The following is a 57,671-nucleotide window of genomic DNA, read 5'->3' as shown; positions in this document are numbered from 1 at the left end:
CAATCTTTGTCGAGCTTCTCGCGGAGATTTCTCCTTCGTCGAAATGACAAAAATGCATAAACCAATTTTATAATTTATGTTTTATGTTCATTATACCCTTGGTTTTAAACTTTGACAAAGTTGACCCTTGAGTTTGTTCTATGTTTGAAAACTAGTTTCTTTTTCTTCTCTTTAAGTCAGAATAAAACCTATGTTTCTATGTGTTTAGAATTTTTAACTCAACAATATTATTTTATAACTTTATAATGTTTTAAACCTTCCAAAATTCCTTCTGAAGCTGAATTTTTAGCGACATAAATATTTTTGGTCGTTTCGTAATCGGCAAGTTCAGAACTTCGATTTCCAACAATAATTCCTTTCACTGGACCTCTAAACATATCAACATCATTTCCAGAATCTCCTGCAGCAATTACGTTTCCTAAAGGAATTGACCATTTTCGGCATAAAAATTTAATGGCATTTCCTTTGGAGGCTCTTTTCGGAATAAAGTCTAAAAATTGCCCGTGACTCGGAATAATATTCACTTTATACCAGCCAGTTCCTAAAACCGCAATTAATTCATCATGATTGTAGTTTTCTTTGTCATAGTAATAAGAGATTTTATACGGATTCTGCGCTTCTTCTTCCTGAAGTTTAATCCATTTAATTGCTTTTAGTTTATTGACAATTTCTTCTCTCTTCCATCGTCCAGAAAGAAATTTTGCCCAACCTTTATCCAAAATATAATCCTTTCCGTTGGTATAATAAATTTCAGTTCCAACAGAACAGATGATGAAATCGGGTAGGGGAAATTCTTCTTCGTCGATGACTTTTTTCACTAAATCTAAATTTCGCCCAGAAGCCATAGCAAAAGCCATTTTATCGGTACGATTGATAAGGTGCGCTTTTAGTTCTTTTAAACCTGGATTTGCCAGTTTTGGTTCGATTAAAGTTCCATCAATGTCAGAAACCAATAAATGATCAATTTTTCTTTTTAATCTCTCGATGTTAATATTCGGATAATGCTGTTTTTTAATTCCAGCACCCGAAGAAAGGGAGAGGTTTTCTTTTACAAGATCAACATATTGATTGACGTGACTCAGCCAGCTGTAGTATTTCTGGATATTGATGGCTCCATTATTTGAATAATATTTCCATTTATTTTCATCGGTTAAAATATTACGAAGCGCTTTTTTAATCTGACTTTCTTCTTGCGGATTGACTAATTCTCCGTTTTGACAGACCGGAATAATTTCAGATGGTCCACCATTTTTAGTTACCACAACAGGAAGTCCAGAACTAGCCGATTCGATAACAGTCAAACCGAAGTTTTCATGTAAAGCTAAATTCACAAAAACACCTCTTTTTTCGGCAGCATAACGATAGATAATTGAAACTTCATTTTCGACATCATGTTTTTTCGGAATGGCCATTTTTCCGTACAAATCGTATTTGTCCATTAAAAGAAGCAAATCGGTTAAGACGTTCTTTTCAGATTCTGGCATCTTGGCAATGTCTTTTCTAATACCCGCAAAAATGACCAGATTGGCAATGCTTTGGAGTTCTTTATCTTTTCCGTAAACTTCAATTAAAGTGTTCAAGTTTTTATGACGGTCAGGTCTTGAAAGTGCCAGAATTATAGGTTTGTGCGGATTGGTTAAAAATTTAGAAATGCTTTCGGCAACCCAATATTTTCGTTGCGCTTCTTCCATATGTTTGTCCGAATCGTTTTCTTGATAATAATAAGGAACAAATTTTCGGGTGTCAATTCCAGGAGAAATGGCGTGGTATTTTCCTAATTCGAAGTTTTTGTATGCTTTGTAGGTTTCAATTTCCTGTTCGGTAGAAGTAACAATAAATTCTGCAAGTTCTAATGTTCTTTCTTCGGCGGCGATTCTGGCTTTAAACTTGTACTTTTTTTCAAGTTCTTCTTCCGTTTCTCCGCTTTCAATTAGTTTTTTCTTTTTGTAGAATCCTAAAGAATGTCCTGTGTGTGCGAAAGGAATGTTTAAAACGGCTGATAATTCGGCTGCGGCATATCCCGCGTCAGCGTAGTGGGAGTGAATCCAATCTGGGAAAATATTGTGTTGTTTAATGTGTTGCATCGCGCCATTCACAAAAGTATCAAGACCTTCCCAAAGCTGTTCTTTTGCTTTATACTTTTTCCCTAGAAACGGAATTCGCCTTATGTCTAGTTTATCATTTATAATCTCTATAGGCACGGTGTATTCTGGCGAAAGAGCGGGATCATCTATTAATCTGGTAAAAAGATGAACGTGTTCTACATCTTCATGTTGCGATAAAAATTCTGCTAATTCGTATATGTATTTGGTCTGACCTCCGTTGTCAGCATCTCGACCGATTTCGAGACCAGAACCCTTCAAAAGTCCGTGTATATTGATAAGAGAAATTCGTAATTTTTTCATCATTCTTCATTAATTATTTTAAAAATGCAAGTTACAGCGCTTGTATCGATTAGGAAGAAATAATTACGTTTTAAATTTACATAGTTCCCATGTTTTTAATAGAAACTGTATGTTTTAAGTATAAAAAAAAGCCTGATTTTTTAAATCAGGCTATAGTTTTTTTCTTTTAATTTTTATTGATCAGATTTTCAATGTCAAAGATTGAAATTTCGGGATTTCCACCTGCAGATCCGGCGACCAAAGCGCCCGTCGCACAAGCAAAGTTTAAGGCTGCTTGTGGTTCTTTTCCATTTAAAAGTGATGTGACCAAAGCTCCTAAAAATGAATCTCCTGCACCAACTGTATCTTCAACTTTTATGGTATAACCTTCGTTTTCGTAAAGATGTTTATCCCATAAAAGTAAAGCTCCATTTTTTCCTCTTGTTACACAGATAGCTGTAGCATTGGTTAAAGAGCAGATGAAGTTCATGTTTTCTTCTAAAGTATTGTAAGGAGAATCTAATGCAGCACTTATTTCCATTAGCTCTTCATCATTAAATTTGATGAAATTTGCTGCCTGCATTAAGTGTTGTAGAATTTCGTAATCATAATGTGGTTTTCGAAGATTGACATCAAAAACCTTATAAGTATGTGTGTGGAGTAATTCTTCTAATGCTTTTCTAGAGACTTCATCTCTGCAGACCAAACTTCCATAAATTAAAACATCTGAGTTTACGACTAATTCTCTCGTTTCTTCGTTTAGGATAATTTTGTCCCAAGCAGAAGGATAAAGAATCTCATAAGTAGCCGATTTGCTTTCGTCTAATGTTACATTTACCAATCCTGTCGGGAAATCATTAGATCTTAAAAGAGTGTTGGTTTCTAGACCTAGTTTGCTGACTTCGTTTATAATTTCTTCTCCATCTGCATCATTTCCTACACAGCTAATCATATTAGAATCAACCCCTAGGGCTTTCATGCGAAGCGCTACATTTAAGGGTGCGCCACCAATTTTCTTTTCATTGTCAAAAATATCCCAAAGTACTTCTCCGAAAGCGACAGCTTTTAGTTTTTTGTCGTTGCTCATTTTAGTTTTCTCTTATTTGTAAATATTAAATCGCGTGATTAGAGTTTCACACGATTTCATAAAAATAAAAAAGAATAACGGTTTCTGCAACCTAAATCTAAAAATCATAACAATCTGTTCACTTTACAAAGTCTAAAAATTTAATTTATATTTGTTGAATCAGTAGTCTTTTTTTTATGAAAATAGAATTTATAGAGGGTAAAACGGGACTAAAACGGGTGTTTTCTTACAATCTTATAAAAACTACTTGTAATGAATTTAAAGTGAATCATAATTGTACTATAACAGTTTGCTAATAAAATTTTACTTTCAAAAACTATTTAAAATTTAAATGAAATTATTTTACAAAGTTGAAGACAAGGAGCTTCTAAAAGTTAGAAATGAAATTTTCAAAGAAGCCGGAATTCCTTCTTTATTAAAAAATGGTTTTGAACTTTCTCCATTTAAAACTTCATGGCACGGTCAATATGATCGAAGCAGTCGCGGATATACTTATGATTTTAGCAGATTATCATCAGGAAATTATTTGGAAAAAATTTCTATAAGTATACTTAATGGCGAAAAATGGATTCAAATTCATTTGAATATATATGAGCTTAGTCCGACTTTAAACTCATTATTACTTTTAAAAGATTTTGATGGATTAGAATTTGGAAATCCAGATAAGATTTCGACTAAAATGAGATTGAGAAGTGATGAATATAAAGGTCCGCCATTATTCTACATGCTTTTTTTTCCAGAACATAAACTTGGAAAATTTTATACTAAAAGTGGTTATCAAAGCGAAGTCGGTAAACTTACAAAATTGATACAATCTGATATGCAAAATATAAATGTCTTTGTAGAAAAATGGCATAAAATATTTGTTCCGAAGAAGACTGATTGGGAAGGTAATCTTCTATAATCGTAAATCTTTTGAGACGTGAGAAATCTCCATGTTTGATTTTAATTATTTTTTAAGAAAGTTTTAATCTTTTTCTAAGAAGTCAGTTCTCATTTATGTATTTGTAACCAGTCTAAATAAGGATAAATTATAAATTTTATATGAAAACAATTTTTAAAACACTTAAAAACAATGTTTTAAGTCAAGTGTTTGTTGCCTTTTTGATCCTTTTCTCCTGTTCAGAAACGGCTTTTTCTCAATCAACTGTTGGTACAATTTCTGGTAAGGCTGTGCTTAAAGACGGAAATTTTTTACAAGGTGCAACGGTTAAAATTTCAGAATTAAATAAAACTACTACGACCGATTCTGATGGTACATATCAATTAAAAAATATTCCTTTCGGAACTTATTTCGTTGAAATAAAACTAAACGGTTACGAATCTTCTCCAGCATCTGTTATTGTAGATCAGAATAATACAGAAGTTACTCTTGATTTTGAAATGGCTTACACTTCGCAAAAATTAGAAGAGGTAATTGTAAGCTCGGGAGGAAACCGATTTGCAAGAAAAGAAAGTGAAGAGGTTTCTAAAATGAAACTCAAAAACATGGAGAATCCTCAGGTTTATACTATTGTGAGTAAGGAATTGATGAAAGAGCAAGTAATTACAGATTACAACAGTGCTTTTAAAAACGTTCCTGGTGCTGGTATTGCCGAAGTGAGAAATCAAGGGAGAACGACTAACATTTCTAGAGGTTTTGCAACGCCTCAATTGGTAAGAAATGGGGTTGGAAGTTTTACCTATAATACGATTGATCCTTCTAATTTAGAGCGTATCGAAGTTATAAAAGGACCATCGGCAACTTTGTTTGGAAGTACTATTTCTTCTTTTGGCGGATTGTTTAATAGAGTTACTAAGAAGCCTTTTAATTTCTTTAAAGGAGAGGTGTCTTATTCGGCTGGCGATTGGGATTTGAATCGTTTAACGGCTGATATTAATACGCCTCTTAATGAAGACAAAACGGCTCTTTTTAGAATTAATACGGCACTGCACAGCGAAAGAAGTTTTCAAGACGCTGGTTTTAATAAAAGTTTTTTCATCGCGCCAAGTTTTTCTTATGAAGTAAATGAAAGACTGAATTTGTTAATTGATGCTGAATTTAGTGTTTCTAAAGGAACATCTCCAACACGATTGGCACCTTATACAAAAGCAGATGCGACTGCTCACAGCATTGAAGAATTAGGAATTCCGTATAAGCTTTCTTTTGCCAATAATACAGTAAACTATACAGGTCAGCAGTATAATATATTTGCTCAATTGAAGTATAAAATTTCAGAAGAATGGACTTCACAGACCATCGTTTCTCGCACAAGATCTTCATCTGAAGGATATGTTGTGGCTTTGACCATGTTAAGTAATGAAACTCTTAGACAGCAAGTTACCAATCAGGATTATCCATATTATGGAACTGATATTCAGCAGAATTTCAACGGTGATTTTAAAATAGGCAAATTACGTAATAGAGTAGTGGCAGGTTTAGATTTTTACAGCCTTCGCGCGACACGCAACGATGCAACAGTAAACATGCCAGCGCTTAACTTTAGAAAACCTGGAGATGCTTACAACAATTTTACAATCAATAAAATAGAGCCTTTATTTGCAAATGCTACATACACTAATTTGGTGTCAAATGATGAAAGAACGTATAGCGCGTATATTTCTGATGTGTTGAATGTTACAGATAAATTATTGGTAATGGCTGGGGTTAGAGCTGATCGTTATATCAATAAAGGAGTGTATTATCCAAGCCGCGATTCTATTGCTGGAAATTATAATCAAACAGCATTTTCTCCTAGATTGGGAGCGGTTTATCAAGTGGTTAAAGATAAAGTTTCTGTTTTCGGAAATTACATGAACGGATTCAATAATGTTGGCGGATCTGATTTTTACGGAAATACTTTCAAACCAAATCAGGCAAACCAATTAGAAGGTGGAGTTAAATTTGACTTTAATAAAATTAGTGCAACTTTTAGCTATTACGATATTATAGTGACCAATGTTACGCGTGATGATCCAGATCACATCAATTTCCAGATTCAGGACGGAACGCAATTGAGTAAAGGTTTTGAAGCTGAATTTATTGCAAACCCAATTAAAGGTTTAAATATCGTTGCGGGTTATACTTATAATGATAGCCAATATACAAAAGCAAATCCGAGCATTAATGGTTTAAGACCAACAACTGCTGGTTCGCCTACAACTGCCAATCTTTGGGCAAGTTATAGATTGACTGAAGGCGCTGCTTCTGGTCTTGGATTTGGATTTGGAGGAATTTACGGAAGCGAATATTATCAAACCAATACAACAACTTTTAAATTCAGTATTCCTTCTTATACTGTTTTGGATGCTTCTGTGTTTTATGACAGACCAAAATTTAGATTAGGATTAAAAGTAGATAATCTTACCAACGAAAAATATTGGTCTTATCGTTTAGCGGCTCAAAACCCAACAAGAGTTACAGGAAATATTACATTTAAATTCTAAGATTACAATTCGTCATTTAGAATCATATTATCTACATTTGGATTTTATTGCAAATTATGACCAAAGGTTTTAAAAATACTATTAGACAAATACATTTGTGGCTCGGTTTAGCATCGGGCCTCATTGTTTTTATAGTGAGCATTACAGGTTTTCTGTATGTTTTTGAAGAAGAAATTCGAGACTTTTCACAGAAAGAATATCTTCATGTTCCGGTTCAGGAAAAGCCCTTTATAGGTTTAAAAGCTATAATTGAAAATTACGAACTTCTGGAACCGAAGCAGAAAATCACGGCTTTAAAAATTGACAAAACAGAACCGAATGCCACAGTTCAAATTTCGACAAAAAAGAAAAAGACCTATTATTTCAATCCATACGATGGAACTTTAATAAATCAGCAGGGAGCAGATTGGCTGAATACAATTCTGGAAATACACCGCACTTTGTTGTTAGGAGAAGTGGGCGAATTTATTCAAGGTTGTGCAGTTGTGATTTTTATCGTTATGTTGATTACGGGATTAATTTTATGGTTTCCAAAACAGAGACGTTTAATTAAACAATCTTTAAAGATAAAATGGAGCGGTTCTTTTAAAAGAATCAATTTTGATTTACATCAAGTTCTCGGATTTTACGCTTCTATTTTTTTGCTTTTAATTGCTTTTTCAGGAACTTATTTTAAATATGAAACGGTAAAAAAAGGAGTAAGTTTAGTTACAGGTGCTAAATTAAGAAAAGGCGATGAAGTGATTTCTAATGCAAAAATAGATTCAACAACAATTCCTGTTCGTTATAATAATATTTACGAAAGTGCTAATGCAAAATATCCTGGCGCAACTTCAGTTTCATTTTCGATAAGAAAAACAGGAGAGTTGCGATTAAGAATGACGTATCCAAATGATTGGGCAAGAAATCAAAATACTATTTTTTTTGATGGAATAACAGGGCAAATGCTCAGAACGAAATTATACAAAGACAATAATGCTGCAGATATTTACGAAGCAAGTAATCATGATCTGCATACAGGAGTTTTCTTTGGACTTACTGGCAAAATAATTTGGAGTTTGGTTAGTTTGATTGGAGCTTCTCTTCCTATAACTGGATTTATTATTTGGTGGAAGAAAGGGAAGAAGAAGGCTAAGAAGGTTAGGGCATAAAAAAATCATTTCAAGTAAAATATAAAAGCGCAAAATAAATCTATTTTGCGCTTTTTTCGATAAATCGCTTATGTTCCGTAGGAACATCTGGTCGGTAGAATCAGGTTGTTGCCATTTTTTTACCAACGAAACATTCCTACGGAATGATAACAGCTTGTGAAGCATTTTTATTTTGAAATAAAGAATTCTGTTTTTGTTTGATTTCCATTAAACGAATTGGCAGATTCTATTTCACTACAAATTTTCCCCAACTCATTACAAAATGTAATTTTTCGTATTTATTTTATAAAAAAAATAAATTTCAATATCCTAAATTTGGTCATAATGCAAAAATCAAGACCATGGAAATCAATTTAATTTCAGATTCATTTTGGGGAAATAAGAAGAAAATCTCTCTCTGGGATAGATTATTTAGAAGAAATAAAACGATAAATAAAGCACTATCTACACCAGAAATGATTAGTAAAAACTGTCGAGGATTACAGCTAGGAAATGAAAACTTAAAATCATTTCTCTTCTCTACAGATATGGCGCTTATTGAAAATAATGATGCCGATGCTATTTTGGCGGTTTATCCTTTTCCACCATCGCCAAAAATAATCAAAACGCTGATTGATTTTGCAGGAAAACCTATTGTATGCGGTGTTGGAGGCGGAACAACTAAAGGAAAAAAATCTGTAGAAATGGCAATTTATGCGGAAGAAGCAGGAGCATCCGGAATTATTGTAAATATTCCGTTTGAAAATAAAGACATTAAGAAAATAAGAGAAAAAATTGCGATACCAATTGTAGCAACTGTTGCTTACTCTGATTATGATTTTTTAAAAGGAAAAATCGAGGCAGGCGTAAATGTTTTTCATGTTTCTGGAGGAGCACATACAGCTAAAATTGTAAAAGAAATTACGGCTAAATTCCCCGATTTTCCTGTAATGGCAACTGGCGGGAAAAGTTTACATGATATCGAAGAATCTATAAATTCTGGTTCGAGAGCAATTGTGCTTTCGCCGCCATCCAATAAAGATTTGTTCAAAACAGTGATGGATAAATATCGAAATACGTTTGGCAATTTTTGATTTGATAATAAAGCAGATAAAATAAGAAAGGCGATCTCATACGATTGCCTTTCTTATTTTAAATTGGAAATTAATTAACCATGAGCTTCAACCGAAACGTCATTCCATTTTTCCCAGTTTTCTAATCTTTGCTCGTAGCTTTGTTTTACGAATGGAAATGCTACTTTTCCTAGCAACAATCGTAACGGCGGATTTTCTGATTCTACCAAATTCACAACTGCTGGAGCTGTTGCTTGCACTTTACCGAATATGTTTTCTCTTTCTGCTAGAGCTTTTTTGATTTCGTCATAGTAAGGTAAACTTTCGCTGGTAATTCCTGTATGCCAGATATTAGATTCGTATCCGTTTGGTTCCAATAAAGTTACGTTGATTCCGAATTGTTTTACTTCAGATGCTAACGTTTCGCTTAAACCTTCAATTGCAAATTTTGAAGCACTGTAAAGTCCCATTCCTGTTGGTAAAGTTGCTAATCCTAAAATAGAAGAAACCTGAATAATATGACCGCTTTTTTGTTCTCTCATTATTGGAATAACAGCTTGGGTTAACCATAATGTCCCAAAGAAATTCGTTTCAAATTGTTCTCTAGCTTCGCTTTCGCTTGCTTCTTCAACTGCGCCTGTAAGTGCGTAACCAGCATTATTAATCAAAACATCGATAGTTCCAAAATGTTGTTTTACTTTTTGAACCACTTCTAGTGATTCTTGACGGTTATTTACATCCAATTTTAAAGGTAAAATCGCATTTCCGTATTTTTCTTTTAAATCGTTTAAGGTTTCAAGGTTTCTAGCAGTTCCTGCTACATTGTATCCTTTAGCTAAAAAAGCTTCTGCCCAAGCTCTTCCAAATCCTTTTGAAGCTCCTGTAATTAAAATTGTTTTTGACATGGTATTTGTTTTTATAATTAATTAATTTTAAAAATGACCAATCGGTCACTTTTAGGTTAAAAAAAATTATATCAATTTTTCAGATATAATTTTTTTAAGCGTTTTTTCTATTGTTTTCATATTATCGTTATTGCCAGACATACGGGACATTAAATGGCCTCCTTCAAGCATGGCAAAAAGCGCAATGGCAAATTCAGATGCATTCCATTCAGGATCAAATTCTTTATTTGCGATTCCTTTTTCTATAATCGAGGTTAAAAGCTGCTGTCCACGTTTGATAGCGGTGTTTACTTTTTCTTTTACAATCGGGTTGGTATCGTCAGCTTCGGTTCCAAAGTTTAGCAAAGGACATCCGCCAATTACCGGTGGATTGATCGGATTACTAAAAAACTCTATATAGGCAAAAAGCTGGTCTTTGGCGCTTTTTCCTTCTCTAAGTGCCATTTCCAGTTTAGAGCTTAGTATTTTCATATTATGATCTACGGCAGCACAAGCTAAAACATCTTTGTTTTCAAAATGAACATACATACTACCTTTAGACAGTTTGGTTGCCTCCATAATATCGCTCATAGAAGTTGCTGCAATTCCTTTTGTATTAAAAATAGGAGCGGCTTTTTCTATAATAAATTGTCTAGTTTCTTCACCTTTTGTCATGATAGGTTGTATTTAACGATGCAAATATATGACCGATTGGTCATATATGCAAATTTTAATTGATTTTTTTAATTTAGGATACAGAAATGTTTCGAAAAGCATCATAAATAAGAAAGTCATTTGTCTATATTTGTTTGAAGTAATTCTCATAATCTAAAGATAAGAAATGAAAAAATTCGAATTGTATTGGAGAGACCTTAATATTGGATCGATTGTTAAAACGTATTTTGATATGAGAGATTTTGGAATAATTACTTATAAGTTTGATTATTTAGCAGAACCTTCTAAAAATAAGCATCTTGCAGATTTTATTAAACATTCTATATTGGCAAGTATTCTTATAGAAGAAGGAGACGAGGAGGCTAATGATAGAATGGCTGAAATAGAAAATACAGAATTTCTTGATTTAGTTAACACAACAGATTGGCATCTTATCAATGAAAATGGAGAAAAAGAAATAATCCTTTGCCCTATATTTCATGAAGATGATGGAATAACCTGGATGATAGATATGAAAGCTCTACAATCGTAATTGTAAAGCTTTTTTTATTTCTTAATTCGCTCTATTCCTTTCCTCTTCATTTCCTCTTCATTTCCAAAGTTTCTCTCTTTAGATTTTACACTTTGGTTTCCGAATTTGTAGCTTAAAGCAATTCTAAAAGCTCTTGAATATCCATAATTTTTCATTGTATTCTTAATTCCGTTTGAATAATAAGAAATTAAAGGTTTTTGTGCATTCAATAGATCTTCTCCTGTCAAAGTAATCGAAAGGTTCTTTTTTAAAGCTAGAAATTTCACCGAAACATCTAAAATATTTAAAGTTGAAATATTAAAAACCTGATAGCGTCCTGGCAATTGCAAACCATAATTTAAACCCATAAAAAGAGTTTTAGATGGATTTACCGTAAAATCATTATTGGTGTAAATATAACCATTGTAACCATCTACAGAAGCAATTAAATTGGTTCTCGATTTTACATTTTGATAGTTTAAATTGAATCCCATAAAGCTGTTCCACCAAGAATATTTATTGAAATTGTAATACGTTGAAAGACCGATTTGGTAAGTGTCAGCATAATTGATTGGCGTGCTTTTCGTGATATTGGTTTCAGGATCAATAATCGCTAATTCTTGACCGAAATCTGAAACTTGAGAAAAATAGATATTATTTACCCATTTTTGATTGCGAATATAAGAGAATTGTAAATTGTCTATAATAGAAGGCTTCAAAAAAGGATTTCCTTCAGAATAATAAAACGGACTTGTTCTAATCACAAACGGATTCAAATAATCAAAATCAGGTCTGCGGATTCTTCGGCTGTAATTTAAAGAGTAGGAATTGTTATCATTCGCATTGTAAGTTACATAAGCGGTTGGAAACAATTTGATATAATTGTTTTTGTTAGTTTGATCTAGGTTTTCAGAATAGCCTTCGGTTTGTGTCGCTTCGGTTCTTAAACCAATTTGCGTTTCCCATTTTTCGCTTATTTTTTTATTTGCAGAAAAATAGATTGCTTCGTTGTACTCTTTGTACGTGAATATATTAGAATAATTTACGTCCAGAATTGGAGTTCCTGTTTCGTTGTCAAAAACCGTTAAATTATTTTTAGTTTTCGTATAAAATCCTTTTCCGCCAAAGCTTATATTCGCCCAAGAATAAGGAATAGAAACATCCATTTTTGCTGAATAATTTTTCAATCGGTTTAAATTAGAATTAATTGCCGCAAAATAAGTTCCAGGAATATTTTCTTTCTGATCATCCATTTCATTTCCCGAAAATGCACGTGAATCGTCTTTTTGGTAGTCAAAATAATCCAAATCTACTGTAATGTTTTTGCCTTCATTATTTAAATTAAAAACGTTATTCCAGTTTACCGAATTCATCTGCGGTTTGTTCTGTGCATTTACATGAGACAATACATAAGAATTGATTTCTCCCGCAGTATTGTAACGAGTTGTCAGCGGATTATTTGCTGAATTTCTTTCATTAAAACTTCCTAAATATTTTACTCCAGAAGTCCATTTTTCAGTCATTTTATAATCGGCACCAAAACCAATGCTCAATAAATTGGTTTTTGATTTGGTTGCAATATCTTGTTTCCAAACTTCATTAGGATAATAAATTCGGTTATCTGAAGTCGTGCGAAATTGCTCTGTTCCTTTATTGATTGAAGCTTGAAGCGAAAGTTTACTGTAATTGTAAATAAACAATCCGTTTATGTTTCCGCTTGCATAACTTCTTTGTGTATAAGTAGTTCCGAGATTAGCGGTCCATGAATTCGCTTTAGCAGTTTTCAATTTAATATTGATCAAACCACTATTTCCTTCCGCTTCATATTTTGCTGGAGGCGTTGTAATTACTTCAATACTTTTAATGTTATCTGCGGGAATCGATCTTAGAAATGCAACAAGATCTTCGTGAGTCATTTTATTCAAACGATCATCAATCATAACCAAAACTTCTCCTTTTCCAACAATAGAAATTGTTTCGTTCTGAACTCTCACTGTTGGCGTAGATTTTAAAGCGCCCAAAGCTGTTCCGCCGGTTGCAACAACAGAATTTTCGACATTAAAAACCAAACGATCTACTTTTTGTTCTACCAATTTTTTTCGTGATTTTACAGTTACGCCATCTAATTGCACCAATTCTTTCACTTCAATTATTCCTAAATCAAGATCTTGATTTACGATTATTTCTTTGTTGCTAAATTCAGTTCCAAATTGTTCTATAATTAATCTATAGTTTCCTTTTTCAGTGTTTAAAGTAAAGTTACCTAAACTATCAGTTGAAGTTTGTTTGTACAGAATTTTATCTGCTTTTAATAAAGTTGCCGTTGCAAACTCCAACGGTGTTTTGTTCTGATTGATGATTTTTCCTTTTACTAAATATTGTTGGGCAAATACGTTAATTTGAAATAGAAATAAGACTGATACTAAAATGATTCTGTTCATGATTTGGATTTTAATTACAGGGCAAAACTGTTAGAATTAAAACCCAAAAACCACTTTTATCGACAAACCCCTTCGATTAATCTGCAAACCCGTAAAAATGCTTTTTATTGAATGTATATCTTTGTTTTAAAAATATACCGAATGTATAAAGGAACCGTTACCAAAAAACTAGAATGTATAATTCATCTTATTTATTGGATTTTAATTTTCTATTTCACTTTCGTGAAAAACCCGATTGGAAGACAATTTTTTTTACCTGATCTCTTTCTTTGTACTTACTTTATCGTTTTTATTATTACGTTCTATTTTAATTATTTGATCGTAATGAAAACGGTTTTTAAGACTTTTAAATGGAAAAGGCTTTTTGCAGGAGTTTTTGTTTCGTATCTGGTTTTTACTTTTTTGAGATTCTTTTTTGAGCAAATTGTAACCAAACTTTTATTTGATAAAGTAAATTATACCGATGTTAATTTTCTGAATTATATGCTCGATAATTTGCATTACAGCAGTATGGCGATTATTTTGAGTTCGTTTCTTTGGTTTGTTATTTATTCGATTCGTCTTTTAGAATATAACAAGCTTATTCTAGAAGAAAATAAGAATACCGAAATTAAATTTTTGAAAGCGCAGATTAATCCGCACTTTGTGTTTAATACTTTAAATAACATTTACTCCATGGTTTATTTTCAGTCAGATAAGTCATTGGTCGCGATTGATAAATTGAGCAAGATTATGCGTTTTACAACGTACGAATCTCAAAAAGAAAAGATCAGACTTTCAGACGAAGTGGATTATATAAAAGCGTATATTGAACTCGAACAATTGAGACATCAAGACAATGTTCGGGTTGATTTGAATGTCGAAATCAAAAACGAATTTGAAGAAATTCCGCCATATATTTTGTCGCCTTTGGTAGAAAATGCTTTAAAGCACGGAGAGGTTTCAGACTCAGAACCCATAGAAATTCAGCTAAAGGTTTCTTCTGAAAAATTGATTTTTAAAGTGAAGAATAAAATCGGAACGCAGAAAAAAGATAGTTTGGGCGGAATCGGATTAGATAATTTGCAAAAGCGTTTACAGATTCATTATCCCGAAAAACATCAAATAAAAATCACAAACAACGAAAACCATTTTACGGCTGAACTAGAAATAGATTTAAAATGACTAAAAAAATAAACTGCATAATTCTGGATGACGAGCCGTTTGCTGTCAAATTAATTGCCGATTACGCATCTAAAATTTCAAGGTTAAATGTTCTGTATGCCAACAGTGATGTCTTTAAAGCGATTGAAGTTTTAAATACAGAATCGGTCGATTTGATTTTTATTGATATCCAGATGCCGCAATTGACTGGAATTGAATTGATGCAGATGTTCAATCAGAAATATAATTTTATCATTACATCGGCTTATCCACAATATGCGCTTGAAGCTTTTCAATTTCATGTGATTGATTATTTGCTGAAACCCATTACTTTCAATCGTTTTTATCAAAGTGTAGAAAAGTTCATTCGCTGGCAGGAAACTTTTCAAACTACTGAAAAAGCAGGAGATGATTTTCTATTTGTAAAAGCGGACCGAAAGCACTATAAAATTGCTTTAAGCGATATTTTATATATTGAAGGATTACGAGATTATATCCGCATCCATACCAATGACGAAAAAATTATGGCATTGGAGAATATGAAAGATATTTTGGAGAAACTTCCGAATCAGTTTATTCGAATTCATCGTTCGTATATTATTCCAAAGGATAAAATTAAGGTTATTGATGGAAATCAGATTCTAATGAAAAGCGGTAATGCTTTACCAATAGGAGAGACGTATAGAAAGTTGGTTAGTGAGTGGTTGGTGTAAATATATTAATACTTTACAAAGATTAATTATGAAATGGTATATCGTTATTTTGATTTTCTTGCTAATTTCTTGTGCTAAGAAAAACAACGAAGAAATTGTAATATCAGATGATAATTCAGCTAGTTATTTTCGAAGAAAACTAGAGAATAAAAAACTTATGGACAGTTTGGATTATCTCGTTATGAGTAAAGGTGACACTTTGGCTTACAATGAATTAAAAGCGATTCATTACATCGGAGAACAAAAATTTACGGGTTTCTTGTATTACGCCTTAGTAATGTCAAATAAGTATAATTATAGAGTGGCTTCTTTTGATGTTTATGATATTTTAACTACCAATGAGAAATATTTAGATAAAGAAACAAGAAGAATGGCAGATGAATATTTACTAAAAAGTAAACGGTATGATTCAAATCCAACGATAACGAAGCGTTGATGGCAAATGCTTTTTCGTGGTTAAAAAATTTCGATATATTTACAAAAGAAAAATACTATTACTAATTTTAGAAAATAGCTTCTAACTTATTTATTTTTAATACTACCAATGCATATTATTTATCAAAGCCCTAGAATAATTATCCGCGAATTTTTGCCTGAAGAAAAACAGACATTCTTTGATCTTTTTGTAGATAAACAGGTGACGCAATATCTTCCTGATACTTCACCAGAAAGATGTGCCGAAATGTTTAACGAACTGCAAGAAAATTATAAAAACAAAAATCTCAGCCGTTGGGCAATATTCGATTCTGCGGATAATAGTTTTATAGGAATGTGTGTTGCCCGTATTTTTGTACACAATACAGATCAGATAGAGATTGGGTATGTGCTTAGCAGAGCATACTGGGGAAAAGGTATTGCCACAGAAGTATGCAGGGCTATGACTCAATATAGCTTTGAAAATACAAAGACAAATGAAGTTGTAGCCATAACAGATCTTGAGAATGCTGGATCGCAAAATGTGCTGCAAAAAGTTGGGTTTAAACGATTAAACAATCTGATAAGAAACGAGGAGGAACTTGCTTATTTTAAGATTGAGAGATCGTGATTTCATTTATGATTGGTATTGCCAAATTGTTTATTTTGATTTTGGCTGGTGATGATGGAGTCGTGAGAAGAGGGGGATGTATTTAAAAAGTCTCTTTTTTAAAACCTCAGCGGATAGACTTTCAGCATTTTAAGCAAAATATTTTTAAAATTTGGATAAAATCATCCATACTTTTTTAGACTTTCCCATTTAAATTTTAAATTTCGCCTAAGTTAAAAAACTATGGACAGATACAGCTTTTTGGAAATAGCGGCACTTATAGGAATATTTTTGGTGCTGTTTCTTGCCTTATTTCTGTTTACCGTTAAAACAAAATATAAATTGGCAAATTGCCTTCTTGCCTTTTTTCTTTTTGCATGTGCTGCAGATGCATTGAAATTTTTGATGCGTGATTTTCCTGTTAACTACATCAATCTCGAAGCATTTCGATGGAGCATCAACTATTTGGCTCCTGCCTCTTTTTATCTCTATGTATTGTCGATCTGTTTTTCTGGATTTCGATTGAAACCGAAGCATTTACTGCACGCCATTCCGTTTGCCGCTTTCAATCTGTATATGATGGCGGGGATATATTTTGAGGATAGAGCTGCAAAAGTGAGTTTCATAAACGCTATGAATCAGACGCCAGTCATGCAGTTTTTTTATTTTCTTTTCGAAATTTTATTTCAAGTTTATTTTATCGCTTCATTTTTGGCGGTTAGAAAAGCTAAAACCGTCTATCTCGAGAATTATACGAATCCGGATATCTCTTTGCTTAATGCACTTTATAGAGTAACAATTCTATATTATGCTTTACATTTTATAGTGCTTTTAAGGTGGCTGGTTACTTTTATCTTTGGTTTGGGAGAAGTAAGAGCTTGGATTGTAACTCTTGACGGGTTTGCGTTTTTATTCTGCACTTGCTGGTATCTGTTTGCTGCGTTAAATAATCCAGAGTTTTTCAGGGGCATCAATTCTCAGTTTAAACCGATTGCAGATGCTGTGTCGAAACAGAAATCGCCTCCTGCAATAGATGAGGAAAAAAATAGACAGATAGAATCCTTGAAAGATTTTATGATTGAAAAGGAACCTTACCTGGATTCTTCATTGACGATCCAGGATTTGGCTGAACAATTGAAAATGCCAGTTAAAGATTTGTCTGCGCTGATTAACCTATATATGGATAAGCACTTTTTCGATTTCGTAAATGAGTATAGGATTGAAAAAGCTAAAGAAATTCTAAAAGATCCTCTGGAGAAAGAGCTTACCATTCTTGAAATTCTCTATAAGGTAGGCTTCAATTCCAAATCATCGTTTAGCTCTTCTTTTAAAAAATATACCGGAAAAACTCCGACTGATTTTAGAAAAGACTCGAATTAATTCATTTTTTTCCAAGAAAAGGGTTCGACTTTTTTTAATCGGTCGCGTATTGAAGCGTTTTAAAGCATATTTGCAGAAAGTTTTAGACAATCAATCAAAATTCTATCTCCGAAAAATTTATTAAAAATGAAGATCAAGTTTTTATTATTAGCAGCCATTCTATCTGCAAATGTGCTTTCTGCCCAAAAATCAAGTGACGTTAAAGAAGCGAAGAAAACACCTCAAAATTCCATCCCACGACAGTCAACCGTTTTCAGCCAAATTGATTCCCTAATGGCAACGTCCTATGAAAGAGGGCTATTTAATGGGAACGTGCTTATCGTTAAAAACAATAAAATTATCTATCAGAAATCATTCGGTTTTACCGATGAAACCAAGAAGACTCCCCTAAGTGACAATTCAATATTCAATATTGGCTCTATCGCAAAGGAATTTAATGCCGTTTCAATAATGATTCTAGTTGAACGTGGACTTCTTAATCTTGATGACCATATATCCAAATTTGATTTGGGATTGCCGAAATGGTCAGAAAAAGTTACGATAAGGCATCTTATCAATTATGCTAGCGGCATTGCCAGAATTGACCCCATAGTGCCTAAAAATGACCAAGAGGCTTGGAAAATCTTGAGAAACAGCGACAGTTTGCTGTTTGAGCCTGGAACTGCCTACAGGTATGACAATAGCAATGTGTTTTTACAGAGACGAATTATTGAAAAGGTATCCGGAATGACATACGAGGAATTTGTCCTTAAAAATATAGTTGGACCATTGAAAATGACAAATTCGGCATTTGATCCGAAATCTGGCTATAAAAATAGAACGTCTTGTTATGATTTGGATAATGCGAGATGTCCAGAATTGGAATTTATTAGCGGATGGCTCTGGACGGATACAAATGATCTTTATAAATGGATTGAAGGAATGAATAGCAACCGTTTGATATCTGAGAAATCCTTTTATACACTGCTAGAAAACCCATATGCAGTCGACGAAGGCGGATCGCTTGGCAGATACTTTGAAAAAGACGAGCTGCAGAGGCACAATGGGGTATCGTATAAATTTGAATCAATTTTCTTAAACGATTTTAAAAATAAGATAACGATAATCCTATTGTCCAATAATCTGAATAAGGTTTGGGATCTAGGCTACAGCATCCACAGCCTAATGTTAGGAAAGGAATACGAAATCCCTAAAAAATCTATTCATTTGGCTATAAGAAAGGAAGCATTAAATGATGTGGAGAAAGGCATTGAGGCATACTATCTGCTCAAAAAAAAATCTGAGAAGGAATACAGCTTTGGGAATCCGAGCGAACTCAATGCATTGGGATATGAACTATTAAGGGCCGGTAAAACTAATGGGGCAATAGAAATATTCAAATTGGCAACAAAAGAGTTTTCTACAAATGCTAATCTGTTTGACAGTTTAGGTGAAGCCTATTATATTAATAAACAGTACGATTTAGCATTAAACAGCTATGCAAAAGCAATAAAACTTGGCGGAACAAACGGAAACGCAGAAAAAATGATAGAGAAAATCGAGAAAATAAAAGTAAATAATTAGTCATGGCATAAACTTGGCTTTTATCACAAGAGGGAATTATTGAATTCCCTCTTGTTCTTTTAGTTAGTTATAATTTTCATCTTTTTTATCAGACTTATTTTATTTTTGATTTTAACTGGTGACGGGAGGGAATGAGAAGATTATTTAGGGACAATTTATTTCTAAGGATTAAATAAGATTAGTAGAATTATTGGTAAGGTTTGTGGTTTCGCTACTATTTTACGCCCTAATTTGTTGAGGAAATTTAAATTCTAAAATGTCGTTGGACTGAAGTTCAAAATTGATTTATTTCTTTAAGATATTGTTAGTTTTTCCAGCTGGATAGAATATTGAATTAATTGTGTTTTAAATTTGATTAATTTGATAGAATTAATATATTTACACCGAAATAAAATCTGACAAATTTTTATTAATGATAATGTGATTATGATTTTAAAATACATCTAAATCAATTTGCAAAAAAATTATAGAAGAATGTATTATAAAATATATTAACAAGTGTATTTGTATTTTATTTAATTAATGTGTAAAAAATTTATTATATAATTTAAAAAACAAAACAAAAATCAGAAAAAGAAGTGAGATTAATTAATGGAGGTGGAATTTTTTTTTGACTGCCTGATGGCATACTCACTATTAGAAATCAATTTTGATTATTGTTACAGTACGGCTTAATTGGAGATATCGATCATGTGAAACAAAGAACAAAAGAGTAAATCTATAGCAGATAACTATAAAAAACAAACCAAGTGCACGTGGTAGATTTTAGAGTAATGATCTGCGAAAGATTTTCAATTAATTATTAACTATAACAAACATGAAAATCATGAAAAAAATGAGTTTTAAAGACATGAAAGAAAATGCTCTTAAAAGAGATCAAATGAGAATGATTTCTGGAGGCTGTGACGAGTGCGGAGCTGCAACGAAAGAATGCGGTGAAGAATGCGGAGGCGATGCAGGAGGCTGTGATGGATACTGCGACTACTGCAGGAACGGAAAGTGCGACTGCTAAGATTATCCAAATCCTAGTTAACAAAGTAAAGGAATTGCATGCAATTCCTTTACTGATATTAAAAAATAGAAATGCAGGAATTGTCATTCCTGCTTCTTTAAATAGATAAGCCAATGCATTATTTTAAAAAAAAATCCATGTTAAACTGTCCTGAAATTAGCTGTTTAGGAAACACAAAAAAAATGTTCAAAACGGCTCTTCTTCTTTTTTTAGTTTCCATTTCTCTATCTGCACAGAAATTAGGCAATAGAACTGCATTCGAGTTAAGGGGTACAGGTAAAGGATTAAGTATTGATAAGATCTATCTGGTTTACGAAGTTGGCGACAAAAGAATCTATGACTCGTCTAAAATAGATAATAACAAATTTATTTTGAAAGGAAATATCGATTATCCCACAAGAGCCACTTTATGCAATAATCGAGAGTTTAGTATGAGCAGAAGCAATTCTACAGAATTGTTCCTTGAACCAACCATAATGGAAATAAAGTTGGATTTTTATGATTTTTCAACAGCAGAGGTGAAGGGCAGTAAAACACAAGACGAATATTCCCAACTTCAAAAAGTAAAAAACGGCGTATATAGTAAAAGAGATTCTATCTCATTGCTTATAAGATCGTATTTTGAAAGGATTACTGTCGCCTCAGACCCGCAGATTAAAGTGGAACTGGAACATCAATTGGAAATTTTGGAAAAACTGTCAGATCAAAATAAAATCACAGAAATGGAGATGGATTTTAATTTTATCAGGCAAAATCCGTCTTCGTTTATAGCTCCCTCTTTACTTTATTACAGATTGGCTAAGAAAGAAGGGCTTTTAAATTATGAAACTATTATTTCTCTTGTTGATGGACTATCAAAAGAAGTAAAAGAATCTCCATCGGGAGTGAGGCTTTTTAAAAGGATTTCCGACTTTAGAAACAGTAAAGTGGGAAGCATTGCTCCTGATTTTATATTAAAAGATTATAATGGAGAGGTGATCCCTCTGGCAACCTTTCGGGATAAAAAATATGTTCTGATAGATTTCTGGGCCAGCTGGTGCGAGCCTTGCAGGGATGATCTGCCTTTTCTTAAAGATGCCTATGAGAAATATAAAGATAAAGGATTTGAAATTATCAGCATATCCAGAGATAAGAATTTAAATTCATGGAGGAAAGCAATCGCCGATGAAAAAATTGGTTTGTGGAAGCATATATCCGTTGCTGAAAATCAGACCAAAATTGAAGATAATTATCTTGTGACAGCAATTCCTGTCAAGATTCTAATTAACAAACGGGGCGAAATAATTGGACGATGGAAAGGCAGTGGAGATGAAAATAAAATGGAATTAAAAAAAATACTTGAAAAAACTTTTGACAAAGAATAAAATTTCTAAAACATTTAGATTAAGAGCTTATATATGACCGAAAATTTCACTTACCTTTTTCAGTATTTAGAAAAAGAAGAACTACCAATTGATAAATCTGAATTTTCATTCCAGGTGCAGTCGCATCCTGATTACCCTACTTTACTGGCTATATCGGATACTTTAAATTTTTTCTCTATAGAAAATTTTGCTATAAATATTGATTTCGATGATATTGAAATTTTGCCCGATAGATTTATTGCCGTTCTAAAAAATGACAACGGTAAAAAGACGCCCTATTTTATTGAAAGGAGAGAAAGTTCCTATTTCACATATAAAGGAAAAAAAATAGTAGAACATGATAGAGAGCTTTTGCAGCAAAGATGGGGCGGGACTGTTTTATTGGCGGAAAAGACTAATGAAATTGAAACAGGATCTAAGAATAATTATCCATTCATTTTGCCATCTTTATCTTTAATTCTGCTTGGCATCCTATATTTCAATGCTGATGAAAGCCTTACGACAAAGATTTTTGCCATTTTCCCGATAATCGGCCTTTTGTTTTCAATTGCGGCACTAAAAGATCTGTTTGGTACAAAGAGCGCATTAATTGCAAAATTCTGCAATATTTCAAACGATACAAGCTGTGAGGCTATACTTAACTCAGATAAATGGAAATTATTCAAGTTTTTAAATTTCAGCAGTTTAAGCATCGTTTTTTTTGCGTCTCAGTTTATAGGCCTCTTTGTATTGATACTTGCCGGAAATTCAAATGATTTTTTTATAATTCAAAAAGCATTGCTCTATTTTACTATACCGATCATTATCCTATCGCTTTACTATCAAAAAATAGTTGAAAAAAAGTGGTGCCCGATATGCTTGGCAATAATATTTACTTTATTGGCAGAGCTATTGTATGTCGAAGTATTTCTTGAAAACAGTGTAGGCATTTCGCTCAGATCAATTTTAATATTTGCATTCCTATTTCTGACTATATCATTTATTTGGTCACTGCTCAAACAGATGTTGGCAAAGCATAATGAGCTGAAAGACATGAATTTTAAAGCGACGAGATTTATACGCAACTATAAAATTTTTAAGATTGTCTTGTTATCCAGATCAAAATTAGATATGCTTCAAAGTCCAATCCAGCTTGGAAATGCAAACAGTAAAGTCCAAATAACCATAATCACAAATCCTTTTTGTGGCTACTGTAAGGATGCCGATGCATTATTGGCTAAAATTTTGAAGCTTCATGGAGAAAAAGTAAAAATCAATGTGCTGATGGGGATTGATATTGGAAAAGAAAGGGATGAGAAAAAACTGCTGTTAAGGAGCCTGATGGCAATTTATCTGGAAAAGGGACAAGAAGCTTATAGCGAAGCATTAGCCAATTGGTTTGAAGAGAAAAATATTGGCGAATGGCTGCAGAAATATAAAATAGATATTGATATTGTGAAAATCGATCAATTATTTGCCAAACAGTTCGTCTGGTGCCAAAATAACCATTTCCAATTAACGCCTACACTTTTTATTAATGGATATCATTATCCTAAGGTGTATGATAGGCAAAATTTGGAATATTTCATAAATGAATTGATTGAGGATGATCTTTAAATGAAGATAATTGAGGTCTTGGGAAGGTAATCCAAAAGCAAATACTCCCTCTAATATTTGTGGAAAATCAGATGTTTATGGCGATATCTCATAAAAATTAAAACAGCCTTCGGGCTGTTTTTTATATTGTTTCTAATTCAAGCTGCTTGCCAGTTGGTTTAGATTTTTTAGTTTTTTGTTTTTTCCAGCGAAGATGAAGCCGGCCAGACAGGTTTGTTTATTTGGATGAAAAATTATTTAAGAGTTAGTTTTTATATCTGCCACTTTTATTTTCTGTTTATTATAATGTGGTTATAATTAATTACTTGTAAATAATTGAAATATAATGTGTTGCTATCTTTTTTTGATTAAATTTATATGAAAAAAAAGGCAATATGGTTACAGCTATACTTAGAGCACATCCTGAACTGGCACTTTTCTTATGCTTGGCTCTTGGATTCTTAATAGGACGTATTAAGATAGGTACATTTAAAATTGGTGTCGTATTAGGAACTTTGTTTGCTGGAGTGCTAATTGGTCAGTTGGATATTGAAATTCCTGATATTGTAAAAACTATTTTCTTTGACTTTTTCCTGTTTTCTACAGGATATAAAGTTGGACCTCAATTTTTTCAAGGTTTTAAAAAAAATGCATTTCCGCAATTACTGCTCACCTTGGTAATTTGTTTATCGTGCTTATTAGTGGCATATGCTGTCTCTACTTTTTTAGGGTATGATGTAGGAACGGCAGCCGGATTATTGGCAGGGGCGTTTTCTGAATCAACTGTAATTGGTACTGCATCAGATGCTATCAGCCACTTAAATCTTGCTGATGCAGAAAAAAGCCGATTAATCAATAATATTCCAGTAGCCTATTCTGTAACTTATCTTGTAGGGGCAGCCTCTTTTGTTTTTTTTCTAACTGGAATTGCTCCAAAATTGCTTGGTATTGATTTAGTGAAAGAAAGTGATAAATTGGCTGAAACCATTTCAGGAGAAACTGAATATGGTCCAGGAATGAAAAGCGCCTATCAGAGATGGATTATCCGAGCCTATAGAATAACCAATGAGAAATGGACCGGAATCAGTATAAGCGAGTTTGAAAGATTAATTTCTAACAAGAATATTGTTATTCAGAGAATACGCCATAAGGATCAATTGCTAGATCCCAACCCCGATATTATAATTCAAAAAGATGATGTAATGGTTATTATGGGACAGCATGGAATCATTTTGGATAGTCTCTTTTCTATTGGACCAGAAGTATTGGATGAAGAATTATTAAATTTTCCGCTGGCTCATTTAGATGTTACGATTACGAATAAAGCTATTGAAGGGATGACAGTAAAGTCTCTTCGAAAAAGCAGTTTTTATCATGGATTAATGCTAAACAAAATAACCAGAGAAAATCATGAGATACCGCTTGAATCGAAGACAGTTTTAAATAGAGGTGATATTTTGAATCTTTCAGGCAGGCCTGCAAAACTAGAAAAAGCAGCAAAAGAAATAGGTTATCTGGATCGTTTAAGCCCCGAGACCGATATCATTTTTGTTGGTTTGGGTATTGTCCTTGGTGGACTTTTAGGTTTGCTTTCGGTAACCTTATTTGGAGTTTCGGTAACGTTAACAACAAGCGGCGGTGCATTGGTAATGGGATTAATTTTTGGTTGGTTGCATTCAAGAACTCCGGTTTTTGGCAGAATTCCAGAACCCGCTTTGTGGATATTTGACAACGTTGGTCTAGCAGCCTTTATTGGACTTGTTGGTCTTGCTGCTGGTCCGAGTTTTATCTCAGGTCTTAAAGAAACTGGATTTGGTATTTTATTAGCGGGTGTAGCGGTTGCCTTAATTCCTCATATCATCGGAATGTATTTTGGGAGATATGTATTAAAGATGAATCCCTTAATTTTACTTGGCGCGCAAACAGGTGCGGGCACATCAACAATTGGATTAAAAGCAGTTCAAGATGCATCAGGGAGTAAATTTCCCGTTTTAGGCTACACTATTCCTTACGCATTAGCCAATATACTATTGACTGCATTCGGCCCTATACTTGTAGGAATGATGTCGTAACTAATGCGCTGTAAAGTAAAAAACGCAATCCCAAAAAAATCGAGATTGCGTTTGCATTAAAAATCAGTTAGTTGAGTTAATTAAATTCCGCCATAACGCAGTGTCGATCCTAAAACTAACATTGCAACTCCTATTGAAGTAACCGTTAGAATAATTATGGCAATTCTGTAAATATTATTTTTATTAAGATTCGGAATAACAAAAAATTGAGCGCAAACAGCACAGATAAAAGTGCAGAAAAGTAAAATCAGTTTTATGGAAACTACTTTTTCAAATCCGCTTGAGAAATGAAACCAAGTTTCGGCTGTTACGCCAAAATCATACGCCATCCAGACTCCTGTAATAATTAATAAAGCAAGAGAAGACATGCCTAGTGCTTCAAATTTCTTTTCAAAATTTAAAATAATCTGTGGATCTTTTTTCTTCAACGCTGTTGGAAGATAGCAAATAGCCAAAAGTAAATGTCCGCCAACCCAAATTGTCGCCGCCAATAGATGAATTATAAGTACAAAATGATGTAAAGTCATAACGTATTCATTTTGAGTTATCAATCTCTAAAAATAACTTTTATTTTTGGAGTGGAGAAGTTTTTAAGCTGTATTTCTTTACTTGAATCGTCTAGTTTTGAAAGTGTTGGGACATTATTCATAAAATGCTGTACATAATAATTTCCTTTAAAATTCTTTGTTTCTAAATATTCAATCATCTTCACAAAATCATTTTCTTTAATTAAAGAAGAATGAAAAGTGGTACGAACTTCAAACGGAATATTCGAGTGAATCAAAATTTCTAAGCTTTCTTCAAATTCTGAAAATAAGCCTGATTGCGTTACTTTTTTAAAGGTATGAGGAAGACTTTTATAATCTAACGCGACATAATCAATTAATTGATCACGAATCAGGCTATTTAATATTTTTGGATTGGAACCGTTGGTATCTATTTTAACCTCAAATCCCAATGCTTTAATTTCTTTTATAAAATCAATTATTTTTTTGTGTAAAGTGCATTCGCCACCGCTTAATACAACACCGTCTAATAATCCTTTTCTAGTTTTTAAGAAAGATAGAACTTCATTAAAATCAATCTTTCCTTTTCCTAAAACAATGTCTGGATTGTAGCAGTATAAACACCGCATGTTACAGCCCGCAAACCACACTATGCAGGCTGTTTTATGCGGAAAATCTAATAAAGTAAAAGGCGTGAGGCTAAATATTCCTTTAATAGATAATACTTTCTTCGAAATGGGTACGCTGTTGGTGTTCACCTTTTTTTCCAATATTAAAACTTTCTACAGGTCTGTGATATCCCATTACACGTGTATAAACCAAACATTTGCTTCTTTGGGATTTTTTTTCTTCTAGAATTTTAAGCGTTTTCGTTTTCATAAGCCAAGTGTTTTTGATTGTTTTTATTGAGTAAAATTTCGTCGCATTTTGGGCAATATTCATGTTCTCCGTTTAGATAGCCATGAATAGGGCAGATGCTAAAAATTGGTGTTACGGTTATGTATGGCAGTTTAAAGCCAGTTAAAACTTTCTTCACGAAGTTTTTACAAGCTGCTGGACTGCTTATTTTTTCTCTCATATAAAGATGCAAAACTGTACCTCCAGTATATTTGCATTGCAATTCGTCTTGAAGTAATAAAGCTTCAAAAGGATCATCGGTATGATCGACCGGAATTTGTGAACTATTGGTATAGTAAATGTTTTCGTTTTGACCCGCTTGTAAAATCTCTGGAAAACGCTTTTTATCTTCTTTTGCAAAACGATATGTTGTTCCTTCGGCTGGTGTTGCCTCTAGATTGTAGAGATTTCCAGTTTCTTCTTGAAATTCCTTCATTCGCATGCGAATATGATCTAGGATTTCTGTAGCGAAATGTATTCCTGATCTGTCCGTTATATTTTGTTTTCCTTCAGAAAAGTTGAGCACCATTTCGTTCATTCCGTTTACACCAATGGTAGAAAAATGATTTCTAAAATGTTTTAGATAGCGCTGTGTGTACGGATAAAGTCCGCGGTCGTACATTTGCTGAATAAAGATTCTTTTTTTCTCTAAAGTCGATTTGGCTATTTGAAGCAATTCGTCTAAATGTTCAAATAAAGTAAGGATATTTCCTTTATGCAGATATCCTAGACGCGCCATATTTATAGTTACAACACCAATGCTTCCCGTCATTTCAGCACTACCAAAAAGGCCATTTCCGCGTTTTAACAATTCTCTTAAATCGAGCTGTAATCGGCAGCACATACTTCGTACGGCATTTGGTTTGTAAGCTTCTGGGTTTTCAATTCGGTTTCCATTTTCATCCAAAACATATTGGCTTCCAATAAAATTCTGGAAATAAGAGGAACCTATTTTAGCTGTATTTTCAAATAATAAATCGACATTTTCTCCTTGCCAGTCAAAATCTTCTGTAATATTTACGGTTGGAATCGGAAACGTAAACGGCTGTCCGTTTGCATCTCCTTCGGTCATAATGGTATAATAGGCTTTATTAATAAGATTCATTTCCTTCTGAAAATCGCCATATTTTAAGTCTATCAATTTTTGAGCACCTCTGTTTTGAGCTTCCGCAATTAGGTTTTTATCATTTACATTCAAAAACAAATGCTGATCGCTTCTTGTCGGAATCTGTTCTTTTAAATCTTCTGGAACATTCCAATCCAAAGTAATGTTTGTAAAAGGCGATTGTCCCCAACGTGCAGGCACATTAAGATTGTAAACAAAACTTCTAATTCCTTTTAAAACTTCTTCATAAGAAAGCCGATCTTTAAAAACATAAGGAGCCAAATAGGTGTCAAAAGAACTGAAAGCCTGAGCGCCTGCCCATTCGCTTTGCAGAATTCCTAAGAAATTAGCCATTTGCCCCAATGCTTCTCTAAAATGAGAAGGAGGTCTGCTCTCGACACGGCCACGCACGCCATTAAAACCTTCATTTAATAGCACACGTAGGCTCCAACCAGCGCAGTATCCGGTAAGACAATCCAAATCATGGATGTGTATGTCGCCATTCCTATGAGCAGAACCTTCTTCTTTATTATATATTTTATCGAGCCAATAATTGGCAATAACTTTTCCTGCAGTATTGCTGACCAAGCCAGCGTTTGAATACGAAATATTGGCATTGGCATTAATTCTCCAATCGGATTGATTGATGTATTCTTCAACAGTTTGCGTACTGTCTATATAGGTAGTGTCATCATTTAAACCATTAATATGTTCTCGCTGTAATTTCCTGGTGTGACGATAAATTATAAACGAACGCATGGCTTGGAAATATCCATTTTCAAAAAGCACTCTTTCTATCATGTCCTGAATTTCTTCTACAGGCCACGAAAACTTTACCTCAAGACCAGAAAGAACGGTTTTAAAAATTCTCCTGTCTACAGGCTGATTGAGGCTTTGAAAGGCTTTTTGAATGGCATCCTGAATTTTATAAGCTTCAAAAGGCTTATAATCTCCATTGCGTTTGATAACATATTTCTCCATGGTATTCTTTTAATTTAAGACACTTTTTCAAATGTTTTTTCAAGTTCAATTGCTTTTGGAAACAAAATATTGTTTTCCAGATGTATATGCTTCTTTAAATCTTTGTCAAATTCTTCCAGCATCAGAAAAGCAACTTTATAAGTATTGCATGAGTCAAGAGGCGGTGTATAATTATTGGTTAAAGCCGCAATTCTTTTAAAACGCTGTCCTTCGGTTATATGATCCTCTTTTAATGTTGTAATTGGAGTTTCGATAGATAAAAAAGGCGGTGTTTCCAGTTCTTGACCTTTACTGTGTGCGATTTTCATTTTTTTTATAAAAGGAAAAACAACCAACTCTTCTCGTTTCATATGAGCTGTGAGATCCAAATACGTCTTTGAAAAAATAGTATGAATTTCATGAAGCTCAGGATGAATCGCACCGTGAACACCGCACAATTTATTTAAATACTCCAAAATAACAGGAGACTTTTCTTCTACATATCTATGATGGGTTTTGGTTATATAATCTGCAATCATGTCGGCTGGCCAACTTTTGTAATCAAAAGACTGATTGGCAGAACTGCTTCTTGCTTTTTCAATGTGTTCTATAAGAGCACTTTCTTCAATATCTCTTTTTTTACAAACTTCTTCGATTGTTCGATATCCTTTGCAGCAAAAGTCGATATGGAATTTTGTAAAAATGGCTGCTGTTTTGAAGTCATCTGCGACGATTTCTCCAATGGTTGTTTTGCTTGTTAGTTTCATAATGGTTGGGGGTATAGATTAATTTTGGTTTCAGCATATTTTTTGGTCTGTTGCAGCTTTACATTGCTTAATAATCAATAAAGAAACCGCAATCATATTCGAAAATTCGATAAACGGAATCGTAATTTCGTGTGCTTCTGTAAGCGAAACTGCATAATTATGAAGCTCTTTTATTTTTTCAAAAGCCAATTCGGCATCGCGTTCTTCGCTTGTGTAAAATGCGGTCACCAGTTTTTGCAATTCTTTTTTAAGTACTTCAAAAGCAAGGTAATCGTCGACTTGATGTGCCTTTGGAAACTTTGGAATTAATATTTGGGATGAAAAAAGAAATTCAGCAATAGTTCTATCTACATTTTCTGAAGCCTGATGTGCAAAGACTAGACCTTCAAGAAGAGAGTTGGATGCCAGACGGTTTTTACCATGAAGACCTGTTCTAGCGCATTCTCCAATGGCGTAAAGATTTTTTATTGTCGTCACTCCATTTTTATCTACCTGAATACCGCCACATTGATAATGTGCCGCAGGAACAACGGGAATTAAATCTTTTTCAGGGTAAATTCCCAACTCATTGCAATGTGCTGTTATCACAGGAAATTGATTTGAAAATGCTTTTGGATCTAGATGTCTACAGTCTAGATAAACATGTTTTTTTCCGCTCGCTTGAAGTTCTTTACTAATGGCAGTTGAAACCATATCTCGTGTAGACAATTCGCCTCGAATATCATATTTAAATAAAAACCTTTTTCCTTCATCATTTACGATATGAGCGCCAAAACCCCTTACAGCTTCAGAAATCAAAAACAACGGATTTTCTTTTCCTGTAAATAAAGCGGTTGGATGAAACTGCATGTATTCCATATCTGCAATTTCTGCTCCCGCGCGTGCTGCCATTGCAAGTCCGTCGCCCGTTGCAATTTTAGGATTTGTTGTATTTTCAAAAAGCTGTCCGCATCCTCCTGTACTTAGAACAATAGTGCGCGTTCTCATGTATTTGATGCGATTGTGTTTTTTTTCATAAAAGAAGACTCCGGCACAAGTAGTTTTAGCTTTTTTTGTTTCGGTATTGATATCAATGACCAAATGATTCTCTAAGAGTTCAATATTGGGCATCTTCTTAATAATCTTGAGTAGTTTACTCTCAATTTCCTGTCCGGAGCTGTCTTTATGATGTAATATTCTGTGTTGTGAATGTCCTCCTTCTAAACCTAGATTCCATTGGCCTTTTTCATCTTTGTCAAAAGAAGTTCCAATTTCAATTAATTCCTGAAGTCTTTCTGGAGCTTGCGTAATCACCATATTAACAATTTCTTTATCGCACAAACCACCTCCAGAACGAAGGGTATCATGTATATGCTTATTAAAACTGTCTTTTAAATGATCTGTAACTACAGCAATACCGCCTTGAGCGAGCTGTGTATTGGTATTTTTGGCTGTTTCTTTCGTCATTATAACAATAGATAAGTCTGGACGTTTTTTTGCTATTTTCATGGCAAAAAATAATCCCGAAATACCAGAACCGATGATAAGTATATCTGTTTTAAGCATGTTATTTTGATTTAAGGTTATTGCGTTTTTTATGATAATTCAAGCATTCTTTTAATAGGCTTTAGCGCTTCTATTCTCAGTTCATCTTTAATAAGCATTTCTGGTCTTTCATTTTTAAGGCACAAATACAATTTTTCGAGTGTATTCATTTTCATAAAAGCACATTCGCTGCAAGCACAGCTGTTGTCTTCTGTGGTAGGAGCCGGAATCAACGTTTTATCAGGTACCGCTTTTGTAAGCTCATGCAAGATACCGGCTTCTGTGGCCACAATGAAAACGGCAGCAGGATCCGTTTTAATGAAATTAATAATTCCCGAAGTCGAGCCAATGAAATGTGCTGCTTTTAAAATATGACTTTCAGATTCCGGGTGAGCTGCAATTTTTGCAGTCGGATTTTTGTTATATATTTCTATTAATTTGTCTAATGAAAAGGCTTCGTGCACAACGCATGAGCCTTTCCATAAGACAAGTTCGCGCTTGGTTTCTTTTTGAAGATATTTGCCTAAATTTTCATCTGGAGCAAATATTATTTTTTGTTCTACTGGAATAGATTCGATTATCTTTTTGGCATTTGCCGATGTGCAGACTAAGTCGCTCATAGCTTTTATTTGTGCAGAACAGTTAATGTAAGTAACCACAATATGATCGGGATGCTGTTCTTTAAACAATTTAAACGCTTCAGGCGGACAGCCATCTGCAAGAGAGCAGCCAGCATTCCAATCGGGTAATACTACTTTTTTATTTGGGTTTAAAATTTTGGCTGTTTCTGCCATAAAATGAACTCCCGCAAAAACTATAATATCAGCATCTGTCTTTTGAGCTTTTTTAGCCAATTCAAGACTATCTCCAATAAAATCTGCTATTTCCTGAATATTCTCATCTTGATAATAATGAGCTAGTATCACGGCATTTTTTTCTTTTTTCAATCGGATGATCTCCTGTATTAAAAAATTCTTGTCCATATAAATTCTTGAATTTTGTACTAACAAAAGCTGTTGTTGCTTATTTTTTAGTTTGTTTTAAAATATATTTAAGCATATAATTTTAATAGGGTAAATATATTATCATCATTTTTTTCAAAACATGATTCTAATCATACTGTTTAATTTTTGTTTTTATATGTTAACCTTGATAATTTGATGTTTAATGGAAATTGAAAGTAAGATTGATGAAAATATTGCGCCCCATTCGCGGAATTTTATTCCAGTCGGCATAAGTGGTGTAATATCGATCCAATATATTTTCAACACCTGTTTGCAGTTTCAATATGTTTTGATTCCAATGAAAAGCATATCCAGCGTTAAGCCCAAAAATTAGATAATCTGGCGTTTTGGTTTGTCCGTAAGTTTTGGCAAATTCATTTTGAGCCAGATTTCCTAAAACACTAATTCCAGCATTAAAATTTTCTTTCTTGAAGTCGATTCCAGCGCTGTATTTGATCGGACTTATAAAAGGTAAATTGTTTCCATCATTATCTTTTCCAGTGCTATAAGTAAGTTGTGATTTGAATTGCCAATTTTCTAAAAAGTCGTACGTCAGATTAAAATCGGTATTCAATATTTTGGGATTGTCTATAGCTTCATATCTTTTTACTCCAGAAGCGCCAATAGTCATAGGAAGCGTATTCGGGTCGATTTTACCTATTATATAATTAGAAAAATAGAAATAAGAACCTGTAATTTTTGCGGTTAATTGCGATGTTTTATAACCAGTAGAAAAGTTTCCTTCAAAAGCATTTTCATTTTTTAGATTTGGATTTCCGATATAATCATAAAAATCACTGCTGTTGTAGAGATAAAATCCGTAGCCTTCAGATACAGAAGGTGCTCTTTCGGCGTAAGCCAAACCAAATCCGAACTCAAAAATGTTGTTTTTTTTGGTATAATTTGCTGCAAAACTTTTTAAGAAACGGTTTTTTGAAGCATCCATTTCCGGATAAAAAATGCGTAGACTCGCTAATCCGAAATCATTCGCTATGGTATTATTTTGAAATCCGAGATTAGCACCAATTCTTAGATGATCATTTTCAGAAATTTTAATATTATCTTCTAAAGACAATCCATTGTATAAAGTTCTGACATCGGGCCATGTATACATAAACATCAGATTTTCGTTTGGATCTGAAGGATGCATTGTCATCTCTGCGATAGATTTATTGTAAAATCCGTTTAAGTCAGCTAGAAAACTATGCTTTTCAAATTTTCCTTTCATTCTTGAATAATAGCCGTACGTATCAGACCAGCCAGGCATATCCATATGTATAGGTACGCTAGGTCTTTTGGTGTCATCCATTTTGTGGGTTATAGAATTAAAATATAATTTTGTTTCCCAATTGGTTACGAAATTAGATTTTGGCAAGTATTTATAACTTAGAGATACAATTTTAGCTTCAGCCAAAGAAACATCCATAGGAAGTGCTGGATAGCCAATATTATTGGCTTTGTCATAAATTGCAGAAGCTTCTAAAAGTTTCTGTTGGTTTATAAAATAACCCACGCTAGCAGAAATATTGTATTTAGTAAATTGAGAAAAACGGACTTCTTTATTGCCACCTGCTTTATAATTATCGGCATCACGATGCATAAAATCGATATGAGTATAAAAATGAGAATCATTGTATCCTAAGGATGCTCCTATAATTTTTTGCAGATTATTACTTTCAAAACCAGAATTTAAACTGCCGTTCCACCCCGTATTTTTATCACTAAACGGATTACGTTTTAAATCGACCGATCCGCCAATTCCTGCGCCGTGACAGCTTGCCTGCTGTCCAGATGCTATGGTGGCTTCGGCTAAATTTGAAACCTCAACATAAGAAGTGATCGGATCCATTTTATCGGTACAAGCTCCAAAAATGCGCATTCCATCAATTGTAATCACCGTACGTTCTGTGGCCATATTATTAATAATAGGTTCCCATGCATAAGATCCTCTTTTAATCATATTCACTTTTGATGATTTTGAGAGATATTCTTCTACAGATGTAAGAGATTTGGATTGTTTTAAATGTAAAGAAGGTTTATTTCCAATAACAATTATTTCATTTAGTTTTATGGTTTCAAGACTATCATTTGCTTTTTCCTGCGCCCAGCATATTGTTGAAAACACAGCCAAAAAGAGTGCTGTTAGATTTTTCATCATTTCATACTTTAAGAGAAAGAGACAAATTGTGTTTTGCCTCTTTCTTGTTGTTTTTTAGATCTAAAACTCAATTTCAAAATAAAGACTGCTTGACGGATTGTCTGTTGTAACTGCTTCTCCTTTTAGAACTTCATGACTAGCGTTTAAAACCTGAAGATTTATTTTCCAATATCCTGTCATAGTTAGAGAAAGTGTTCCCATGTAAGGACCATAAACGTCACGTTGCATTAAATCAGTATTATTAGGAGAACCATGATTGCCCATACTTGGCATTCTTGGATCGATTTTGACTCTTAAATTATCAACGAAAGGAAAAGTCATCATATCCTTCATTTTATAAATTCCCACTGTCATATCGTTTAGTGCCACTTTTGGAGAAGATGGTGCGATATAAGCAATTACATAATTGTTTCCATCGCTTCCTTTAAACGAGCTTACGGTACGTTTTGCTGATGCAGGAACATTTATTTTGTCGCTTGCAGTATAAATGGCACCATTAATTTTGTATGAAATGCTTAGTTCCCAATATTCCGTTTCGTTTTGCGCCATTTGAAAGATGATATCTCCTTCAAAAATTGTTTTCTTGTCTACTTTCCCTACTTCAGATCTTGGGCAAGAATGCTGCATCATAGCCATATGCATTAATGGTGTCCAGCTGATTTCGGCATCTGTAATATAAGTGTTGGTTTTCTTGTCTTTTATTCGAAGAGAAACATGATTATAACCTTGAACCAAAGAACCTGTTGACGAGAATAATTCTATTGTATGAGTGTCATTTGCGATTTCCTGTATTTTATGAAGTCCCGTGGTTTCATCTGCTGGAATTTCTGAAGCATCATCAGAAGAACAAGAGAATAAAACAATTGATAAAAATAAAAGTGCTGTGTATTTTAAAATTTTCATGTGATTATGATTTAAATAATGATAATAAAAGGTCTGCCGAAACTACTCGGAAGGAAAAGAATCAAATAAAATCAGATGAAAATAGGAGGGCGAAAGATATTGACGGCCTCTAAATGAGAGTATAAGTTGTTGTAAAATGTATGTATTATGAAATGGATAACCCTGTTTTCATTAAAGGAAAATACTGGGATTTTGACCATAAAGAGCACCAAAGTTTCTGTTGTTTCACTTTTCTTTTCGTTAGAAGCTGGCGTATCGTTTTTATAGCTTTTTGCCAGCTCTTTTTTCAAATGGCATTTTCCGTTACAGTGAAGTTCGGGAGCATTTTTGTTTTCGCATAATTCAGTTGCAATGTAATGGTAGTTGACGATGTAATCCAAAAACGGAAAAGCGGGTCTAAACACGATCGCAAATAAAAATATGTAAACGCAAAACTTCATTGGTTGTTTTTTGAAAATACGAAGGTATTATGAACTTTTTTTTGAGGATATGATTGTAATCATACTTTATGAAAAACAAGTTTTAGAATTTTGATCAAAAGTTTAACAATTAAAAAAACAAACTAATGAACAAATTATTCTTATTAACAATGTTTGGTTTTTTCCTGATGGTATCCTGCGGAAAAGAAAAGTCAAACAGCGATCAGGATTTTTCAGCCCCTGCCTCCGAAGAAAAAGCAGCTGATGCAGAATCCTACGATCCTAAAAGAGGTATCGGAAAATATGAAACAGTTGAGTTAGGAGCTTCTTTAGATAAAGCACTGGCTGAAAAAGGACTTAAAACTGCTGAAGTAAAATGTACTTCTTGCCATAAATCTACCGACGAAAAATTGGTTGGACCAGGATGGAAAGGAGTTACCGAGAGAAGAACACCGCAATGGATCATGAACTTTATTACCAATCCAGACCCCATGATTGACAAAGATCCTGAATTGCAAGCGCAACTAGAGCTTTGCATGATTCGTATGCCTAATCAAGGTTTAACGGAGGATGAAGCAAGATCTATCTTGGAATATATGCGCCAGAATGATGGGGTAAAATAAAGAAATCAAAATCAAAAATAAATAGCCTTATGAAAAATAAATTTTTAAAATCGATTTTCGTTGTTACGCTAGGGTGTGCTCTTTTTGTTTCTTGTAAACCAAAAGACTCTACGGATGCTGTTGAAGGCGATGCAGCCTCAAAAGTATATGTGGCACCTGGAAAATATGATGAATTCTACAACTTTGTATCGGGTGGTTTTAGCGGTCAGGTTAGTGTCTACGGGCTTCCAAGCGGAAGATTGTTAAGAGTGATGCCGGTGTTTTCTGAAGATCCGCAAAGCGGTTACGGGTACAGCGAAGAAACCAAACCTATGTTGAATACTTCGCATGGTTATGTGCCTTGGGATGATCAGCATCACTTGGATTTATCGCAAACAAATGGAGAAGTTGACGGACGATGGATTTTTGCCAATGCCAATAATACGCCACGTATTGCACGTATTGATTTGAAAACGTTCAAAACTGCTGAAATTATCGAACTGCCAAACTGCGGAGGTAATCACTCTTCGCCTTTTATTACTCAAAACACAGAGTATGTGGTAGGAGCAAGCCGTTTCAGCGTTCCTTCTGATAATGATAATGGAGACGTTCCAATTAATACCTACAAGAAAAACTTTAAAGGATATCTGAGTTTTGTAAAAGTTGGAAAAGAAGGAGAATTGGATCTTGCTTTTCAAATTGTAGCTCCAGGTGTAAATTTTGACCTTAGCCACCCTGGTAAAAAAGAATCTCATGGATGGTTCTTCTTTTCGTGTTATAATACAGAACAAGCTAATACTTTATTGGAGGTTAACGCTTCTAAAAATGATAAAGATTTTATCATGGCTGTAAACTGGAAAAAAGCAGAGGAATATATTAAAGCTGGAAAAGGAAAACGAATTCCTGCAAAATATGCTCACAATACTTGGGATGAAAAAACTCAAACTGCTAAATCTGAGATTAAAAATGAAGTTCTTACTCTTGATGCTTCTGAGCTTAAAGATATCTGTTATATGATTCCTTGTCCGAAATCGCCTCATGGTTGCGATATTGATCCAACAGGAGAATTTATTGTAGGTAGTGGAAAATTAGCGGCTTTAATTCCGGTATTTAGTTTCACAAAATTGAAAGATGCTATTGCTAAAAAACAATTTGATGGCGATTATGCAGGAATTCCAGTTGTAAAATATGAAGCTGCTCTTCATGGAGAGGTTCAAAAACCAGGTTTAGGGCCTTTACATACAGAGTTTGACGGAAAAGGAAATGCTTACACTACAATGTTTGTTTCGTCTGAAGTGGTTAAATGGAATATTAAAGATTTAAAGGTTTTAGACAGAAAAGCAACTTATTATTCTCCTGGACACTTAATGATTCCTGGTGGAAATACAGAAAAGCCATTTGGAAAATACATGGTGGTTTACAATAAAATTACGAAAGACCGTTTCTTGCCAACTGGTCCAGAATTGGCACAAAGTGCTCAGTTATTTGATATCAGTGGAGATAAAATGAAATTGCTTCTAGATTATCCAACAATTGGCGAGCCACACTATGCACAAGGTATTCCAGCTGAAAAAGTGATTAATAACGGACAGTTGAAGTATTACAAAATTGCAGAGAATAACCATGCATATGCTACTAAAGGAGAAAAAGAAACTAAGGTAGTGAGAGAAGGTAATAAAGTGCACATTTATATGACTTGTATTCGTTCTCACTTTGCACCAGATAATATCGAAGGAATTCGTGTGGGTGACGAAGTTTATTTCCATGTTACGAATCTAGAACAAGACTGGGACGTGCCTCATGGATTTGCAATTAAAGGAGCCAATACTGCCGAATTACTTATTATGCCAGGAGAAACCTTAACATTAAAATGGGTTCCTCAGAAAAAAGGAATATTCCCATTCTATTGTACTGATTTCTGTAGTGCACTGCACCAAGAAATGCAGGGTTATGTACGAGTTTCACCAGCAGGAAGTAATGTTCCAATTACTTATAGTGTAGGTACTAATCTGCCTAAAGAATAGCCAGTAACCATAAGGGAACAAAGTATTCTTTGTTCCCTTTTATTTTGAATTATTATGAGAGATAAAAAAATAACCGCTTTTTCTAAAATTGCGCTCTTCTTGTCAGGACTTCTATTGATTGGGGCTATATTTTTTCCAATATGGAGAATAGAGCTTACAGCGCCACAATATCCTGAAGGTTTGGTATTAAAACTTCACGCCTCTAAAATTGCGGGTGATGTTGACATTATCAACGGTTTAAACCATTATATCGGAATGAAAACGTTGCATACAGAAGATTTTATTGAGTTTAAAGTTCTACCATTTATTTTAGCTGGATTAGGCGCTATTTCGATACTATGTGCATGGAAAGCAAATAGAAAAGGACTTTTTGTATTCTTCTTTTCTTTTGTTTTGTTTGGAATATTGTCTGCCTGTGATTTCTATAGATGGAATTATGAATATGGGCATAATCTCGATCCTAATGCTGCGATTAGAGTTCCTGGCATGGCTTATCAGCCACCGATGCTCGGATACAAACAATTATTAAATTTTGGAGCTTATTCAATTCCTGATCTTGGAGGCTGGATGCTTATTGCGGTTGGAGTTTTGCTTTTTGCTGTTATTGTAAAAGAAAAGTATGCTAAACCATCTGGTCGGCTCTTGGGCATTTTGCTGGTTCCCGTTTTTCTTTTTTCATGCTCTAGCGACAAACCTGTTCCTATTAAACTAAATGCTGATAATTGCGATTTCTGTATGATGGGAATTAGTGATGGAAGACATGGAGCCGAAATTATTACAGAAAAAGGTCGAGTTTACAAGTTTGATGATATTGCGTGTATGTCGCATTACTGCAAAGACAATGCAAACATTAAGATTAAGACATATTACGTGCATGATTATACAAAAAACAATGAATTGATTCCTGCTGAAAGCGCCTTTTTTGTTTGGGGAGGAACCATAAAAAGCCCAATGAATGGAAATATTGCCGCTTTTAACAATAAAAGTGAAGCAAAAGCATTTGAAGCACAATCAAAAGGAGAGGAAAAGGAATGGACAGCAATTTTGAATAAATAAAATGCGGTCTTAAATTAAAATATTAAATCATGAAGCTACATTTTTGTCTTTCACTCTTATTTTTTTTAAACTGCCTTTGGTCTCAGAAGATTGAAGTAGGGCAAGACAAGTCGATTAAAACCATTAAAAAGGCGATCGAACTCGCAAAATCTGGTGATACCATTATAGTAAATAAAGGGGTTTATCGCGAAGGCAATATAATTGTAGATAAAAAAGTAATTCTGCAGGGAAAAAACTGGCCAACTCTGGACGGACAAAGAAAATATGAAGTAGTTTCTATTAAAGCCGATAGCGTAATTTTTTCCGGATTTAAAGTTATCAATTCAGGGTATGCCTCCCTGAATGATCCCTGTGGAATTAAAATATACAACAAGACTGGAGTTGTAGTAAAAGACAATTTTCTAGAGAATAATTTTTTTGGAATTTATGTTCAAAAAGGCGTCAACTGCATTGTAAAAAACAATACTATAAAGGCCCATCAAAAAGAAGAACAGCGTATTGGAAACGGAATTCATTGCTGGAAAAGCGAGAATATGCAGATTATAGGAAATAGAATTTCTGGACATCGCGACGGAATTTATTTTGAATTTGTTTCTAATTCTGTAATCTGGCGAAATGTTTCTAAAGCAAATATACGTTATGGTCTTCATTTTATGTTCTCGAATGATGATGCCTATATTTCAAATGTCTTTAAAAATAATGGAGCAGGAGTAGCGGTAATGTTTACCAAAAATGTAAAAATGTTCAACAATTATTTCGAGGAGAATTGGGGAGACGCCTCTTATGGTTTATTGCTTAAAGAAATTTCGGATAGTTATATAAATGGAAATAAATTTATCAGGAACACTTCAGGAATTTATATGGAAGGGACGAGCCGTGTAAAATTGGAACGAAATATTTTTAAGGATAATGGCTGGGGAATGAAAGTTCAGGCAAGCTGTATGGAAAATGTGATCTCGTTTAATAATTTTCTTTCGAATACTTTCGATATCAGCACAAACGGCAGTTTAGTTTTAAATCATTTCAATAATAATTACTGGGATAAATATGAAGGGTATGATTTGAACCGAGATGGTATTGGCGATGTGCCTTTTCATCCGCTGAGTCTTTTTGCGGTAATTACCGAGAATAATCCGTCGGCGATGCTTTTATTTCGAAGCTTTATGATTACGCTTCTAGATAAATCAGAGAAAATTCTACCAAGTATAACGCCTGATAATTTTGTTGATGAATCTCCTATAATGAAATCTATTGTATTATGATTACTTTAAAAAATATAAATAAAAAATTTGGCAAACTAAAGGTATTGCAAAACATCACCCTTGAGTTTAAAGCCGGAGAATGCATCGCTTTAATTGGTCCGAATGGCTGTGGAAAAACGACATTAATAAAATCTGTTTTAGGAATGGTTTTACCCGATAGTGGTGACATTTTGCTGCATGACGAATCTATTTTAAAGAAGTTTGAATACCGAAAAAGAATTGGTTATATGCCGCAAATTGGCCGTTATCCTGATCATATGACCATTGCCCAGATTATAGCCATGATCAAGCAGATTAGAAATTCGAAAGACGAATTGGATGAAGATTTGATAAAAGCTTTTAAGCTCGACAAAATGAGTGAGAAGCAAATGAGAACACTTTCTGGAGGAACAACACAAAAAGTAAGTGCAACATTAGCTTTTCTTTTTAACCCCGATGTTTTAATTCTGGACGAACCAACGGCAGGATTGGATCCGTTGGCTGCAGAAATTCTGAAAGAAAAAATCATAAAAGAGAAAAACAAAGGAAAGCTAATCTTGATTACTTCACATTTGTTGAGTGAATTGGACGATATGATTACTCAGATTATTTTTATGCAGGACGGAAAAGTACATTTTCATAAAACGATTACAGATCTTTTGGAATCAACGGGCGAAACTAAAATTTCGAAATCTATTGCTACTATATTAAAAGAGAAACAGCATGAACAGAATAATTAAAATTATCTTATTAGATATTCTTAAAAATAAGATTATTGTGAGTTATGCCTTAATTCTGGCATTGCTTTCTTGGGGATCTTTTATGCTTGAAAACAATACAGCCAAAGGTTTACTGACGATTCTGAATGTCATTCTATTTACGGTTCCGTTGGTGTCTATACTTTTTTCGACCATCTATATTTACAATAGTTCAGAATTCATCGAGCTTTTATTGAGTCAGCCTATTAAAAGAAAAAAGATCTGGATTAGTTTGTTTGCTGGATTATCAATTGCAATGTTTTTGGCTTTTTTTCTCGGTGCAGGAATTCCGCTTTTGATTAATGTGCCTGGTATGGCAGGATTGATGATGCTTTTGTCTGGAAGTTTAATTTCTATTGTTTTTGTGTCTCTGGCTTTTTTAAGCTGCATTTTAACTCGAGATAAAGCAAAAGGAATAGGGGTGGCCATTTTATTCTGGATGTATTTTGCTATTTTGTTTGATGCATTGGTATTGTTTCTTTTGTTTCAGTTTGCAGAATATCCAATAGAAGAAGCTATGGTAGCTATAACCGCTTCTAGTCCGATAGATTTAGCGAGAATTCAAATATTACTACATTTAGATCAATCTGCCATGATGGGATATACAGGAGCTATTTTTAAAGATTTTTTTGGGACAGTAATTGGCCTACTGATTTCTTTCTTACTGCTCATTTCATGGATCGTTGTTCCGTTTGTAATTTCTATTAGAAAGTTCGAACGAAAAGATCTTTAAATGTTTTGTTATTTATTCAGAATTAAGAAAATATGAAAACAGACATTAGGAATAAAGAGGATATAGCAGTACTGGTTGATGCTTTTTATTTGCAAGTAAAAACGGACTCAACTATAGGATATTTGTTTACAGAAATCGCTGTGGTAAATTGGGAGAAGCATCTTCCGATTATGTATGATTTTTGGGATAACATCCTTTTTCATACCGGAAATTTTGATGGAAACCCGATGTTGAAACATCGAGTGCTAGATCAGAAAAGTACGCTCACAGAGGCTCATTTTAAACATTGGACTAAACTTTGGAAAAAAACGGTAGATGATTTGTTTGAAGGAGAAAAAGCGGATGAAATAAAATCAAGAGCAGAAAACATTTCGAATTGGATGATGAATAAAGTTATTTCTTAATACAAAAACGGGAACTTCAAAAAAGTTCCCGTTTTTATTCTTAAAGAGATTAGATTTGAATTAATAATTTCTTTTAACCTTATGCAAAAAAAGAAAAAATCAAGCTGTTTTAGTATGATTCAAATCATAACAGATTAAATTAATAAAATAGCTTATGGTCGACAATTTCAATTTTTTTGTTTTTGTTCATGAGTGATAGGGTGCGTATGACGGTTTCTACTCTAAGACCAGTAAAATCTGCAATTTCTTGTCTCGTGTACGGAATTTTCATTTTCATGGAAGAGGCAATATTTTGCTGCTTTTTTAAATTATCTAAAAAATACTGAATGCGATATTCGGGTTTATGATTGACTATATTTTTAGAAAAAACAATTTTATTATAGATTTTCCATGCAAACAATTTTAGGATTTTAAATTGCATTTCTGAATTTTCTTCAAGAAAAGAAAAAAAGTTTGTTTTGGATAGTTTTAAAATAATACAATCGGTTTGTGCAATTGCAGAAGCAGGGTAGGGTTGCCCAATAAAAAGCGGTGGCTCGCCAAAGCTATTTCCTTCATTAAAAATGCCAACCGTTAAATCTTTGCCATCTTCGTTGGTATAGCTCATTTTTACAGTCCCTTCTAAAATTTGGTAATAAGATATGGCGGCATCATTTTCGAAGAAAATAATGGAGTTCTTAGGAACTTTTTTGGCTACAGCTCCCCAGGTATAAAGTAAGTCAGTATCAATGTGCATGGCAAAAACAATTAATACGTTGTAAATGATTGGTTAAATGTTTGGAATAGTTTTAATTAAGACAAAGAACGATTTTAAACGGAGAATAAAATATGATAATTGTTAGCTTTTGAATTTTATCAAAAAGAAAAAGCATGAAAAGGAAGTTCTTTTCATGCTTTTTAAAATTATAGATTTTCAGAATTTATCTATCTACTAATGTAAGAGTTACTCTTCTGTTCAGCGGTCTATTTTCTACTGGAGTATTTGGAACCAAAGGTTCGCTTTCACCTTTCGAAAATAAATGCATGCGATTAGATTCAATTCCTTTATTCTGTAAATAATCTGAAACTGCTTGTGCTCTTTTCATTCCAATTTCAAGATTGCGTGCTTCTGTTCCTATATCACAAGTATATCCTGTAATATTCAGATCTATGTCTTTATTTGATTTTAGAATTTTTGCAATTTCATCCAATCTTGTAGCCAATTGTGGCGTTACATCGGTATTTCCGACTTCTTCGAAAGCAAGAGGTTTTTCAACGTATGTGCGCTCTGTTGTTGTAAGTTCCTTTTTAGCTGGTGGAGTTTCAACCACTTTTTGCTGCACGGGCGCTTTTTCTTGAACAGGCGCTTCAGTTTTAGTTACCACTTCTTCTTTTTGTTGTACGGCTACTGGTTCTGGCTTGTTTTTATTTAGCATAAAACCTAATTTCAGCTGGACGCCTGCAGAGAAGTAACGGCTTTCTTGAACAATTTTTCTATTGCCACTTGTACCATTTGCTTGAATGTTATCCAATCCGTTAGGATTGTACGCAACAATGTTAAGATTGGCATTTTCTTTTGCCATTTCTGTCAAACCATAGTCCACATATACGCCAGTGTAAAGCTGTGTATTCTCTTTTAGTTTGAAAGTAAGACCTGTTTCAACACTTAAAAGAAAAGAAGGATCTAAGCTTACGGTTGCTTTATCCTGCCAATTGGTTACTTTACCAAATCCGTGAGAAGGCAGATCATCAATTAAAAGATTCATATCAGGATAGTAACCGCTCAATTGCAATTCTGATGCAGAAGCTTTTGCTGTTTGTTTTCCTGGAAACAGAATTTTTCCTCCAAATCCAAAATAAAGTTGTGTTTGAGATGCAATTGATGTTCTGTACTGCATCATAAGCGGAACTGCAACAGAAATGAAATGCTGATCTTCTTTGTAGTTTGTCGGCGTTACTTGATACTCAAATGCAGAAGTTTGGTCATCAACTTCGTAAGTCGAAATTGTTATTCCATTTTTTAGTTCAAAACTATTCTGATTGTACATTGCATCAATTCCTGTCGAAATTCCCCAATGGCTGCTGAAGAAATAGGTGTAACCGACACCTATTCCTCCGCCAAATTTGAGTTTGCCATCTCCAAAAGTACTATCATAAAGAATTCCTGAAGGGCCTCCATTAATCTTGACATTAATTTCCTGCGCTTTTATTGTGACACTACACAGTAGTAGTATGGCTATTGTGGTTTTAATTTTCATTGCTTGTAATTTTAAATTAAATCTCATTTTTATTTCACCAATAAGTTGATTGTTTTTAACTGGCCGTTTGCCAATTTAAGAACGACAACATATAAGGCTGCCTGCGATGGAGCGATGATTTCATTTTTGGCTTTTACATTTGAAATAGTCTGAACTAATTTTCCTGTAATGTCATAAATAACCACCTCAGATCCATTTAATTGAGAATCGCTAAAATCACACTCTAAAGTAAATTCAGCTCCAGGTTTAACTGGGTTTGGATAGATTTTTATCTTTTTGGTAAAAACTGTTCCAGTAGTCTCAATTGGACAAGATTTAATTGAATTTCCGTTTTTGTCTTTTGCAATTACGTAATAGCTTCCGTTTAAAGGCTGAGTCTCGCTGTAATATTGGCGAGTTGCACCAGAAATAGCTACTCCGTTTTTATACCATTGCCATGCCACGTAATTGTTCGATTTATTATCAAAGAATAGCACATTTGCCCACTGTTGTGTTACAAGTCCAGAATGGCTAACTTCTATTGGTTTAACAACCGCTGTAGCAGCATTATGATTTTGATCACCATTTTGTACAGCTGTAATTGTTGAGCTTCCTGATCCAGTGATGTTTAATGTTGATCCAGAAATTGTTCCTAATGCTGCATTTGCAATAGTGTACGAAATTGGTAATCCGCTGTCTGCTGTTGCAGTTAAGGCTGCGTTATTAGAATCTATACATCCAAATTCTAAAGTTTGGTCCCAAGTGATTGTTTGGTCGGCTTTAGTAATTTCAAATTCTGCACCAGTAAAAGCAATTGTATAATCTGCGCCAGCACTAATTGACCCTAACTTAATATTGTATTTTCCAACATTTTCACCAGCATCTCTAGAAAGCAGACCTGTAATTATTGAAGGTGTATCTCCGTTAGCAAAACCTAGTGGTGTGTAATTAAATGCAGGATCTTCTGTGCCGTATACTTTTGTATGTCCTGCTGCTGCAGTTATAGTAAGAGTATATTTTTGAGTCGTGAAACTAACTTCATTTCCATAATTAACAAAACCATTACTATTTATAGCATAAGTTCTAACATAATAAGTTCTGTTTCCTCTAAGACCGGATAATGAATTTGTGAATGTTCCTAATGCGGCAGAAATATTTATTTTAGTATCTGCTGTAGTAGGGCTTGCATGCTGTGCATATACAAAACCAACTTCTGTTAAACAAGATCCACTATCTGTATTTATTCCGTCTGCAGAAGCAGTTCCAGATAAAGAAGCACTATTGACAGTTATTCCAGATACAGCAACAGTATTTAAGGTAACAGGATTTACAGGCTGCAATATTTGTACAGTTAATGAAGCAGTACAAGAATTGTCATCTGTTACAGTTACAGTATAAGTTCCTGTTGTAAGACCCGTTGCTGTTGCAGCCGTTCCTCCAGATGGAGCCCAAGAGTAAGTGTAAGAACCTGTACCACCAGTTACATTTACTGTAGCCGATCCGTTGTTTCCATTATAACATGAAACTTCTACAGTAGTAGCGGTTAAAGTTAAAGCATCTGGTTCTGTAATTTCAATCGTATTAGTAACAGAACATGAGTTTTCATCTGTAACGGTTACCGTATAAGTTCCTGCTGTAAGACCAGTTGCTGTTGCAGCAGTTCCGCCAGAAGGTGCCCATAAATAGCTGTAGTTTCCTGTTCCTCCAGAAGCCACTACAGATGCGGTACCATTATTTCCTCCGTTACAAGATACATTTGTTTGTGTGTCTGTAGCCGAAAGCGTGTTAGGCTCTGTAATTTGTACAGTTTGTGTTACAGTACATCCATTTGCATCGGTTACGGTAACAGAGTAAGTGTTTGGACTTAATCCGGTTGCTGTTGCAGTAGTTCCTCCCGATGGAGACCAAGAGTATGTATAAGTTCCAGTTCCTCCAGAAGGAATTACCGTTGCAGTACCATTATTTGCTTGGTTACATAAAACATCTGTTTTGTCTATTGTTGCAGTAAGTAAAGCAGGTTCAGCAATAGTTACACTTGCTGTTGTCTCACATAAGTTGCTATCTTTTATAAGTACAGTATAGGTTCCCGCCGATAGGCCAGTTGCAGTTGCAGCAGTTCCTCCAGAAGGAGACCATTGGTAGCTATAAGTTCCAGTTCCTCCTGTAACGCTTACAGTTGCAGATCCGTTTGAACCACCATTACAAGAAACATTTGTTTGAGATACTGATGGAGTAAGTGCATTAGGTTCTGTTATGGTAAAACTTTGTGTTTTGGTACATAGATTAGCGTCTTTAACAGTTACCGTGTAAGTTCCAGCAGAAAGTCCATTTGCAGTTGCTGCAGTTCCTCCAGAAGGAGACCATGCATAAGTATAAGTTCCCGTACCTCCAGTTACAGTTACTGAAGCAGATCCGTTTGATCCAGTGTTGCAGGTAACATTTGTTTGTGATGGAGTTATATTAATTGCTGAGGGTTCAGTAATGGTAAAAGTCTTGACAATAGAACATCCGTTTGAAGAAGTAATAGTCACCGAATAGTTTCCTGCGCTAAGATTCACTGCTGTTTCAGTATTACCGCCATAAGGTGCCCAAACATAAGTAAATGGTCCAGGAGCTCCAGATGGAATTACAGAAGCGCTTCCAGTTGATGAACCGTTACATAGTACATTGGTTTGAGCGGCGCTAGCAACGAGAGTATTAGTTGTAGAGATAGTAAAGTTTTTGGTAAGAGTACATCCATTTGCATCTGTAATTATACAGCTGTAATTACCTGCTGCTTTACCTGTAATGAAAGGTGTTGTCTCACCTCCTGGCGACCAAAGATAGCTATAACTTGGTGTACCACCAGATGGTGATACACTTGCTTCTCCACCTGTTGAACAGGTAGCGTTAATGTGAGTAGTAGTAGCGCTTAATGGAGCAGCTGGCTGAGTAATAATGAATGTTTTTGTTATGAAACAACCATTGTTATCTGTGATGGTACAAGTATAAGTATTAGCGGTTAATCCAGTTGCTGTTGCAGCAGTTCCTCCAGATGGTGACCATGAATAGCTATAGTTAGGAGATCCGCCAGAGGCAACAACTGTTGCTGTACCTGTTGCAGAACCATTGCACAAAACTTCCGTTTGTGATTGTGTTGCTGTTAGGACTGCTGGTTGGTCGATAGTATAACTTTGTGCAATCTGACAGTTATTAGCGTCTTTAACTGTAACTGTATAGGTCCCAGCTTGAAGACCAGTTGCTGATGCTGCAGTTCCTCCAGTTGGAGCCCAAGAGTAAGTATAAGTTCCAGCTCCGGTTCCTCCACTAACAGATGCCGTAGCCGTACCATTCGTACCTCCGTTGCAAGAAACATTAGTTTGGCTTGGAGTTATTGATAGAGCAGGTGGCTGGGATATAGTAAAGTCTCTATTTGCTGTACAGCCATTAGCATCGGTTACCGTTACTCTATAAGTGCCAGCAGAAAGTCCTGATGCGGTAGCAGTTGTTTGGACAGGAGTTGTATTCCAAGAGTAAGAATAACTAGGAGTTCCTCCTGATGCTATAACCGTTGCTGTTCCATTACCGCCTGTATAACAAGAAGTATTGTTTATAGTGCCTGCTGTGGTTGTAAGTGCCGTTGTTGGCTGTACGATTGTAAATGCTTGGGTAGCCTGACAATTATTAGCATCAGTAACTGTCACGGTATAATTTCCTGCAGCAAGTCCTGTTGCTGTTGCCGCAGTTCCTCCAGAAGGTGCCCAAGAATAAGTGTAGCCTCCTGCTCCTCCTGTTGCATTAACAGTAGCAGATCCAGTTAGATCATCACGACAGGCTATATTGGTTTGAGCTGCTGGACTTGCAACTAAAGCCCCTGGTTCTGTAATGGTAAATGATTGCGTTGTTTGGCAACTATTAGCATCAGTAACCGTTACGGTATAAGTTCCAGCAGTAAGACCTGTTGCTGTTTCAGCAGTTCCCCCTGATGGAGACCAAGAATAGGTATAACCTGGAGTTCCTCCTGTTGCTGTAACAGTTGCAGATCCAGTTGCAGATCCGTTACATAAAATATCGGTCTGTCCAGCTGCAGATGCGCTTAAAGCTGCTGCTGGCTGGTTAATTGTAAAACTTCTAGTTGTTTGACATGCATTAGCATCAGTTACCGTTACCGTATAAGTACCTACTGCAAGCCCTGTTGCTGTAGCAGTTGTTTGAACAGGAGTGGTATTCCAAGAATAAGTATAACTAGGAGTTCCTCCAGTTGGCGCTACAGTTGCAGTACCATTAGCGCCTCCATTGCAGGATACATCTGTTTTTCCTCCTCCTGTTGCTGCACTTAAAGCTGCTGCAGGCTGATTAATAGTGTAGGAGAATGTTCTTTGACATGAATTAGCATCAGTTATCTTAATGCTGTATGTACCGGCGGTAAGTCCTGTCCTGTCTTCAGTAGTAGGCCCATCATCCCATATGTAGGTGTAAGGACCGATTCCTCCGCCAGGGGTAACGTTTATAGCTCCTGTATTTCCTCCATAACACGCAACTTGGGTTGTAGAACCTATCCCTGTAATTGCAGGAGGCTGAATTACGGTAATGCTATTAATCGTTACTTGGCATGAATTAGCATCTGTAATAGTGACAGAGTAGGTACCTGCTGTTAGGCCTGTTCTATCTTCTGTAGTAGTTACTAGATCATTCCATAAGAATGTATAAGGTCCAATCCCTCCAGTTGGAGTAAGATTTATAGCTCCTGTATTTCCTCCGTTGCAAGCTACATTGGTTACAACAGTTGTTCCGCCAAGTGCTGCTGCTGGCTGGCCAACTGCTATATTACTTACAACCACACTACAATTGTTAGAATCGGTAATAGTAACAGAATATGTGCCTGCTGCAAGATTTGTTCTGTCTTGCGTTGTTATTCCGCCTCCCCAGTTATAAGTGTAAGATCCACTGCCTCCTATAGGAGTTAGATCTATAGATCCATTATTGCCTCCGTTACAAGATACATTACTAATGGTAGTTGTTCCAGAGATAATAGAGTTTTGAGTTATATTAAAGATTTTGGTTATCGAAGTTCCTTCGCCATCTGTTATATTAACAGAATAATTAGATGGCGATAAACCTGTTATTGTTGCTGCAGTCGAACCATTAGACCATGCATAAGTATAAGGTGATTTTCCTCCCGAAGGAACTACTGTTGCTGTCCCATTATTGGTACCATTACAAGTATTTGTTTGTGATTGTGTAGCAGATAGAGCTGCGTTAGTTGTAAATGAGGCCGTATTTCCGTATCCAATTCCTACTGAATTTTCCGCATATGCTCTATAATATATCGGTATTCCTGGAGGAAGTCCAGTTACATTTACGGTAAAAGTACCAATACCATTAAGTGTAGCCGTTGATAATTTTGTTACTCCACCACCACCTATCACAGGATTTGTCGTTAATGACCAAACGATACCTCTATCTAGAGTACCAGTATCGCCACCATTATTGTTAAAGCCTCCTAATGTAGCAGTTAGTGCTCCAATATTTGTAGCAGGAGTTGTTGTAGTTACTGTTGGAACTGATGTACAAGTTAAATTTGGAGAATAGTTGCTAGGTAAAATTCCTTGGGTAGTACCAGGAGGAGTTGTACTTGCGGATGTGATTGTCCAATTAGAATAATTATTGATACTTGCTCTTAAAGCAGTAGAAGTACCAGTTAAAGTACCTGTATATTTTGCGAAATATTGACTTTGCTCTGTTACACCAGGAAATAAGGCAACACAATTTACTCCGTTAGTTAATCCCGGTGGTATGATACTTTCTGCACCGCCGAGATTTAATAAAACTTCGTCATTATTCCAATGTGTATCAGGGTCATAATTGGAAGAATTAAAATCGCCATGAATACCTGCTAAGAAAGTTATGGTAGTTGGTGAAATTACGGGTCTCATGACATTACCAACACTCTGGTATGCAAGCATCTGATCTCCTGAGGATAAGTTAAAATTGTAAGCAGGTCCTTCTGGATTAATTACAAAATCAGAAGCTAATCCTCCTGTTACTGTAAAAGTATTTGTAGCAGTTTCTATAACAGAAATGATTTTTCCACAAGTAACGCCAGCAGGTATTGTCCATTTGATGTGTGGCTCGTTACTGGCTATCCAGCCATTTGCATAGAGACCTTCTTCTGTAAAGTATACAATCTCTCCAGCAGGTAGATTTTTTAGGGCTATAAAGCTGAAACCATCTTGACCTCCTATATCAAAGCCAATAAAAGCGATATCACCAGGGCCTAAAGTCTGTCCTTTTATATTTTGATGTAAACCAAAGACGCAAAAGAACGTAAAAAATAAGAGTAATTTTTTTTTCATAACATACAATTTAGTTAATGACATAGATAAGCATTGTCCCAGCCTCCTATATGGTCGGGTTTTGTTAGTGAGGCAAAAGCTTTAATAAAACCGCCATCGTTTAATAACGTTTCAATTTTTCTAAAGCTTATAGTGTTAAAAGAATCCAAATTTAATTGGTATATATAGTGATTGAATAGTGTTCTGTTGGTTGTGGTATCAAATCGGATATTACCTCTTGGGCCATCAATATCTAATTTGTACATTTCTTCAATTAAAGAGCTTGTTTTTAAACTGTTAGCATTTAAAAGTATATTCTTTAATATTAATCCATTTTCGTATCCTAAGACTGAAAAAAAAGAAGGAATATCGTTGTAAACCTCTTTATAAAGTGAAGTAAAATTGGTTGAAGTAGTATCATTTTGCATCCAGCTGCTCACTACATAAAGCTCAGAAGGATTATTTTTATACTCCTCCAAAATTTTATCGTTAATAAAAAAAGGAGTTACATAAAAAGGATACTTTTGAGTAAGTTTATTTTGTTTCAGAAAAGTAGCATTCTCTTCAGCATATAAACCACTATAAAACGCAAAAACAGCATTGGGTTGCTGTGTATTTATAGTGTGATCCATATGTAATGCTTCATTTTCTCTTGGCATAAAAGGAGTAATATAATGTCCCGTAAATTGATTTTTTTCTTTAAATGCATATTCTAATGCAGCAAGCAAACCATATCCTGAATCATAAAATGAAGTAGAAGAGGCTATTTGATATTTTTTATTGGTAAAGTATTGGCCTAAATAATAGCAAGAATCTGTTAGTCCTAATGAATTTATAAATATACCTTCATATTCAGATGTTTGATAAGGAGTTGTTGCTCCTAAATCTGCGGCCAAAAATAAGATGTCATTATTAGAAGCATAATTATAAACTTCAGACATGTTGCAATGTCCCATAAAACCAATTATAATTGATACATCTTCTTGAAAGTTAAGTTTCTGAATTTTGTCAATTATTAGTTTTTCATCAGCGCCAACACCAATACTCTCTACAAAAAATTTTACGTTTAAATTATTGAGTTTTAAACCCCTTACAAAATCTTTGTCTAATGAAGGATACTGTTGCGACTTTGGAATTAAAATGCCTATTTTAACGTCGTTATCCATAAAATGAGATTAGAAAATAGAGGCAAAAAAATGCCTCTATTTAAGTTTGTTAATTTCTAGAAGGGAAAATCCCAGATAATGCAATACACATATTGATAGCAAGATATGGACTGTGTAAATCAAAAGGTTGAGTGCCTCCAGCTATACTTGTGCTTCCTCCTAAAGTTGCAGTTGCAGAAATACCGCCTATTTTAGCAGTTCCAGTTCCTGGTTCACTGTAGATATTTGGTGTTGAACCGCCTGAAGATAAAGAGTTGTTTCCATTATCAGTGTCGTTAGAAATCGTTCCTCCAGTTGCAGAATTAGTTGTTAAAGCTAATGAAACAGTACCAGTTGTAAGGCTATGTACGTGGGCAGGCATGTTTGGCGTTAATAAAGTCATCGTTTCGCTACCTGCTTTTTGGCCTATTACAAAATTGCTTAAACCTGGTCCTTGACCAAAATGAATAGGAGTTCTTCCTCTTAGATCAGGTAAACCAAATGTGGTGACACCATCACCGCCATAAATTGTGCCAAGCAATGAAAATAAAGCTGAATTCTGAGTGATTGCTACCAGCTGGCCATTACAAGCAGCCCAGCCTCTAGGTGGGTAATTAAATGCGAAACTCAAAATTGTTCCCATGTATACTTCCATCATAATTTTTAAGATTTAATAGTTAATGTTAGTTTTCGTAGTATTTTACTACAATGCTAAATTACTTTATAACTAAATTGTGGGTACACGGGTTTTTACCTGTTTTTAGTAAAATGCTATTATTTAACATATTACTATAAAAAGATAGAAAAATTGCAAATTGTAAGGCATAAAAAAAGGCGGTAATCAATTACCGCCTTTTTTGTCTTAAATCTAACTTGAGAAAGTTAAACCTTTGTTTTTGAAACTGATATAAAGTTCCTGTCGTGCCGAACTTATTGTTTCTTCCGTTCGATAAATACTGCACCAAAACTTGATTAAAAGTTTATATTTTCCGTCAGAAATTGAGCTGTAATATATTTGTGATGGTTTTGAATTGTTTACCAATGGTAGATTAGCAAGCGTTTCATTTACTACAGTATTAATTTCTTCTGGGATTGTTTCTCCATTAATTTCAAAAGTGATTTCAACCAGTTTAAAATTGTCAGTATATGTCCAGTTGGTGATATTTTGAGATAACAAGTTACCATTCGGAATAATGATTTCAGCGCCGTTTGGAGCATTAATTTTAGTGGTACGAAGTCCCATAGACTTGATTCGGCCAGATTCTGAACTAATTTCTACAACATCACCAACCTGAATTGGCTTATCAAAAATCAATATGATTCCCGAAACAAAATTATTAACCACATTCTGAAGCCCAAGTCCGACACCGACACCTAAAGCTCCCAAAAGAATACTCAATTTATCTAATGGCATTCCAGAAGCCGCAACAGCAAGCAGATAACCGCTTATTAAAACAACCAATCTTGTAATAAGTAATTTGGAGTGCTGTCTTTTATTGATGTTCTCTTCGTTTTCATCGTCAATTTCGCCAAAGAAATAAGCAACATATTTCTGTAGTAAGTGCGCCGCCCAAATAATAATAAAGAATAAAACAACATTGCCTAAAGTAAACGTAATGCTTCCAATGGTATTTGGATGACTTAATAACTTCGCTAAAGCAGCGCGAAGTGATTCCCAGATGTTCAAATTTGAAGCAATTACAATCAGCCACATATAGCTAATGGCAATAATAAATGGCTTTTTCAAAGTGTCGGATAAACTTTCGTAATCAAACATTTTTTCAATTCCTCTTTTTACTCTAGTCGTGTAGATTTGAAGCAAAATAATTTCCAAAATAATCTTCAAAAGCACACTTAAAGCAACAATTTGAGTGAGCGATATAAAAGCTGTAATGCTTAACATATTAGAAAGAGAAACTCTCCCGAATAAATTATAAAGAATAGACAAGACATTTAAGCTAATAAAAATGATACTTGCCCATTTAAAAAAGCCTTTTATATAAAGTTCTTCTTTAAGTGTTTTAATCTGAACCAAACCGTAACGAATACCTAAAATATTAATGGCTACAAAAGCCAATCGTTGCAATAATCCGATTGTAATAAACAAGTCTAGGAAACAAAGAGCAAAGAACAATCCTAAAAGGAAAAGCCAATTTCTCATGGCAACTCCAGACCATTGATTTTTGAAAAGGAAGATTAAAACCCCAAGCAGGAAAAGCTGAATTAATTCTAAAAATAGAGCAGGAGCGTATAAATTGGAGACTACAGCAATGTTTAGCGCAATGACTAAAACGGGCAATAAAACCCCTCGATTTAAATATTTAAAGTTTAAAAGCTGTAGGTTTTCAGCATAACCGTTTGTAGTAAGGTATTTGATATTTCGAGAAATATACCAAAATAAAAGACCCATAAAGAAAAATAGCGTAATAAGCCCGCCAGCTTTGTAACCTAAGTAATACGCAGCGACATTTTCTTCAATTATGATTTTTGCCTTTATATTGTGGGTTACTTTTTTCTTTGTGGCAGAATCGTTAATCTGCCATAAAGAAGGATATTCTTTATTGAAAATACTGATTCCAGATTTCTCCAGTTTTCCTTCAACGGCTACCAAGGCATTAGAAACAGAAATTTTTCGCTGTACGGTAAGTCGTTTTTTATTGTTTAAAGTAGTTTGATTTTTCGTCATTAAACTATCAGTTGCAAGATATCTTTTTTTAAGACTTCCGAATTCCTTCTGAAACTGTTTGCGACGAATAGTATCTTTTAATAAACTAATTAAAGTTTTGTCTTTACGTAGATCAATTACACGTTTTTTGATGTTCTCAAGATCCAGATTTTTAGCATTAATTGCTTTGTTCTGTTCTTCTAATTCTTGTTGGATTTCTTGTAGAACCAATCGGTACATTTGTTGGTTGCGCACATTCGGATTTGCTCCTTTTAAACTAGCTAAGATCAAATCCAGCTTGCTTTCTGTACGTTTCATTTCGCCAAAAAGATGACGCGTATCGCCTGCAAAATCAATATCATTGTAGGCAGATTCTAATACTTCACTGGCTTTTTCAATGGCCATTAAATAATCGCTGTCTGTGGCTGTAGAGTCGTTAAATAGTCTTCCGCGGCTTTCTTTTTTAACGGTTTGTTGCTGTTGCGCGTAGTTGAACTGCGAAAATAATAGAAGTAAAAATAAGGAGGAAAAATAAAAAGTCTTTTTGCTAATAATCATAATTTTTGGGCTTATTTAGGGAACCCAAATGTAATTTTTTTTGCAAGACTTTTAGTTAAGAAAAATGAAATTTAAATAAAGAAAAACGATCTCATTTTGTGCTTCTATTCGAGGTTTCGTGTAGCGATTTCTTCTTGAATCTCTTTTAGAAAATTAGAATTGACAATAAGAAAAGCCATAGATAAAGGAAAGACCATTAAAGATAGAAATCCTTTTTTGAGGAAAATAAATACAATAAGGAGAAGTAATAAGATGGCAATTAGAATCAAAACCTTAATGGTTGTTTTAATTGTTTTTTGCGTTTTTAATAACTCTTCGATACTCATTTCGCTTGGTTTCTTTGCTTTCATTTTATATTTTTACTTAGAATTAAAGCAAATTTTAATTAAAAAACGTTCGAAAACAATAGGTCAATTTTTTTTGACTACCCCAATTAATTATGGAAGAAATAGAAACTTGTCCAGCACAAAGACTCTTAAAAATGTTATCTGGCAAATGGAAAGCAGAAATTTTTCGTTTGGCTACAGAATCGCCTTTACGTTTTAATAATTTGCTACGCCAAATTCAAGGCTCAAATAAGCAATCTTTGGCTACAGCTTTAAAAGAATTGGAAGAAGAAGGTTTGTTGGAAAAGGTAACTATTAAACTAAAACCTCTTCATATCGAGTATAATTTAACAGAAAAAGGAAAAGCTTTAATTCCTGTTTTTCAGCAATTGGAAGGTTTGGCATAAATTTTTAGTTTTTGTTTTAAAAGTAGAAAGATCCTCAAATACTATTCGGCGCTACCATAGCTACAGAAGTTCTCTGAGAATCATCTCCTACATCCAAAAAATAAAAACGTCAGCTAAAAAAAGCAAGACCGATTAGTCAATAAAGCTGAATTTATCTTCAAAAACTTGTCCAACTAACGGAATTGGTTTCTTTTGTTCGTTAGCCGCATTTATGATTCCGAAAATCCATAAAATAAAAATAACGTATCCGATATAGCTTAAAAAGTAAAGCGCTGGAACGATAGTTACAATAATAGACAAAGCAACATTTACGACTAAAGAAACCAGAAAAATTCCGAATCCTTGTTTTAAATGGTATCTCACCAAATCACTTTTAGGTGTTAAATCTTTACTTTTAACAAAAGCTATAATCCAACCAATAATAGTGACATAGCTAAGAATAGAAAGGGTTTTATTATTCATAGTTTAAGTTATTTATTGGGTCAAAAATAGAAACTAGGAATAGGACCTGAAACAGTTACTTTGTCTACTGTGCTTTTTGGTTGGTATTGGTTGCATTTAAATCGGTAAGAGGTAAAATGTGTTTTTTAAAAGGTTAAATTTCTTCTTTCATTAATTTGAAAAATTGCTCCTTTTTTCCTCGTGAAATGGGCACAACCGATTTGTCATTCATATGAACCATTCCTTCGCGAGAATAACTTATAATAGAATTTACATTGATTAAATGCGATTGATGAATGCGGAAAAACATTGGAGGCTCCAGCAAATCTTCATAATTTTTTAAAGGTTTAGAAACCATAATTTTTCGGCCATCGGTCAAAAAGAAAGTGGTGTAAGAACCCGAAGTTTCGCATCTTGTAATTTGTTCTAATTTAACTACATACATAGCCTCTTGTGTGGGCAATATAATGCGGTCGGGAGTTTTGGTAAGGTTATTTTGCAGTTCGCTTAATTGCTGTTTTTCTAAAACTCTTTCTTGTAAAAGCGAAATCCTTTCAATTGCAGTTCTAAGTTCGTCTGGATCAATTGGTTTTAGCAGATAATCTATTGCGCTGTATTTGAAAGCATTAATGGCATGCTGCTCGTAAGCGGTTGTAAAAATAAGATGAAAAGAGTTGAAGGAAATTTGTTTTAGAACATCAAATCCAGTTCCGTTTTGAAGCATAATATCCATAAAAACCAAATCGGGCTGCATGCGGTCAATTAATTTTACAGCTTCTTCGACACTTTCCGCGTAAGCGATAATTTGAATTTCTTCTGGAGCAACCATTTCCAACATAATGGATAAAGCTTCGCGAATGCGCTGTTCGTCTTCTATAATGATAGTTTTGTACATTTTTTTACAATATTGGAATATTAATAATAACAATGCAGCCCGTTTCTCCGTTGTCTGCATTGCGCTCTAAAACCTGAAAACCAGCATACGGATGGTCTTTTTGCATTTTTGCTAATCTTTCGTCAGTAATTGTCGTAGAAAGAGAGGTATGATTTTCGTTTGTTTTCAATTTTCTCGAAGCTGTAA

Annotated in this window: 48 protein-coding genes (1 of these 48 cut by a window edge); 23 read left to right on the top strand and 25 right to left on the bottom strand. The window is 34.3% G+C overall.

The genetic code is table 11. The features are described 5' to 3' along the window. Positions 1-227: 227 nt before the first annotated feature. Positions 228-2,408, bottom strand: a complete 2,181-nt coding sequence (locus QLQ95_RS22085) for an HAD-IIB family hydrolase (RefSeq protein ID WP_482501697.1) — start codon at positions 2,406-2,408, stop codon at positions 228-230. Positions 2,409-2,571: 163 nt separating this feature from the next. Beyond that, entirely contained in the window at positions 2,572-3,471 is a 900-nt protein-coding gene (locus QLQ95_RS22080; protein WP_320494920.1) for a carbohydrate kinase family protein, read from the bottom strand. A 331-nt stretch (positions 3,472-3,802) separates the two neighbouring features. On the opposite strand from QLQ95_RS22080, the gene QLQ95_RS22075 reads away from it, so the two are divergent. The 4 genes from QLQ95_RS22075 to QLQ95_RS22060 all read left to right on the top strand — a co-directional run bounded on the left by QLQ95_RS22075 (position 3,803) and on the right by QLQ95_RS22060 (position 9,121). Further along, positions 3,803-4,375 (top strand): hypothetical protein, encoded by a 573-nt coding sequence (locus QLQ95_RS22075; protein WP_482501695.1) that lies wholly within the window; start codon positions 3,803-3,805, stop codon positions 4,373-4,375. A 140-nt stretch (positions 4,376-4,515) separates the two neighbouring features. Continuing rightward, positions 4,516-6,897: a TonB-dependent siderophore receptor gene (locus tag QLQ95_RS22070; protein WP_482501693.1), complete on the top strand. Its 2,382-nt coding sequence runs from the start codon at positions 4,516-4,518 to the stop codon at positions 6,895-6,897. Between the two features lie 56 nt (positions 6,898-6,953). Then, positions 6,954-8,048, top strand: coding sequence for a PepSY-associated TM helix domain-containing protein (locus tag QLQ95_RS22065; protein WP_482501691.1), 1,095 nt, complete (start codon positions 6,954-6,956; stop codon positions 8,046-8,048). Between the two features lie 341 nt (positions 8,049-8,389). Further along, positions 8,390-9,121, top strand: coding sequence for a hypothetical protein (locus QLQ95_RS22060; RefSeq protein WP_482501689.1), 732 nt, complete (start codon positions 8,390-8,392; stop codon positions 9,119-9,121). A 74-nt stretch (positions 9,122-9,195) separates the two neighbouring features. Here the strand turns inward: QLQ95_RS22060 and QLQ95_RS22055 are convergent, their stop codons facing one another. Together QLQ95_RS22055 and QLQ95_RS22050 are read right to left on the bottom strand one after the other, a co-directional pair. After that, the gene (locus QLQ95_RS22055; RefSeq protein ID WP_095930068.1) at positions 9,196-10,005 is read right to left on the bottom strand and encodes an SDR family NAD(P)-dependent oxidoreductase; all 810 of its coding nucleotides are present in this window, start codon (positions 10,003-10,005) and stop codon (positions 9,196-9,198) included. A gap of 66 nt (positions 10,006-10,071) precedes the next feature. Next, complete coding sequence (locus QLQ95_RS22050; RefSeq protein ID WP_095930067.1) at positions 10,072-10,659, bottom strand: TetR/AcrR family transcriptional regulator; 588 nt, start codon at positions 10,657-10,659, stop codon at positions 10,072-10,074. Between the two features lie 166 nt (positions 10,660-10,825). On the opposite strand from QLQ95_RS22050, the gene QLQ95_RS22045 reads away from it, so the two are divergent. Next, positions 10,826-11,191, top strand: coding sequence for a hypothetical protein (locus QLQ95_RS22045; protein WP_482501688.1), 366 nt, complete (start codon positions 10,826-10,828; stop codon positions 11,189-11,191). A 14-nt stretch (positions 11,192-11,205) separates the two neighbouring features. On the opposite strand, the gene QLQ95_RS22040 is transcribed toward QLQ95_RS22045, so the two are convergent. Further along, the gene (locus QLQ95_RS22040) at positions 11,206-13,611 is read right to left on the bottom strand and encodes a TonB-dependent receptor domain-containing protein (RefSeq protein ID WP_482501686.1); all 2,406 of its coding nucleotides are present in this window, start codon (positions 13,609-13,611) and stop codon (positions 11,206-11,208) included. Between the two features lie 141 nt (positions 13,612-13,752). Between QLQ95_RS22040 and QLQ95_RS22035 the strand changes: the two genes are divergently transcribed. The 10 genes from QLQ95_RS22035 (at position 13,753) to aspT (ending at position 25,457) form a co-directional block, all read left to right on the top strand. Then, complete coding sequence (locus QLQ95_RS22035) at positions 13,753-14,775, top strand: sensor histidine kinase (protein ID WP_320494931.1); 1,023 nt, start codon at positions 13,753-13,755, stop codon at positions 14,773-14,775. After that, complete coding sequence (locus QLQ95_RS22030; RefSeq protein WP_482501684.1) at positions 14,772-15,467, top strand: LytR/AlgR family response regulator transcription factor; 696 nt, start codon at positions 14,772-14,774, stop codon at positions 15,465-15,467. The genes QLQ95_RS22035 and QLQ95_RS22030 overlap by 4 nt, the downstream gene beginning before the upstream one ends. A gap of 28 nt (positions 15,468-15,495) precedes the next feature. Next, positions 15,496-15,903, top strand: a complete 408-nt coding sequence (locus QLQ95_RS22025) for a hypothetical protein (protein ID WP_428238409.1) — start codon at positions 15,496-15,498, stop codon at positions 15,901-15,903. Between the two features lie 108 nt (positions 15,904-16,011). After that, a complete protein-coding gene (locus tag QLQ95_RS22020; protein WP_482501682.1) occupies positions 16,012-16,512 on the top strand; it encodes a GNAT family N-acetyltransferase in 501 nt (166 codons plus the stop codon). A 222-nt stretch (positions 16,513-16,734) separates the two neighbouring features. Continuing rightward, positions 16,735-17,871, top strand: a complete 1,137-nt coding sequence (locus tag QLQ95_RS22015) for a helix-turn-helix domain-containing protein (protein ID WP_095930062.1) — start codon at positions 16,735-16,737, stop codon at positions 17,869-17,871. A 126-nt stretch (positions 17,872-17,997) separates the two neighbouring features. Beyond that, positions 17,998-19,434: a serine hydrolase gene (locus tag QLQ95_RS22010; protein ID WP_482501680.1), complete on the top strand. Its 1,437-nt coding sequence runs from the start codon at positions 17,998-18,000 to the stop codon at positions 19,432-19,434. 826 nt (positions 19,435-20,260) lie between these two features. Further along, positions 20,261-20,446: a hypothetical protein gene (locus QLQ95_RS22005; protein WP_141248145.1), complete on the top strand. Its 186-nt coding sequence runs from the start codon at positions 20,261-20,263 to the stop codon at positions 20,444-20,446. A gap of 137 nt (positions 20,447-20,583) precedes the next feature. After that, entirely contained in the window at positions 20,584-21,810 is a 1,227-nt protein-coding gene (locus tag QLQ95_RS22000) for a TlpA disulfide reductase family protein (protein ID WP_320494938.1), read from the top strand. 33 nt (positions 21,811-21,843) lie between these two features. Then, positions 21,844-23,406 carry a vitamin K epoxide reductase family protein gene (locus tag QLQ95_RS21995; protein ID WP_482501678.1) on the top strand — a complete coding sequence of 521 codons (1,563 nt, stop codon included), beginning with the start codon at positions 21,844-21,846 and terminating at the stop codon, positions 23,404-23,406. A 374-nt stretch (positions 23,407-23,780) separates the two neighbouring features. After that, on the top strand, positions 23,781-25,457 hold the full coding sequence (gene aspT / locus QLQ95_RS21990) for an aspartate-alanine antiporter (RefSeq protein ID WP_320494942.1): 1,677 nt from the start codon (positions 23,781-23,783) through the stop codon (positions 25,455-25,457). Positions 25,458-25,537: 80 nt separating this feature from the next. On the opposite strand, the gene QLQ95_RS21985 is transcribed toward aspT, so the two are convergent. The 10 genes from QLQ95_RS21985 to QLQ95_RS21940 all read right to left on the bottom strand — a co-directional run bounded on the left by QLQ95_RS21985 (position 25,538) and on the right by QLQ95_RS21940 (position 35,721). Continuing rightward, positions 25,538-25,984, bottom strand: a complete 447-nt coding sequence (locus tag QLQ95_RS21985) for a copper resistance protein CopD (RefSeq protein WP_095930057.1) — start codon at positions 25,982-25,984, stop codon at positions 25,538-25,540. A 20-nt stretch (positions 25,985-26,004) separates the two neighbouring features. Beyond that, the gene (locus QLQ95_RS21980) at positions 26,005-26,721 is read right to left on the bottom strand and encodes an anaerobic ribonucleoside-triphosphate reductase activating protein (RefSeq protein WP_482501676.1); all 717 of its coding nucleotides are present in this window, start codon (positions 26,719-26,721) and stop codon (positions 26,005-26,007) included. Then, a complete protein-coding gene (gene nrdD, locus QLQ95_RS21975; RefSeq protein WP_172426906.1) occupies positions 26,675-26,842 on the bottom strand; it encodes an anaerobic ribonucleoside-triphosphate reductase in 168 nt (55 codons plus the stop codon). Before nrdD ends, QLQ95_RS21980 begins: the two co-directional genes overlap by 47 nt. Beyond that, positions 26,823-28,946: a ribonucleoside triphosphate reductase gene (locus tag QLQ95_RS21970; protein ID WP_428238414.1), complete on the bottom strand. Its 2,124-nt coding sequence runs from the start codon at positions 28,944-28,946 to the stop codon at positions 26,823-26,825. The genes nrdD and QLQ95_RS21970 overlap by 20 nt, the downstream gene beginning before the upstream one ends. 14 nt (positions 28,947-28,960) lie before the next feature. Next, positions 28,961-29,692 (bottom strand): iron-sulfur cluster repair di-iron protein, encoded by a 732-nt coding sequence (gene ric, locus QLQ95_RS21965; protein WP_095930055.1) that lies wholly within the window; start codon positions 29,690-29,692, stop codon positions 28,961-28,963. A gap of 30 nt (positions 29,693-29,722) precedes the next feature. Then, entirely contained in the window at positions 29,723-31,237 is a 1,515-nt protein-coding gene (gene nadB / locus QLQ95_RS21960; RefSeq protein ID WP_482501675.1) for an L-aspartate oxidase, read from the bottom strand. A gap of 29 nt (positions 31,238-31,266) precedes the next feature. Beyond that, on the bottom strand, positions 31,267-32,199 hold the full coding sequence (gene nadA, locus QLQ95_RS21955; protein ID WP_095930053.1) for a quinolinate synthase NadA: 933 nt from the start codon (positions 32,197-32,199) through the stop codon (positions 31,267-31,269). A gap of 181 nt (positions 32,200-32,380) precedes the next feature. Next, positions 32,381-34,378 (bottom strand): TonB-copper family protein, encoded by a 1,998-nt coding sequence (locus tag QLQ95_RS21950; RefSeq protein ID WP_482501673.1) that lies wholly within the window; start codon positions 34,376-34,378, stop codon positions 32,381-32,383. A gap of 60 nt (positions 34,379-34,438) precedes the next feature. Next, the gene (locus QLQ95_RS21945) at positions 34,439-35,281 is read right to left on the bottom strand and encodes a hypothetical protein (RefSeq protein ID WP_320494956.1); all 843 of its coding nucleotides are present in this window, start codon (positions 35,279-35,281) and stop codon (positions 34,439-34,441) included. A 71-nt stretch (positions 35,282-35,352) separates the two neighbouring features. After that, a complete protein-coding gene (locus QLQ95_RS21940) occupies positions 35,353-35,721 on the bottom strand; it encodes a hypothetical protein (protein WP_320494958.1) in 369 nt (122 codons plus the stop codon). A 125-nt stretch (positions 35,722-35,846) separates the two neighbouring features. On the opposite strand from QLQ95_RS21940, the gene QLQ95_RS21935 reads away from it, so the two are divergent. The 7 genes from QLQ95_RS21935 to QLQ95_RS21905 are packed head-to-tail and all read left to right on the top strand — an operon-like array spanning position 35,847 to position 42,518. Then, a complete protein-coding gene (locus QLQ95_RS21935; protein ID WP_095930049.1) occupies positions 35,847-36,323 on the top strand; it encodes a c-type cytochrome in 477 nt (158 codons plus the stop codon). Positions 36,324-36,352: 29 nt separating this feature from the next. Beyond that, complete coding sequence (gene nosZ, locus QLQ95_RS21930; RefSeq protein WP_482501670.1) at positions 36,353-38,326, top strand: Sec-dependent nitrous-oxide reductase; 1,974 nt, start codon at positions 36,353-36,355, stop codon at positions 38,324-38,326. Positions 38,327-38,380: 54 nt separating this feature from the next. Continuing rightward, positions 38,381-39,382 carry a nitrous oxide reductase accessory protein NosL gene (locus QLQ95_RS21925; protein WP_095930047.1) on the top strand — a complete coding sequence of 334 codons (1,002 nt, stop codon included), beginning with the start codon at positions 38,381-38,383 and terminating at the stop codon, positions 39,380-39,382. 29 nt (positions 39,383-39,411) lie between these two features. Further along, positions 39,412-40,644 carry a nitrous oxide reductase family maturation protein NosD gene (locus QLQ95_RS21920; protein ID WP_320494961.1) on the top strand — a complete coding sequence of 411 codons (1,233 nt, stop codon included), beginning with the start codon at positions 39,412-39,414 and terminating at the stop codon, positions 40,642-40,644. Next, positions 40,641-41,363 carry an ABC transporter ATP-binding protein gene (locus tag QLQ95_RS21915; protein ID WP_095930045.1) on the top strand — a complete coding sequence of 241 codons (723 nt, stop codon included), beginning with the start codon at positions 40,641-40,643 and terminating at the stop codon, positions 41,361-41,363. The genes QLQ95_RS21920 and QLQ95_RS21915 overlap by 4 nt, the downstream gene beginning before the upstream one ends. Further along, entirely contained in the window at positions 41,347-42,114 is a 768-nt protein-coding gene (locus QLQ95_RS21910) for an ABC transporter permease subunit (protein WP_095930044.1), read from the top strand. Before QLQ95_RS21915 ends, QLQ95_RS21910 begins: the two co-directional genes overlap by 17 nt. 32 nt (positions 42,115-42,146) lie before the next feature. Further along, the gene (locus tag QLQ95_RS21905) at positions 42,147-42,518 is read left to right on the top strand and encodes a group III truncated hemoglobin (RefSeq protein WP_095930043.1); all 372 of its coding nucleotides are present in this window, start codon (positions 42,147-42,149) and stop codon (positions 42,516-42,518) included. A gap of 139 nt (positions 42,519-42,657) precedes the next feature. Here QLQ95_RS21905 and QLQ95_RS21900 read toward each other — a convergent pair whose 3' ends face one another. The 7 genes from QLQ95_RS21900 to QLQ95_RS21870 form a co-directional block, all read right to left on the bottom strand. Continuing rightward, complete coding sequence (locus tag QLQ95_RS21900) at positions 42,658-43,254, bottom strand: Crp/Fnr family transcriptional regulator (protein ID WP_095930042.1); 597 nt, start codon at positions 43,252-43,254, stop codon at positions 42,658-42,660. Positions 43,255-43,438: 184 nt separating this feature from the next. After that, positions 43,439-44,755: an OmpA family protein gene (locus tag QLQ95_RS21895; RefSeq protein WP_482501666.1), complete on the bottom strand. Its 1,317-nt coding sequence runs from the start codon at positions 44,753-44,755 to the stop codon at positions 43,439-43,441. Positions 44,756-44,784: 29 nt separating this feature from the next. Beyond that, complete coding sequence (locus QLQ95_RS21890) at positions 44,785-51,069, bottom strand: MBG domain-containing protein (RefSeq protein ID WP_482501664.1); 6,285 nt, start codon at positions 51,067-51,069, stop codon at positions 44,785-44,787. A 14-nt stretch (positions 51,070-51,083) separates the two neighbouring features. Then, complete coding sequence (locus QLQ95_RS21885; protein ID WP_482501662.1) at positions 51,084-52,214, bottom strand: ABC transporter substrate-binding protein; 1,131 nt, start codon at positions 52,212-52,214, stop codon at positions 51,084-51,086. A gap of 49 nt (positions 52,215-52,263) precedes the next feature. Beyond that, positions 52,264-52,851 (bottom strand): phage tail protein, encoded by a 588-nt coding sequence (locus QLQ95_RS21880; protein ID WP_320494967.1) that lies wholly within the window; start codon positions 52,849-52,851, stop codon positions 52,264-52,266. A gap of 210 nt (positions 52,852-53,061) precedes the next feature. Beyond that, positions 53,062-55,416 (bottom strand): mechanosensitive ion channel family protein, encoded by a 2,355-nt coding sequence (locus QLQ95_RS21875; protein WP_095930038.1) that lies wholly within the window; start codon positions 55,414-55,416, stop codon positions 53,062-53,064. A 104-nt stretch (positions 55,417-55,520) separates the two neighbouring features. Continuing rightward, on the bottom strand, positions 55,521-55,766 hold the full coding sequence (locus QLQ95_RS21870) for a redox-active disulfide protein 2 (protein ID WP_320494968.1): 246 nt from the start codon (positions 55,764-55,766) through the stop codon (positions 55,521-55,523). 89 nt (positions 55,767-55,855) lie between these two features. On the opposite strand from QLQ95_RS21870, the gene QLQ95_RS21865 reads away from it, so the two are divergent. Further along, positions 55,856-56,149 carry a winged helix-turn-helix transcriptional regulator gene (locus tag QLQ95_RS21865; RefSeq protein ID WP_320494969.1) on the top strand — a complete coding sequence of 98 codons (294 nt, stop codon included), beginning with the start codon at positions 55,856-55,858 and terminating at the stop codon, positions 56,147-56,149. 132 nt (positions 56,150-56,281) lie between these two features. Here the strand turns inward: QLQ95_RS21865 and QLQ95_RS21860 are convergent, their stop codons facing one another. The 3 genes from QLQ95_RS21860 to QLQ95_RS21850 all read right to left on the bottom strand — a co-directional run. After that, a complete protein-coding gene (locus QLQ95_RS21860) occupies positions 56,282-56,611 on the bottom strand; it encodes a DUF4870 domain-containing protein (RefSeq protein ID WP_095930035.1) in 330 nt (109 codons plus the stop codon). 133 nt (positions 56,612-56,744) lie between these two features. Continuing rightward, positions 56,745-57,485: a LytR/AlgR family response regulator transcription factor gene (locus QLQ95_RS21855; RefSeq protein ID WP_095930034.1), complete on the bottom strand. Its 741-nt coding sequence runs from the start codon at positions 57,483-57,485 to the stop codon at positions 56,745-56,747. Positions 57,486-57,489: 4 nt separating this feature from the next. After that, positions 57,490-57,671, bottom strand: the 3' portion of a protein-coding gene (locus QLQ95_RS21850; protein WP_482501659.1) for a sensor histidine kinase. 1,837 nt of this gene lie beyond the right edge of the window; the window shows 182 of its 2,019 coding nt (coding positions 1,838-2,019); its start codon lies off the right edge, out of view; it ends in the stop codon at positions 57,490-57,492.

This window comes from Flavobacterium sp. B330r (assembly GCF_056824325.1).
This window is presented reverse-complemented; position numbering and strand designations above follow the sequence as displayed.

Excerpts from the sequence above, each read along its gene's own strand:
- QLQ95_RS22050 (WP_095930067.1), bottom strand. The coding sequence starts at position 10,659 with ATGACAAAAGGTGAAGAAACTAGACAATTTATTATAGAAAAAGCCGCT.
- nosZ (WP_482501670.1), top strand. The coding sequence starts at position 36,353 with ATGAAAAATAAATTTTTAAAATCGATTTTCGTTGTTACGCTAGGGTGT.
- QLQ95_RS22015 (WP_095930062.1), top strand. The coding sequence starts at position 16,735 with ATGGACAGATACAGCTTTTTGGAAATAGCGGCACTTATAGGAATATTT.
- QLQ95_RS22075 (WP_482501695.1), top strand. The coding sequence starts at position 3,803 with ATGAAATTATTTTACAAAGTTGAAGACAAGGAGCTTCTAAAAGTTAGA.
- QLQ95_RS21920 (WP_320494961.1), top strand. The coding sequence starts at position 39,412 with ATGAAGCTACATTTTTGTCTTTCACTCTTATTTTTTTTAAACTGCCTT.
- QLQ95_RS21950 (WP_482501673.1), bottom strand. The coding sequence starts at position 34,378 with ATGATGAAAAATCTAACAGCACTCTTTTTGGCTGTGTTTTCAACAATA.
- QLQ95_RS22005 (WP_141248145.1), top strand. The coding sequence starts at position 20,261 with ATGAAAAAAATGAGTTTTAAAGACATGAAAGAAAATGCTCTTAAAAGA.
- QLQ95_RS22025 (WP_428238409.1), top strand. The coding sequence starts at position 15,496 with ATGAAATGGTATATCGTTATTTTGATTTTCTTGCTAATTTCTTGTGCT.
- QLQ95_RS22030 (WP_482501684.1), top strand. The coding sequence starts at position 14,772 with ATGACTAAAAAAATAAACTGCATAATTCTGGATGACGAGCCGTTTGCT.
- QLQ95_RS22080 (WP_320494920.1), bottom strand. The coding sequence starts at position 3,471 with ATGAGCAACGACAAAAAACTAAAAGCTGTCGCTTTCGGAGAAGTACTT.
- QLQ95_RS21890 (WP_482501664.1), bottom strand. The coding sequence starts at position 51,069 with ATGAAAAAAAAATTACTCTTATTTTTTACGTTCTTTTGCGTCTTTGGT.
- QLQ95_RS21865 (WP_320494969.1), top strand. The coding sequence starts at position 55,856 with ATGGAAGAAATAGAAACTTGTCCAGCACAAAGACTCTTAAAAATGTTA.
- ric (WP_095930055.1), bottom strand. The coding sequence starts at position 29,692 with ATGAAACTAACAAGCAAAACAACCATTGGAGAAATCGTCGCAGATGAC.
- QLQ95_RS22070 (WP_482501693.1), top strand. The coding sequence starts at position 4,516 with ATGAAAACAATTTTTAAAACACTTAAAAACAATGTTTTAAGTCAAGTG.
- QLQ95_RS21870 (WP_320494968.1), bottom strand. The coding sequence starts at position 55,766 with ATGAAAGCAAAGAAACCAAGCGAAATGAGTATCGAAGAGTTATTAAAA.
- aspT (WP_320494942.1), top strand. The coding sequence starts at position 23,781 with ATGGTTACAGCTATACTTAGAGCACATCCTGAACTGGCACTTTTCTTA.
- QLQ95_RS22035 (WP_320494931.1), top strand. The coding sequence starts at position 13,753 with ATGTATAAAGGAACCGTTACCAAAAAACTAGAATGTATAATTCATCTT.
- QLQ95_RS21910 (WP_095930044.1), top strand. The coding sequence starts at position 41,347 with ATGAACAGAATAATTAAAATTATCTTATTAGATATTCTTAAAAATAAG.
- nrdD (WP_172426906.1), bottom strand. The coding sequence starts at position 26,842 with ATGAAAACGAAAACGCTTAAAATTCTAGAAGAAAAAAAATCCCAAAGA.
- QLQ95_RS21885 (WP_482501662.1), bottom strand. The coding sequence starts at position 52,214 with ATGGATAACGACGTTAAAATAGGCATTTTAATTCCAAAGTCGCAACAG.
- QLQ95_RS21905 (WP_095930043.1), top strand. The coding sequence starts at position 42,147 with ATGAAAACAGACATTAGGAATAAAGAGGATATAGCAGTACTGGTTGAT.
- QLQ95_RS22010 (WP_482501680.1), top strand. The coding sequence starts at position 17,998 with ATGAAGATCAAGTTTTTATTATTAGCAGCCATTCTATCTGCAAATGTG.
- QLQ95_RS21875 (WP_095930038.1), bottom strand. The coding sequence starts at position 55,416 with ATGATTATTAGCAAAAAGACTTTTTATTTTTCCTCCTTATTTTTACTT.
- QLQ95_RS21925 (WP_095930047.1), top strand. The coding sequence starts at position 38,381 with ATGAGAGATAAAAAAATAACCGCTTTTTCTAAAATTGCGCTCTTCTTG.
- QLQ95_RS22060 (WP_482501689.1), top strand. The coding sequence starts at position 8,390 with ATGGAAATCAATTTAATTTCAGATTCATTTTGGGGAAATAAGAAGAAA.
- QLQ95_RS21995 (WP_482501678.1), top strand. The coding sequence starts at position 21,844 with ATGACCGAAAATTTCACTTACCTTTTTCAGTATTTAGAAAAAGAAGAA.
- QLQ95_RS21895 (WP_482501666.1), bottom strand. The coding sequence starts at position 44,755 with ATGAAAATTAAAACCACAATAGCCATACTACTACTGTGTAGTGTCACA.
- QLQ95_RS22065 (WP_482501691.1), top strand. The coding sequence starts at position 6,954 with ATGACCAAAGGTTTTAAAAATACTATTAGACAAATACATTTGTGGCTC.
- QLQ95_RS22000 (WP_320494938.1), top strand. The coding sequence starts at position 20,584 with ATGTTAAACTGTCCTGAAATTAGCTGTTTAGGAAACACAAAAAAAATG.
- QLQ95_RS22085 (WP_482501697.1), bottom strand. The coding sequence starts at position 2,408 with ATGATGAAAAAATTACGAATTTCTCTTATCAATATACACGGACTTTTG.
- nadA (WP_095930053.1), bottom strand. The coding sequence starts at position 32,199 with ATGGACAAGAATTTTTTAATACAGGAGATCATCCGATTGAAAAAAGAA.
- QLQ95_RS21900 (WP_095930042.1), bottom strand. The coding sequence starts at position 43,254 with ATGCACATTGATACTGACTTACTTTATACCTGGGGAGCTGTAGCCAAA.
- QLQ95_RS21970 (WP_428238414.1), bottom strand. The coding sequence starts at position 28,946 with ATGGAGAAATATGTTATCAAACGCAATGGAGATTATAAGCCTTTTGAA.
- QLQ95_RS21860 (WP_095930035.1), bottom strand. The coding sequence starts at position 56,611 with ATGAATAATAAAACCCTTTCTATTCTTAGCTATGTCACTATTATTGGT.
- QLQ95_RS21915 (WP_095930045.1), top strand. The coding sequence starts at position 40,641 with ATGATTACTTTAAAAAATATAAATAAAAAATTTGGCAAACTAAAGGTA.
- nadB (WP_482501675.1), bottom strand. The coding sequence starts at position 31,237 with ATGCTTAAAACAGATATACTTATCATCGGTTCTGGTATTTCGGGATTA.
- QLQ95_RS21945 (WP_320494956.1), bottom strand. The coding sequence starts at position 35,281 with ATGAAAATTTTAAAATACACAGCACTTTTATTTTTATCAATTGTTTTA.
- QLQ95_RS21940 (WP_320494958.1), bottom strand. The coding sequence starts at position 35,721 with ATGAAGTTTTGCGTTTACATATTTTTATTTGCGATCGTGTTTAGACCC.
- QLQ95_RS21935 (WP_095930049.1), top strand. The coding sequence starts at position 35,847 with ATGAACAAATTATTCTTATTAACAATGTTTGGTTTTTTCCTGATGGTA.
- QLQ95_RS22055 (WP_095930068.1), bottom strand. The coding sequence starts at position 10,005 with ATGTCAAAAACAATTTTAATTACAGGAGCTTCAAAAGGATTTGGAAGA.
- QLQ95_RS22040 (WP_482501686.1), bottom strand. The coding sequence starts at position 13,611 with ATGAACAGAATCATTTTAGTATCAGTCTTATTTCTATTTCAAATTAAC.
- QLQ95_RS22045 (WP_482501688.1), top strand. The coding sequence starts at position 10,826 with ATGAAAAAATTCGAATTGTATTGGAGAGACCTTAATATTGGATCGATT.
- QLQ95_RS21880 (WP_320494967.1), bottom strand. The coding sequence starts at position 52,851 with ATGATGGAAGTATACATGGGAACAATTTTGAGTTTCGCATTTAATTAC.
- QLQ95_RS21985 (WP_095930057.1), bottom strand. The coding sequence starts at position 25,984 with ATGACTTTACATCATTTTGTACTTATAATTCATCTATTGGCGGCGACA.
- QLQ95_RS22020 (WP_482501682.1), top strand. The coding sequence starts at position 16,012 with ATGCATATTATTTATCAAAGCCCTAGAATAATTATCCGCGAATTTTTG.
- QLQ95_RS21855 (WP_095930034.1), bottom strand. The coding sequence starts at position 57,485 with ATGTACAAAACTATCATTATAGAAGACGAACAGCGCATTCGCGAAGCT.